Origin of the sequence: Nitratireductor aquibiodomus NL21 = JCM 21793, assembly GCF_000615975.1 — a bacterium.
GTDB classification, from domain to species: Bacteria; Pseudomonadota; Alphaproteobacteria; order Rhizobiales; family Rhizobiaceae; genus Nitratireductor; species Nitratireductor aquibiodomus.
In genome coordinates this window covers 57471-109627 of the sequence record NZ_BAMP01000003.1, presented here as the reverse complement: position 1 = coordinate 109627, position 52157 = coordinate 57471, and the positions used below count along the sequence as shown (strand labels likewise).

At 60.2% G+C, this 52157-nt stretch carries 42 protein-coding genes and 12 pseudogenes (1 of these 54 only partly in view); 43 read left to right on the top strand and 11 right to left on the bottom strand.

Going from position 1 to position 52157, the window contains the following annotated elements; translation table 11 throughout:
* Positions 1-143 (top strand): DAK2 domain-containing protein (locus JCM21793_RS28540; protein ID WP_155983356.1); only part of this gene is annotated, 143 nt, incomplete at its 5' end.
* Between the two features lie 191 nt (positions 144-334).
* On the opposite strand, the gene JCM21793_RS29655 is transcribed toward JCM21793_RS28540, so the two are convergent.
* Genes JCM21793_RS29655 through JCM21793_RS01840 form a run of 3 tightly spaced genes read right to left on the bottom strand, consistent with a single transcriptional unit; the run spans position 335 to position 2303 of the window.
* A complete protein-coding gene (locus JCM21793_RS29655; protein WP_202901388.1) occupies positions 335-526 on the bottom strand; it encodes a hypothetical protein in 192 nt (63 codons plus the stop codon).
* Positions 523-1266 carry a threonine ammonia-lyase gene (locus JCM21793_RS23575; RefSeq protein ID WP_202901387.1) on the bottom strand — a complete coding sequence of 248 codons (744 nt, stop codon included), beginning with the start codon at positions 1264-1266 and terminating at the stop codon, positions 523-525. The genes JCM21793_RS29655 and JCM21793_RS23575 overlap by 4 nt, the downstream gene beginning before the upstream one ends.
* Complete coding sequence (locus tag JCM21793_RS01840) at positions 1263-2303, bottom strand: succinylglutamate desuccinylase/aspartoacylase family protein (protein WP_025029293.1); 1041 nt, start codon at positions 2301-2303, stop codon at positions 1263-1265. The genes JCM21793_RS23575 and JCM21793_RS01840 overlap by 4 nt, the downstream gene beginning before the upstream one ends.
* A 115-nt stretch (positions 2304-2418) precedes the next feature.
* Between JCM21793_RS01840 and JCM21793_RS01835 the strand changes: the two genes are divergently transcribed.
* The 9 genes from JCM21793_RS01835 to JCM21793_RS01800 all read left to right on the top strand — a co-directional run bounded on the left by JCM21793_RS01835 (position 2419) and on the right by JCM21793_RS01800 (position 9145).
* Positions 2419-3750, top strand: a complete 1332-nt coding sequence (locus tag JCM21793_RS01835; protein ID WP_025029292.1) for an alanine racemase — start codon at positions 2419-2421, stop codon at positions 3748-3750.
* Between the two features lie 4 nt (positions 3751-3754).
* Positions 3755-4423 (top strand): amino acid ABC transporter permease, encoded by a 669-nt coding sequence (locus tag JCM21793_RS01830; RefSeq protein ID WP_025029291.1) that lies wholly within the window; start codon positions 3755-3757, stop codon positions 4421-4423.
* Between the two features lie 14 nt (positions 4424-4437).
* Positions 4438-5088, top strand: a complete 651-nt coding sequence (locus JCM21793_RS01825) for an amino acid ABC transporter permease (RefSeq protein WP_025029290.1) — start codon at positions 4438-4440, stop codon at positions 5086-5088.
* Positions 5075-5803: an amino acid ABC transporter ATP-binding protein gene (locus tag JCM21793_RS01820; RefSeq protein ID WP_025029289.1), complete on the top strand. Its 729-nt coding sequence runs from the start codon at positions 5075-5077 to the stop codon at positions 5801-5803. The genes JCM21793_RS01825 and JCM21793_RS01820 overlap by 14 nt, the downstream gene beginning before the upstream one ends.
* Before the next feature lie 14 nt (positions 5804-5817).
* Positions 5818-6084 (top strand): transporter substrate-binding domain-containing protein, encoded by a 267-nt coding sequence (locus JCM21793_RS31130; protein ID WP_306306721.1) that lies wholly within the window; start codon positions 5818-5820, stop codon positions 6082-6084.
* Positions 6048-6605, top strand: a complete 558-nt coding sequence (locus tag JCM21793_RS23570) for a transporter substrate-binding domain-containing protein (protein WP_306306720.1) — start codon at positions 6048-6050, stop codon at positions 6603-6605. The genes JCM21793_RS31130 and JCM21793_RS23570 overlap by 37 nt, the downstream gene beginning before the upstream one ends.
* Before the next feature lie 28 nt (positions 6606-6633).
* Entirely contained in the window at positions 6634-6981 is a 348-nt protein-coding gene (locus tag JCM21793_RS01810; RefSeq protein WP_036539316.1) for a RidA family protein, read from the top strand.
* Between the two features lie 61 nt (positions 6982-7042).
* Positions 7043-8080 (top strand): M14 family metallopeptidase, encoded by a 1038-nt coding sequence (locus tag JCM21793_RS01805; RefSeq protein ID WP_025029287.1) that lies wholly within the window; start codon positions 7043-7045, stop codon positions 8078-8080.
* A gap of 9 nt (positions 8081-8089) precedes the next feature.
* Positions 8090-9145 (top strand): LacI family DNA-binding transcriptional regulator, encoded by a 1056-nt coding sequence (locus tag JCM21793_RS01800; RefSeq protein WP_025029286.1) that lies wholly within the window; start codon positions 8090-8092, stop codon positions 9143-9145.
* Between the two features lie 340 nt (positions 9146-9485).
* Here the strand turns inward: JCM21793_RS01800 and JCM21793_RS01795 are convergent, their stop codons facing one another.
* The gene (locus JCM21793_RS01795) at positions 9486-10400 is read right to left on the bottom strand and encodes a LysR substrate-binding domain-containing protein (RefSeq protein WP_025029285.1); all 915 of its coding nucleotides are present in this window, start codon (positions 10398-10400) and stop codon (positions 9486-9488) included.
* A gap of 137 nt (positions 10401-10537) precedes the next feature.
* On the opposite strand from JCM21793_RS01795, the gene JCM21793_RS28070 reads away from it, so the two are divergent.
* The 5 genes and pseudogenes from JCM21793_RS28070 (at position 10538) to JCM21793_RS01765 (ending at position 15542) form a co-directional block, all read left to right on the top strand.
* Positions 10538-11743 (top strand): tripartite tricarboxylate transporter substrate-binding protein, encoded by a 1206-nt coding sequence (locus tag JCM21793_RS28070; RefSeq protein ID WP_025029284.1) that lies wholly within the window; start codon positions 10538-10540, stop codon positions 11741-11743.
* Between the two features lie 117 nt (positions 11744-11860).
* A complete protein-coding gene (locus JCM21793_RS28065) occupies positions 11861-12190 on the top strand; it encodes a tripartite tricarboxylate transporter substrate-binding protein (protein ID WP_025029283.1) in 330 nt (109 codons plus the stop codon).
* Between the two features lie 146 nt (positions 12191-12336).
* On the top strand, positions 12337-12783 hold the full coding sequence (locus JCM21793_RS01775) for a tripartite tricarboxylate transporter TctB family protein (protein WP_162175204.1): 447 nt from the start codon (positions 12337-12339) through the stop codon (positions 12781-12783).
* A 9-nt stretch (positions 12784-12792) separates the two neighbouring features.
* Positions 12793-14285, top strand: a pseudogene (locus JCM21793_RS23560) (tripartite tricarboxylate transporter permease).
* A 30-nt stretch (positions 14286-14315) separates the two neighbouring features.
* Positions 14316-15542 (top strand): pyridoxal phosphate-dependent aminotransferase, encoded by a 1227-nt coding sequence (locus JCM21793_RS01765; RefSeq protein WP_025029281.1) that lies wholly within the window; start codon positions 14316-14318, stop codon positions 15540-15542.
* A 195-nt stretch (positions 15543-15737) separates the two neighbouring features.
* Here the strand turns inward: JCM21793_RS01765 and JCM21793_RS29970 are convergent.
* Positions 15738-15895 (bottom strand): annotated as a pseudogene (locus JCM21793_RS29970) (microcin ABC transporter ATP-binding protein); the annotation flags it as partial.
* A pseudogene (locus JCM21793_RS23555) lies at positions 15870-16819 on the bottom strand (LysR family transcriptional regulator). The pseudogenes JCM21793_RS29970 and JCM21793_RS23555, both read right to left, overlap by 26 nt.
* Before the next feature lie 157 nt (positions 16820-16976).
* On the opposite strand from JCM21793_RS23555, the pseudogene JCM21793_RS23550 reads away from it, so the two are divergent.
* The 5 genes and pseudogenes from JCM21793_RS23550 to JCM21793_RS01730 form a co-directional block, all read left to right on the top strand.
* A pseudogene (locus JCM21793_RS23550) lies at positions 16977-17683 on the top strand (5-oxoprolinase subunit PxpA); the annotation flags it as partial.
* 99 nt (positions 17684-17782) lie between these two features.
* A pseudogene (locus JCM21793_RS23545) lies at positions 17783-18024 on the top strand (acetyl-CoA carboxylase).
* Between the two features lie 4 nt (positions 18025-18028).
* Positions 18029-19437: pseudogene (locus JCM21793_RS23540) on the top strand (acetyl-CoA carboxylase biotin carboxylase subunit).
* Positions 19437-20312 carry a 5-oxoprolinase subunit B family protein gene (locus JCM21793_RS01735; RefSeq protein ID WP_025029280.1) on the top strand — a complete coding sequence of 292 codons (876 nt, stop codon included), beginning with the start codon at positions 19437-19439 and terminating at the stop codon, positions 20310-20312. Before JCM21793_RS23540 ends, JCM21793_RS01735 begins: the two are co-directional and overlap by 1 nt.
* Entirely contained in the window at positions 20302-21276 is a 975-nt protein-coding gene (locus tag JCM21793_RS01730) for a 5-oxoprolinase subunit C family protein (RefSeq protein ID WP_025029279.1), read from the top strand. The genes JCM21793_RS01735 and JCM21793_RS01730 overlap by 11 nt, the downstream gene beginning before the upstream one ends.
* Before the next feature lie 99 nt (positions 21277-21375).
* Here JCM21793_RS01730 and JCM21793_RS01725 read toward each other — a convergent pair whose 3' ends face one another.
* The gene (locus tag JCM21793_RS01725) at positions 21376-22389 is read right to left on the bottom strand and encodes a GntR family transcriptional regulator (protein ID WP_025029278.1); all 1014 of its coding nucleotides are present in this window, start codon (positions 22387-22389) and stop codon (positions 21376-21378) included.
* A gap of 463 nt (positions 22390-22852) precedes the next feature.
* On the opposite strand from JCM21793_RS01725, the pseudogene JCM21793_RS29965 reads away from it, so the two are divergent.
* The 14 genes and pseudogenes from JCM21793_RS29965 to JCM21793_RS29950 form a co-directional block, all read left to right on the top strand.
* Positions 22853-23281: pseudogene (locus tag JCM21793_RS29965) on the top strand (ABC transporter ATP-binding protein); the annotation flags it as partial.
* 389 nt (positions 23282-23670) lie between these two features.
* Complete coding sequence (locus JCM21793_RS29960) at positions 23671-23940, top strand: TOBE domain-containing protein (RefSeq protein WP_306306719.1); 270 nt, start codon at positions 23671-23673, stop codon at positions 23938-23940.
* A complete protein-coding gene (locus JCM21793_RS01715; protein ID WP_025029277.1) occupies positions 23940-24872 on the top strand; it encodes an ABC transporter permease in 933 nt (310 codons plus the stop codon). The genes JCM21793_RS29960 and JCM21793_RS01715 overlap by 1 nt, the downstream gene beginning before the upstream one ends.
* A 2-nt stretch (positions 24873-24874) precedes the next feature.
* A pseudogene (locus JCM21793_RS23530) lies at positions 24875-25719 on the top strand (ABC transporter permease).
* Positions 25716-26462 (top strand): SDR family NAD(P)-dependent oxidoreductase, encoded by a 747-nt coding sequence (locus JCM21793_RS01705; protein ID WP_025029276.1) that lies wholly within the window; start codon positions 25716-25718, stop codon positions 26460-26462. The pseudogene JCM21793_RS23530 and the gene JCM21793_RS01705 overlap by 4 nt, the downstream one beginning before the upstream one ends.
* A 20-nt stretch (positions 26463-26482) precedes the next feature.
* Positions 26483-27256: an SDR family NAD(P)-dependent oxidoreductase gene (locus tag JCM21793_RS01700; protein ID WP_025029275.1), complete on the top strand. Its 774-nt coding sequence runs from the start codon at positions 26483-26485 to the stop codon at positions 27254-27256.
* A gap of 48 nt (positions 27257-27304) precedes the next feature.
* A pseudogene (locus JCM21793_RS23525) lies at positions 27305-28518 on the top strand (ABC transporter substrate-binding protein).
* A gap of 77 nt (positions 28519-28595) precedes the next feature.
* The gene (locus JCM21793_RS01690; RefSeq protein WP_025029274.1) at positions 28596-29684 is read left to right on the top strand and encodes an ABC transporter ATP-binding protein; all 1089 of its coding nucleotides are present in this window, start codon (positions 28596-28598) and stop codon (positions 29682-29684) included.
* Positions 29685-29736: 52 nt separating this feature from the next.
* Positions 29737-30616 (top strand): annotated as a pseudogene (locus JCM21793_RS23520) (polysaccharide deacetylase family protein).
* A 46-nt stretch (positions 30617-30662) separates the two neighbouring features.
* Positions 30663-31001, top strand: coding sequence for a hypothetical protein (locus tag JCM21793_RS01680; RefSeq protein WP_025029273.1), 339 nt, complete (start codon positions 30663-30665; stop codon positions 30999-31001).
* The gene (locus tag JCM21793_RS01675) at positions 30998-32083 is read left to right on the top strand and encodes a CobW family GTP-binding protein (RefSeq protein ID WP_025029272.1); all 1086 of its coding nucleotides are present in this window, start codon (positions 30998-31000) and stop codon (positions 32081-32083) included. Before JCM21793_RS01680 ends, JCM21793_RS01675 begins: the two co-directional genes overlap by 4 nt.
* Positions 32084-32092: 9 nt before the next feature.
* Positions 32093-33334 carry an ABC transporter substrate-binding protein gene (locus tag JCM21793_RS01670; protein WP_036539314.1) on the top strand — a complete coding sequence of 414 codons (1242 nt, stop codon included), beginning with the start codon at positions 32093-32095 and terminating at the stop codon, positions 33332-33334.
* 1 nt (position 33335) lies between these two features.
* Positions 33336-34205 (top strand): asparaginase, encoded by an 870-nt coding sequence (locus tag JCM21793_RS23515; RefSeq protein ID WP_244439614.1) that lies wholly within the window; start codon positions 33336-33338, stop codon positions 34203-34205.
* Entirely contained in the window at positions 34094-34330 is a 237-nt protein-coding gene (locus JCM21793_RS29950) for an L-asparaginase family protein (protein ID WP_306306723.1), read from the top strand. Before JCM21793_RS23515 ends, JCM21793_RS29950 begins: the two co-directional genes overlap by 112 nt.
* Positions 34331-34438: 108 nt before the next feature.
* Here JCM21793_RS29950 and capA read toward each other — a convergent pair whose 3' ends face one another.
* Entirely contained in the window at positions 34439-36517 is a 2079-nt protein-coding gene (capA, locus tag JCM21793_RS01660; RefSeq protein ID WP_025029270.1) for a caprolactamase subunit alpha, read from the bottom strand.
* A 28-nt stretch (positions 36518-36545) separates the two neighbouring features.
* A complete protein-coding gene (gene capB, locus JCM21793_RS01655) occupies positions 36546-38324 on the bottom strand; it encodes a caprolactamase subunit beta (RefSeq protein WP_025029269.1) in 1779 nt (592 codons plus the stop codon).
* 218 nt (positions 38325-38542) lie between these two features.
* Here capB and JCM21793_RS01650 point away from each other — a divergent pair, with 218 nt between their 5' ends.
* Entirely contained in the window at positions 38543-39496 is a 954-nt protein-coding gene (locus JCM21793_RS01650; protein WP_025029268.1) for an AraC-like ligand-binding domain-containing protein, read from the top strand.
* Between the two features lie 498 nt (positions 39497-39994).
* Complete coding sequence (locus JCM21793_RS01645) at positions 39995-40981, top strand: type 1 periplasmic-binding domain-containing protein (protein WP_025029267.1); 987 nt, start codon at positions 39995-39997, stop codon at positions 40979-40981.
* A 234-nt stretch (positions 40982-41215) separates the two neighbouring features.
* Here the strand turns inward: JCM21793_RS01645 and JCM21793_RS28530 are convergent.
* Positions 41216-42764 (bottom strand): annotated as a pseudogene (locus JCM21793_RS28530) (ISL3 family transposase).
* Positions 42765-42899: 135 nt separating this feature from the next.
* On the opposite strand from JCM21793_RS28530, the pseudogene JCM21793_RS28525 reads away from it, so the two are divergent.
* Both JCM21793_RS28525 and JCM21793_RS31680 read left to right on the top strand, forming a co-directional pair.
* Positions 42900-43423: pseudogene (locus tag JCM21793_RS28525) on the top strand (IS21 family transposase); the annotation flags it as partial.
* Positions 43409-43555: a phosphotriesterase family protein gene (locus tag JCM21793_RS31680; RefSeq protein ID WP_502685570.1), complete on the top strand. Its 147-nt coding sequence runs from the start codon at positions 43409-43411 to the stop codon at positions 43553-43555. The pseudogene JCM21793_RS28525 and the gene JCM21793_RS31680, both read left to right, overlap by 15 nt.
* A 104-nt stretch (positions 43556-43659) precedes the next feature.
* Here the strand turns inward: JCM21793_RS31680 and JCM21793_RS01625 are convergent, their stop codons facing one another.
* Positions 43660-44280, bottom strand: coding sequence for a TetR/AcrR family transcriptional regulator (locus JCM21793_RS01625; RefSeq protein WP_025029264.1), 621 nt, complete (start codon positions 44278-44280; stop codon positions 43660-43662).
* 128 nt (positions 44281-44408) lie between these two features.
* On the opposite strand from JCM21793_RS01625, the gene JCM21793_RS01620 reads away from it, so the two are divergent.
* From JCM21793_RS01620 to JCM21793_RS01595, 5 genes are all read left to right on the top strand, one after another.
* Complete coding sequence (locus JCM21793_RS01620) at positions 44409-45875, top strand: MFS transporter (protein WP_025029263.1); 1467 nt, start codon at positions 44409-44411, stop codon at positions 45873-45875.
* A 283-nt stretch (positions 45876-46158) separates the two neighbouring features.
* A complete protein-coding gene (locus JCM21793_RS23505) occupies positions 46159-46821 on the top strand; it encodes an alpha/beta hydrolase (protein ID WP_051556093.1) in 663 nt (220 codons plus the stop codon).
* A gap of 1619 nt (positions 46822-48440) precedes the next feature.
* Entirely contained in the window at positions 48441-49238 is a 798-nt protein-coding gene (locus JCM21793_RS01605) for an alpha/beta fold hydrolase (protein WP_025029261.1), read from the top strand.
* Between the two features lie 27 nt (positions 49239-49265).
* Positions 49266-50384 carry an ABC transporter substrate-binding protein gene (locus tag JCM21793_RS23500; RefSeq protein WP_244439613.1) on the top strand — a complete coding sequence of 373 codons (1119 nt, stop codon included), beginning with the start codon at positions 49266-49268 and terminating at the stop codon, positions 50382-50384.
* Positions 50385-50424: 40 nt separating this feature from the next.
* Positions 50425-52157, top strand: the 5' portion of a protein-coding gene (locus JCM21793_RS01595) for an ABC transporter permease (protein ID WP_025029260.1). 10 nt of this gene lie beyond the right edge of the window; the window shows 1733 of its 1743 coding nt (coding positions 1-1733); the start codon lies at positions 50425-50427; its stop codon lies beyond the right edge, outside the window.

The window sequence follows — 52157 nt, the reverse complement described above, 5'->3', positions numbered from 1 at the left end:
GCGCCGGGGCGCAGGAAACGGCCACGATGGCGCAGGCGCGCGCTGGGCGGTCTGCCTATATCAACGCCCAGCAACTGGAGGGAAATGTCGATCCGGGCGCGGAGGCCGTCGCTGTATTGTTTGAGCATTTGGCGCGACGATAGATTTGGCCCAGTCGCTGCCCGGTCAGGGCGGCGGCATTCTGCGGGTATCCATTCCAGCCACCACGCAGTCTCACCGTCCGCCCGCGAAAAAAACGCGATGCATACCGTGGTGATAAGAAGGTTCACCTTCGGCGGTCCGCCCGGAACCAATAGGACATCATAACCCCGCGGGGCAGGCGTTGATTGCCTGGCTAGAATGGCAATCCCGCGCCGCAGACGGGCGCGCAGATTTTTTCGCCCGGCTTCACTGAAACAAGTCCCTCCGAAAGTGCGGCAACCGCCGCTGCGCCACTGAGATCGGCGGCAATGCCGAATTCGAACCAGAGGTTTTTCGCCGCATTGGCCATCGCCTCGTCTTCGACAAGCACGATGTCGTCGATCACTGTACGGGCCAGTGCAAACAGCGCGTGGTCTGTACGTCGCATGCCATGGTGGGAACCGATGTGGTGATACGCTCCAGTTCTGCGACACTTCCTGTTTCCATGGACTTGTGGAGGGTCGGCGATCCGACGGGCTCCACGCCAATCACCCGTATCTCCGGGCGGGCTGCTTTCAGTGCCACTGCGACGCCGGTGATGAAGCCGCCGCCGCCGATTGCCACGACGATGGTGTCGACATCAGGAAGGTCCTCGAGAACTTCCAGACCCACGGTGCCCTGACCTGCCACGATCGTCGGATCTGCAAATGAGTGGAAGTACAGCGCACCCGTTCGTTGTGCGTGTTCCAGCGCTTCGCTGTTCGCCTCGTCATAGTTCTTTCCGGCGATCACCGCGGTCGCACCCCAGCGTTTCATCTTCTCGATCTTGTCCGGGAGAACGTTGTCTGGAAGGAAGATGTGCGCGGGGACGCCGGCGAGATTGGCGCTGCGGGCGACGGCCAGTCCGTGATTTCCACCCGAAGCCGCCACCAGCCCGTGCCTAACGTCGTTGGGTGAGGCGGAGAAGAGTTTGTTCGCAGCACCTCTTGCTTTGAAGGACCCCGATGGTTGAAGGCACTCCAGCTTGAGATAAAGTTCGCCGCAAGAAGTCGATTTGCTTAGCTGGGTCGCAGGCAGGAGCGGTGTCCGTCGCACATAAGGAGAAATCCTTGCTGAGGCGGCCCGGATGTCCTCGATGTCGATCATGACAGCATTCCTTCAAAAGGCGTGGCGATGACCAGGCAGCAATTTCCCGGTTCCACGCGTCCCGGATGGCGCTTGGCGTAGAGAATGCCGTCCTGACCATAACGAAGTTGGAGTGGCGGGCGCTCGGGATTGTCGACGAAGTGGATTTGGCCTGCCGGCTCGCCCGCGCGGACCTCTGTTCCCAGGGGGGCGAATGGTTCGAAAACACCCCCTTCCGGCGCGAACACATATCCCTTAGCGCCTGGGATTTCGAGCACTTTGCGTGCGCCGGACGCACCGCCCGGCCTCTCATCAGGTTCGAGAATCTTTAAATGTTTCAGCACGTTCCGAACGCCGGTCCTGCAGATGTGCAAAGCATCCATTGACACCGTGCCGGTTCCAGCCATTTCCGTGCCGACGGTTGTAAGTCCCGCCTTGACGGCCGCCGCCGTCGATGAACGCTGCTCGCCCAGATTGCTAATCACCACGGTCATTGGTGCCCCGAAGGCCAGCACCGCCTCGATGTTGCGGTGTTGGTGGTCAGGATCCGTTGTGGGTTCGACAATTGCGCTCGGCAGAATATCGAGTGACGACCCTCCCGAATGAAGATCGATGAATGCGTCCGAGATCGGATAAAGATGGTCACACACGAAGGCCGAAATTTGCTGGGAGATCGTGCCCTGTGGATCTCCGGGATAGGTTCTGTTGAGATTCAGTCCGTCAACCGGCGAGGTGCGATGCGCAGCCCTCACGGCGGGCAGGTTGAGTGCCGGGATCAGTATTAGACGCCCGGAAATGTGGCGCGGGTCGAGTTCGCGGAACAGTTCTCCCAGTGTTATCGGGCCTTCATGCTCATCCCCGTGATTGCCGCCCGTCAAAAGCGCTGTGGGCCCATCCCCATTCTTCAGGACAGCAATGGGGATTCGTGTTGCACCCCAGGCGTCGGAATGCGGTGAATGCGGAATATGAATGAAACCCGTCTGCTTGCCCTCCCGTTCGAAGTCGACGGTGGCAAAAGCGCTTCCTTGACGCGGTTCAGGGGGAGTCTCGTAGCTCAAAATGGCGTCCCTATCATTTGGGGGTTGCGTCTGATGTTCAAAATGATAACGTTGTCATATCACGATGTCTACACACTCTCTCACGCTGGAAAAGCACCAATCGATGCAACAACGGATGCCAGACCGTCGCGGCGACATACACAAAACGGCCCACTCGCATGGCGGCCTCGGCGTGGCAAATGCCGCGTTTTGCATTGACGACACGATTCGCGGTGTTCCGGCTGGAACGGTGTCACTCGCAGCGAGTGACGTTGCTGGGTTCGGCTGGTCGGTGAGCGGTGGAGACCTCTCTTATCCCGTTCTGACCGTTTCCGGTTCTGCCTACAATGGCAATCGGGATGCGATGTTTGCATATGCCAGAGAACACGGCGCGCTTCTGGCTCCGCACATCAAGACGCCGATGTCGGTCGACATAGCTCATGACCTGATGGATGCAGGTGCCTGGGGCGTGTCCGTTGCCAATCTCCAGCAGGCGAGTGTCATGCTGCGGGGCGGTGTTAAGCGGCTTCTGATTGCCAACCAGCTAGGCGGTGAGCGCATGGGCGACGGGTTGGGGCGCTTGCTCAATGCCTATCCAGACGCCGAGGTCGTCCTGTTCGCGGATTCCGAAGCATCGCTCGCTGTTGCCGACCGGGCAGGGGAGATTTCCGGTCGGGTGTTTCCAGTTCTTGTCGAAGTGGGGCTCGGACGGGCAGGGCTGCGTGATGTCGAGCAGGCACGAAAGGTTATCGGGAAGGCGCTGACGCTTAAGCATGTGCGTCTTGGCGGTGTTGCCGCCTACGAAGGGGCTGTGGCTTCGGCGGATCCCGCTGCGACAGTGGAAGCGATCAGGAACTTGAACGATCTGCTGAAAAGCGTGTTCGACCTGGTGCGGAGTGCTGTGCCCGAGCGCCGTTTGGTTCTCTCTTCCGGCGGGTCGCAATATTTCGATCTGGTTGTGGATGCCCTGTCTCCGTTGGCCCGCGCGGATGGCAATATCGATCTCATCCTTCGCAGTGGCGCGATCTTCTTTCACGATCACGGCGTTTATGCGCAGGCCCTCGAGCGTATGGACGCGCGCAATGGATTTGTATCAGGGGGAAATGCCGCGTGCGTGTTCCAGCCGGCAATGCGGGTTTGGGCGCAGGTTCTGTCACGCCCGGAAAGCGATCTGGCAATTTGCGGCATCGGAATGCGTGATGTCTCTTTCGATCAGGGATTTCCGCTGGCGCTGAAATCCTGGCGTGATGGTCTGTGCAATGCCACGCTGGATGGTTTTTCGGAGGTCGAGAAACTCAACGATCAGCATGGCTTTCTTCGCCTGAAGCAGAGTGTCGATGTCAAGGTGGGTGACATCATCGAGTTCGGCATTTCTCATCCGTGCACCTGCTTCGATCGCTGGCGACACTTTTTTGTCGTCGATGACAATCATCGCGTGACATCCGTGCACGCAACCTCTTTCGGATAACCAGATGCAGAACCTGAACTTTCAGCAGGTATTGCGCTATCAGGACGAGTTCCTGCACGGCATCGTCAATACCTTGGAAATGACAGCCATCGCGGCATTCTTCGGGCTTTTGATTGGCGTTGTTGGCGCTGTTCTCGTGGGTAGTGGCCCCAAGCCTGTGCGGATCTTGGTGAAGGCGTATATCGAACTCATCCGCAACACCCCGCCGCTCATACAGCTGTTCGTTATCTTCTTCATCTTTCCGAGCGCTGGAATCAGACTGGCGCCTTTTCCGGCGGCTTGCGTCGCCTTGAGCATCTATTTCGGTGCCTACGCGATCGAGATTATCCGTTCGGGCCTCGCCTCCATTCCCAAAAGCCAGGTGGAAGCGGGTGAGTGCCTGGGGCTGACTCGGTTCGAGGTCTTTCGCTATGTCGTTCTCGCTCCGGCGCTGCGTAACATCTACCCTTCGATCACCAGTCAGTTGATCCTGCTTCTGCTTGGCACATCGGTCGCTTCCCAGATCGCGGCTGAGGAGCTTTTTCACACCGCGACCTTCGTCGAATCCCGAACCTTCCGCAGCTTCGAAGTCTACGCGCTCATTTCCGCGATCTATGTCGCACTGGTTGTCGCCAGCCGCGTCATCTTCGCGATTGTGGGGGCTGTCGCGTTTCGCTGGCCTGTGCGGCGGTAGTCGGAGAACAGAGCATGCGTACTTTATCCCTTGTCGATCTCATGGCCTTTCTTGAAGGGCTTCAATGGACGCTCGTTCTTGTCGTTCTGTCCTTCGTGTTTGGCGGCCTGCTGGGCTTGACCCTTGCCTTGCTTCGCACCAGCAACGTTGCACCCATTCGCTGGATGGCTTCCGCATTCCTGCAACTGGTGCAGGGCGTCCCCCTTCTGGCGCTTCTGATGTTCTTCTATTTCGGGATGCCTGTTTTTCTTGGCGTCGAGGTTCCCTCGCTGATGGCAGTGACGGTGGCCTTCTCGATTTACTCAGGCGTTTTCCTTGGAGAGATCTGGCGTGGGGGCATTCAGGCCGTGAAATACACGCAATGGGAGGCCGCTGCGTCCCTTGGGCTTAGCCGCTGGGAGCAGTTCGTCTTCGTCATCGCCCCTCAGGCCCTCAAGATTTCGCTTCCGGCAACGGTCGGTTTCCTTGTGCAGCTCATCAAGGGCACATCGCTGGCATCCGTGGTGGGGTTTGTCGAGCTCACGCGCGCAGGTCAGATCGCCAGCGCGGCGACATTCCAGCAGCTACTCGTCTACAGCATCATCGCGGCAATTTATTTCGCGATCTGTTTTCCGCTCACTCAATGGTCCCGTTCACTCGAGGCGCGTCTCAATGGCACTGGTTGAAATCAAAAATGTTCGCAAATCCTTTGGGGCGCTGGAGGTTCTGAAGGATGTCTCGCTCACCGTGGAAGAAGGCGAGATCGTAACCATTATTGGCCGAAGCGGCTCCGGCAAAAGCACGCTTTTGCGCTGTATCAACGGGCTGGAGGACATCCAGGACGGGGAAATCCGCGTTGAAGGACAGCAGGTACACGGGCAGATGAAGAAACTGCGCGAGCTTCGCCAGAAAGTGGGCATCGTTTTTCAGGCGTTCAACCTGTTCCCGCATCTCACGGTCGAGCGAAACATCACGCTTGCTCCCATTCGAACCGGCCGGGTCTCAAAAGCCGATGCACGGGCGCTGGCCGAAAAGGTTCTGGCGCAGGTTGGGCTCTCGGAAAAGATCGATGCCTATCCGGAGCAGCTTTCAGGCGGTCAGCAGCAACGCGTCGCGATAGCGCGCTGCCTGGCCATGTCGCCCGACTTGATGCTTTTCGACGAGGTCACTTCCGCACTCGATCCCGAACTTGTGGGCGAAGTGCTGAAGGTCATGGAGGATATGGCTTCGCGCGGCATGACGATGATTCTGGTGACGCACGAAATGGCCTTCGCCCGCGATGTCGCGACGAAGATCGTGTTTATGCATCAGGGGCGTGTCTGGGAAGAAGGACCTCCTTCGGAGCTTTTCAGTAGTCCCAAAACACCGGAGCTGAAGAGCTTCATTGGAAGCAATCACTAGAGAGGAGAACACAGATGAAACGATTGGCTCAATTCATAGCCGCGGCCGCTATGGCTGTCGGCGCCGCCGCGGCGCCAGCCAAGGCTGACCAGTTGCAGGATATTCTGTCCGCCGGCGAAATTCGCGTCGGCATACTGCTTGATGTCGCACCATGGGGCTTCAAGGATGAGAGCGGAGAGGCGACCGGCCTCGATGTGGAAGTCGCCGAACTTCTCGCAAGCGATCTAGCGTCGATCTCGAAATCGTGCAGGTCACGGGCCCGAACCGCATTCCCAGCCTGATGGCGGACAAGGTCGACATTCTTATCGCAGCCATCGGGGCAACGCCGGAGCGCGCTCAGCAGGTCGCGTTTTCTCAGCCCTATGCAGCGGTCGAGCTCGGTGTCTACGGAGCCGCCGACATGCCCGTGGCTGAGACGCCGGACCAACTTGCCGGCACGAGCATTGCAGTGGCCAAGGGAACGACGCTCGATCTCTGGCTGACCGACAACGCGCCCGAAGCAAAGCTCATTCGCTTCGAGGATGTCGCTTCGACCCTCTCGGCATACATGGCCGGTCAGGCGCAGAGCTTTGCCGAGAACAGTGCCATTGTTGCCGAAGCGGCAAAAGACAATCCCGATGTTGAGATGGAACGCAAGTTCCTTATCCGCCAGTCGCCGGCACACATCGCTATCAAGCAGGGCGAGCCGGATTTCCTGCGGTGGATCGACACGTTCCTTTTCTCCAACCGCTTGAACGGCAAGCTGCCGGCATTGCAGGAGAAATGGTTCAACGTGAAGCAGGACAACCTGCCGCGTATCTGAAGAACGAGTAATAAGAGAGGTATTTTCCATGTCTATCGAGCGCTTGGAACGCGGCTCCCGCATGAGTCAGGCAGTGGCCTGCAACGGCCTTGTGCACGTGGCAGGTCAGGTCGCGGACAATCGCAAGGCTTCCATCGAACAGCAGACCGAAGAGGTTCTTGCGAAGATCCTCTCGCTCGTCGAGCGTGCCGGGTCTTCGAAGTCCAGGATTGTGGCGGTGAATGTTTTTCTTCCGCACATCACGGATTTCGACGCGATGAACTCGGTCTGGGACAAATGGGTCGATCTGGAAAATCCTCCGGCGCGTGCCTGTGTCGAAGCCAGGCTGGCCGACCCCGATCTGCGCGTGGAAATGACCGCAGTCGCCTCTCTTTGAGCCTAAAGAGACGGACGTCACGCGCGTCCGCCTCTTCCCATAGCCATCAGGAAGATTATCCGTGCACACCGGTGTTATCAGCGATCTGGATCTTGTCGAAGATGGCAAGTTTTCATCTTATCTCTCAATTCCGTTTTCGGTGGATCGTTCGCCTTACTTCCAGGTTCGGACGCCGATTTTCCGCATGAAAAGCGGGGAGGCCCGACTTCTTCTGATGGCCGGAAACCACGGTGACGAATATGAGGGGGTTTTCGCCCTAGCGCATTTGATCAGGCGGCTTGTGCCTTCCGAACTGAAGGGAGCCGTGACGATCCTGCCGTTGGCCAACGGACCAGCCGTTATGGCCGGTCGGCGCTGCTCCCCGTTGGATGACGGCAATCTGAACCGCGCGTTCCCTGGCAATCCCGCGGGCACGCCGACGGAGCGACTGGCACATTATCTCGAAGATGAGCTTTTTCCCGCTCACGACGTAATCTTCGATATGCATTCCGGCGGGACGTCGATGGAACATCTGCCCACCGCGTTGATCGAGGAACAGGTAACGACCGAGCGCACGAGGCGGGCGCTTCATCTCGTAAGCAGTCTCGGTCAGAAATACGCTTTTGTCGCCAGGAACGGCTGCGATTCTCCGACGTCAATGGGCGCCGCCGGTCGTGCTGGCGCGATTGGAATCAGCGGTGAGTTCGGTGGTGGCGGAACGGTGACGCCCGATACAATGGCCGGGATGGCGCAAGCAATCGACTGCCTGATGCAGAATCTCGGCATGATCCACAAACCGGTGTTGAGCACTCATGTCTCGGAAAGGGCCGCGCCTACGTTCTTGAGCCTGCATAGTCACGATCAGGGTATCTATTCAACACGCCGCGGCTGGTTCGAGCCGTATATCCGGCTCGGACAGGCGGTCGCGGCGGGAGATGCCGCCGGGTTGTTGCACGATCTGGAGGCTCTCGAAGAGAAGCCGATAACTCTCAGATTCAAACTCCCGGGAATCGTGATATCACGTCGTTTGCATGCACATTGCGAAGCGGGCGATTGTCTGGTCCAGGCGGCGTCCGAACTGACCGATGTGGATCAACTGCTTGTATCGCAGCCAGACTGATGATGGGGCATGAACCGACCGACCTACGATGATGTTCTACGCGTTTCCTCCCCCACTGAGGAAGCCGGTGCCGAGCGGCGCCCTGTACGCATTGAAGAAGTGGCGCGCCTGGCCGGTGTATCACCGATTACAGTGTCACGGGCGCTTCGCAATCCGAAGATGGTGTCGGAGAAGCGGCGTGAGCGCATTCGCCAGGCCGTTGAGACAACCGGCTACTTCTCTAATCCGCATGCCAAGGCGCTACGCAGCGGCCAGTCCGATATCGTTGCGGCGTTTGTGTCCAATATTCTAAGTGAGCAGTTCAGCCTCGCAGTGGAGGGATTGGCCGAGGTTCTGGAACCAGCAGGCTTCCAGGTGGTTTTAAGCCGCACATCCTATTCCTATAAACGTGAGACCACGCTCGTGCGGTCTCTGACCGCCACGCGACCCGCGGCGGTGTTCATAACCGGCGTGATGGAACTTGAGGCGAACCGATCGTTCCTGCGGGGCCTCGGGGTGCCTGTCGTTGAGAGTTGGGCGTTTGCCCGGGATCCGATTGACATGCTTGTCGGTTTCTCCAACACCGATGGCGCGCGGTTGGTTGCCGAACATTTTGCCGAACGCGGTTATCGCAAAGTGGCGTTCATCGGCCGCAGCGGCGGTCGTGGTGCACTGCGCAGAAAAAGCTTCGCGATGCACTGCGAGCGGCTCGGTCTTCAGGTGCAGCGGGAGATCACGCGTGATACGGTTTCCGGCGTACCGGAAGGCCGCGAGGCGATGCGCAGTCTCTTGGAAGAAAATCATGAAGTTCAGGCAATTTTCTGTGCAAGCGACCTGCTTGCGATCGGCGGGCTCCTGGAGGCGCGCGAGTGTGGGTTGCGTATCCCCGAGCAACTGGCTATCGCGGGCTTCGGGGATTCAACTCTAGCGGAAGAGATTTCACCTGGACTGACGACCATTGTCGCCGATTCCCGCAACATCGGAACACAGGCAGGCGAGTTGATGCTGCAACGCTTGCGGGGCGAGACCCCGGAGCAAACGCAGAGGCACGTGTCAATCAAGCTCGTCTGTCGCGGCTCAACCTGAAAGCTGAACTGGTAGTATCAGGAATTGGCGGAATGGAGCTTGGAAATGCGGATGCAGGCGGTTCAGTTCGGTCCGAACTGCCTCCCCATGCTTGATGCCGTTTGTGTTGTCGGGTTGGGCTTAAGCAAAACTTTTTAGCCGAGAAGGCGCTGAATGGGGGCTAAAGCGGGGAACGCATGAGCGCCTATTGTGTCGTCCAGCGGGCCGAAGAGGCCGACCCTTGGAAGGGCCCGCCATCATGGATAGTGGGCGGCAAGGTGACTTCAAGCCCTAGCTGACATCGTTCGCCGGATACTGCCCGAACGGCTCTTCATGCAGTGGCCATTGGCTAAAGTACCCATCACAACGTCACGCCGGAAGCGATCCTCGGGAATGAGGTGGTCAACCAGCTTCTGACGGTGTTCGCGAAGAGCAAGCCGGTTTGCGGTTTGATCTTGTGAGCCGGCCAGAGCAGCCAGACGTTGACATATGCCGCAGGTAGAAACGGCTTGGCGACGATGCGTTCAGACGAGTAATCGGCGGGCGTGAACGGATCAATGATCGTAACTCCCATGCCGTTGGCGACGAAAGCGCAGGCGCTGTCGGAGTGCTGGGCCTCGATCTGGATCTTCCGTTGAATGCCGAGGTCGTTGAAAACCTTCTCGATCGCCAGTCGATCCGGATCTTCTATGCTGAGGGAGATGAAATTCTCTCCGCGCAGATCATGCGGATAGATCGCATCAGCCCCCGCCAGCCGGTGGTTGGCGGGCATCACGCACACCCTTTGCAAACGATGCAGATGCTGAACCTCAATACCGGAGTGATCTGCCGGCAGGATGCTGAACCCCATGTCAATCTGCTGGGCGGCAACACTCTCGACAATGCGGCGCGACGACATGCTGCGAAGCGATACGTTTAGGTGCGGGCGTTCTGCCAGAAAGCCCGTCAGAATGCGGGGCAGGTTGCGGGACGCGAGAGCCGGAAACGCGGCAATCGTAAGCTGCCCACCGCGTTGGTCGCGAATATCGTTTGACGCGCGCCGTATCTGGTCAACGCCCAGAAACATCTGGTCGACCTTGCCGAAAAGCTGCTGAGCTTCAGGTGTCGGTAGGGTGCGACCGGCCCTGCGCACGAAAAGATCGTAGCCACATGAGGCTTCCAGATTGGCGATGAGCTTGCTCACGGCAGGCTGGGAGACATGGAGCAGTTCTGCAGCAGCGGTAATCGTGCCGCTCTGCATCACGGCTCTGAAAGCCTCCAATTGGCGAACGTTCATGGCAGGCGCTTTCTCAACATAACCCTGAGTTATGGCGACCAGAATAAATAATATTGGATGGTTATTCCATAGGGCTTTATCCGTTTAGGACCGAATAGGGCGCGTCCCCGTCGCCCGGAGTTGAAGGGTATGGAAATATGAGCGGATCGCAGGACGAATTTTTGAGAAAGCTCGAGAACGTTGAGACGGGTGTCGTAACCGATGCTCTCTCGCGGCTTGGGCTTTCCGGATGGATGGATGCGGTGCTGCCGCTCGGCCATGCTCAAAGGATTGTCGCCCGCGCGACCACCGCCAAATTCGCGCCGCGCAGCGGCGCGCCAAGCCAGATTGGCAACATCTACACCGCCATTCGTGGCGCGACGCCGGGCAGTGTCCTGATCGTGGATTCAGGCTGCACGGACCGCTGGCTCCTTGGTGAAAACGTCGCGCATGCGGCTTATTTCCAGGGCCTTGCGGGCATCATCTCCGATTCGATGGTGCGTGACGTCGCACAACTCAAGGCGATGGATTTTCCGGTTTTCGCCAGAGGTATTTCTGTCCGGCCGCCGGAGCTTGAAATGGCCGGAATCGATGTGGCTGTCGAGTGTGGCGGCGCGCAGGTGCGTCCGGGCGACTACATCGTTGCCGATGCAGACGGCGTCGTGGTTGTACCGCAGTCGCAGATTGAGCGTGTCATGGTCGAGATCGCAGATCTGGAACAGCTTGAAAAGGACCAGGAACTGGCCCTTGCAGAACAGGCGCCGCTGGAGGTGATAAACGAGCTTCTGAGAAGAAAGAAGACACCGAAGGCTCAACGGCCGCCAAGGCCTGAACTTATGGAAAACGGAGGAGAAAACTCGATGAACAATCTCTTTAAGAAAGCAGCAATGGCATGCGTCGCCGTGTTGGCGCTCGGCGCCCTTCCGGCAATGGCGGAATATCCTGAGAAGCCGGTCGAGATGGTGGTGCCCTACGCACCGGGCGGCAGCACCGACGTTCTTGCACGCAAGTTTGCCCAATACGCGGAAAAATATCTCGGGCAGCCGCTCGTGGTCGTAAACAAGCCCGGTGCCGGCGGGCAGCTCGGCTTCACCGCAATCGCTACTGCGAAAGCCGATGGTTACACGATTGGCTGGATCAACTCCGGCATCATCACAAACGCCATCACCCGGCCAGACGTGAAGTTCAGCGTCGACACATATGACATGATCGCAAACCTGGTCACGGACCCGGTGTGCTTTCAATCGCCGGGGATTCCGACATCAACACCCTTGAAGAGTTCATCGAGACCGCGAGGAAGGAAACGCTTACCGTCAGCCATGAGGCGTCGGCGGCGACGATTTCCTGGCGGTTCTTCAGCTTGAGAAAGCAGCTGGAATCGAGCTCAACAAGGTGGCGTTCAATGGCGATGCAGAAGCCAAGGCAGCGCTTCTTGGCGGACACATCAACGCCATTGAAGCAATGTCTCAGAGCAGGTGGAAATGGCTTCCGAAGGCGGTCTGAAGCCGCTGGTGGTCTGGTCCCGCAAGGCCGCCGCCGATATGCCTGACGTGCCCACCGGATCAGAGCTTGGATATGACATTCTGAGCGCCGCATCGCGCGGTATCGCCGGCCCGATCAACATGGAGCCCGAAGCGCTGAAGAAGCTGCGGGAAGTTGCCGGTCAGGTCGCAAACGATCCCGCATTCATCGAAGACCTGAAGAAGCTCAACATGCCGATGGATGTTTTGATCGGCGACGAGTATCTGGCTTTCATGAAAGATCAGGATAAAGCCTATCGCGATCTATGGGAAAAGAGCCCCTGGATTTAAGGATAGTGAACAGGTGGCCGCTTGGGCTACCTGTTCTCCGCTTGCCGGACCCTGTCCTGAAAGCAGGAAACATTCCGGTCCATTCCTGTCGTGCAGCCATGAATGGACCGGACGCTTTTCCGATCCTCGATATCCGAACGGGCTTGATGATGCATAGAGATGTTTTTGTTGCCGCTGCCCTGCTTCTGCTGGCCGTGGCGTCGGCTGCGGGCGTGTGGACGCTTGAAGGCGGCGCGCGAAATTTCCCGCTGACGATGGCCGGGCTTCTGGGCGTCGGGGCATTCGTTCTGCTTGTGCGTTCGATGCTCTTCGACGCGGCCGAAGACGAAGCTGCGGATGCGCCCATCGCATACGGCCGCTTCCTGATAATTGTTGCAGTGACGGCGGGCTTTGCGCTCATCATGCCATGGGTTGGCTTCTATCCGGCGACATTCCTCTATCTGTCTGCTCTTTATTGTGGGCTTTCGACCTTTCGCCCTCACATCGCGATAGCGCTCGCGGCCGCGCTTTCGGTCGCGATCTATATCCTTTTCGGTTTCTTTCTTGCGGTCCCGACGCCCTCTGGCGCCGTCGCATCTTTCTTGCTGGGTTAGGAGAGATCAATGGAAGCGCTCTTGGTCGCCGCCACAAATGTCTTTTCGCCTGAAGCTCTTCTGGTGCTTGTCATCGGAACGATCGTCGGCCTCTTCATCGGGGCATTGCCGGGGCTTTCCTCCACCATGGGAGTGGCTCTGTGCATACCGATAACGTTCGGAATGGATCCAGCGATAGCGCTGGTTCTGCTTGGAGCGATCTATTGCAGTTCCGTCTTCGGCGGATCGATCACCGCCATTCTTTTGCGGACACCGGGCACCGATGCTCCATAGCCTCCACATTCGACGGCTACCCCATGACGCAGCGTGGCGAGGGCACAAAAGCCATTGGCATGGCGCTCGTGGCATCGCTGGTGGGTGGCGTGTTCAGCGCACTGGTTCTTCTGTTCGTTGCGCCTCCACTGTCCAGACTGGCCCTGCTTTTCGGGCCACAGGAATATGTGTTTCTGGCGATTTTCGGCATGGTCTCGATCATCGGAGTAGCAAGCGGTCAGGCGCTGAAGGGGCTTATCACCGCCGCGCTTGGCCTGTTGCTTGCCACCGTTGGACTTGATCTTTTCACCGGATATCCGCGCTTGACAATGGGGCAGGACGAACTGCTTGACGGTCTTCCCCTGCTGCCCGCCCTTATCGGCATATTCTCCGTTTCGCAGGCGCTTTCCCTTTGTCTTTCGAGCGCCGAAAGCCGGGCCAGCCAGCCGGTGCCGGAGGTCAAGGGCCGGGTGCTTCCCGAATGGCCGGTTCTGCGCCGCGTTACGCGCACGCTTCTCCGCTCGTCAATCATCGGATCCGTCATCGGCATTCTGCCGGGCGCGGGAACAAGTGTTGCAGCGTTTATCAGCTACAATGAAGCCCGCCGCCAGTCACCGCACCCCGAGCGCTTCGGCAAAGGCGAAATTGAGGGCGTTGCTGCACCTGAAGCCGCCAACAACGCCGTAACCGGCGGCACGCTGGTGCCCACGCTCACGCTCGGCATACCGGGCAATGCGGTAACGGCGGTTTTCATCGGTGGCCTGACAATCCACGGGCTGATCCCCGGGCCGAAACTGTTCACGCAATATGCGGACGTTACCTACACGCTGATCCTCTCGCTCATCCTGGCAAACATCCTGTTTGCGGTCATCGGTCATGTGTCCGCGCCCTGGATATCCCGTGTGATACGTGTGCCTAGCGCCGTCCTCGGACCCGCGATCATCGTTTTCAGTGTCGTTGGCTCCTATGCGCTGCGCAACAGCCTGTTCGACGTCTGGCTCGTTCTCGGATTTGGCGTGGTCGGGTTCTTCATGGAGCGCTGGCGCTTTCCGGGCGCGCCTCTTGTGATCGCGCTGGTTCTGGGGCCCATTCTGGAAACGAACTTCCGCAGGGCGATGCAGATTTCCGGTGGAGACTGGACGACGTTCTTCACACGCCCTTTCTGCCTTTTGCTGATCGCACTGATCGTGCTTTCGCTCTGCTACCCGTTGATCGCACGCCTTCGCCGTGGCCGGCGGCTGTTTGGTTGAAATCTTTCATCTGTTCACTGTGAGGAAGACATGACTTTTGTCGCTTCGCGCATGGCGCGCGTCAAACCTTCGGCAAGTGGCGTTGCCGCCATGCGTGCCCGTCAACTCATCGCCGAGGGGCATGACATTATAAGCCTGACGGTCGGAGAGCCGGATTTCGATACACCGGCTCACATTCGCGCGGCCGGAGAAACGGCCATACGAAACGGCGAAACACGCTACACGAATGTGGACGGCACGCCGGCACTGAAACAGGCGGTCGCGCGCAAGTTTCTGCGTGAGAACGGCCTGAGCTACGAGAGCAGCCAGATTGTCATCGGCTCCGGTGCCAAGCAGGTTATCTTCAATGCTTTCCTCGCATCCATCGACGATGGAGATGAAGTCATCGTGCCCGCGCCGTACTGGGTGTCCTATCCCGATATGGTGCGTCTGGCTGGTGGAGAGCCGGTCGAGGTCGCGTGTCCGGCAGAAGATGGTTTCAAGTTGACGCCGGAGCGTCTGGAAGCTGCGATCACGCCCAGGACCAAGATGCTGGTGCTCAATTCTCCGGGCAACCCGTCCGGTGCGGTGTATTCGGAGGATGAACTCAGGGCGCTTGCCGTGGTTCTGTTGCGGCATGAGCGTGTCGCTGTTGTCAGTGACGAGATTTACGAGCACATCACATTCGGCAATCGGCGTCATGTAAGCATCGCGGCGGTGGAACCCCGGCTGATGAACCGAACGCTCGTGGTCAACGGTGTTTCCAAAGCTTACGCCATGACGGGCTGGCGTATCGGTTATGGTGCCGGGCCTGCGGACTTGATCAGAGAGATTGTCAAACTTCAGTCCCAGAGCACGTCCAGCGCCTCTTCCATCAGCCAGGCCGCAGCACTTGCCGCGCTGGAAGGAGAACAGGACGAAGTCCACAACAACTGCAGTGTTTTCGAGAAGCGAATGAAGATCATTCGCGAAGTCCTCAACAAGGCTGGTCTGGTCTGCCGGGAACCGGGTGGCGCATTCTACGTCTATGCTGACTGTGGTGCCTTTATCGGCATGAAACGACCGGACGGACGCGTCGTGGAGACGGATACGGATTTTGCCGAATATCTTCTGGAAGAGGCGAAAGTCGCTGTCATTTCCGGCGCGGCGTACGGCCTCTCCCCATTCATACGCCTGAGTTTCGCGCTCTCTGAAGACCGCCTCGCGGAAGCCGGGGCTCGTATACTCCGGGCTTGTGAAGGCCTTGCGCAACACTCCACCATCTATCGCCAGCCTTGAAACTGGTTTGCAGCCGCGAGGGAATCTCAAGCCGTTAAACTGTCACTACAGCCTTGCCTTGCATTGATATTAATACCGCCGTGAAAACTCCTTGGGTGAGCAACCGACACGCCGCCTGAACATGGCTGAAAAAGCGTTGGGGCTGCAGAAGCGCTGTTTTTTACCACCACCTGCGCGCACATGACCACGATCTGAGACCGCATCCATGAGTTGGCGTATGTAGGCATCACGCGGATTGTTCAGAATTTCACTCGCCGTACCTGTTCCACCACTTTGCCGTGGCGCAGCACCACCACGCGATGCGCAATGTCAGCGACAACACCGATGTCATGGGTGATGAGCAGAACGCACATGAGCGGCAGGTGAGGTGTCTGTGCGCATTTGCGGAATGTGGAAGGCCTGCCGAAAGTAGGCTCGGAATGCCTCCATGGCTTTGTTGAAGCGGGCATGGCGAGCCCATGCCAACCCTACATTCATAGCTGGAATCGGCTCCTGAAGGACGATGGTTTCCAGTCTCTGTCCTTCCAGTGACCAAGGACGGTAGACCATGTCGGACAGGATGGCGACACCCTGTCCGCTTGCAACCATGGAACGCACCGCCTCGACGGAAGAGGTGCGTAGCTTGACGTTCGGACTGTAGTGGGATGTGCTCCAGTAGCTCAGCGACGTGTTGGCCGCCTCGTCTACGGTGAGCATGATGTAGGGCTCGCGGGCCACATCGGCGAGGCCGACCCTGGCCTTCTTGAGAAAGGGGTGGCGTGAGGGGACCCACAGCCGCCGTGTTGAGCTCATCATGGTCTCGCTGGCGATCTGCGGATCGCGCACATTCGAGGTCAAAAGCACCGCGATGTCGTATCGCTCGTCGAGCAAACCTTCCTCGATCGCTTCCCGGTTTACTTCATGCAGCTGAATGTCGAGGCCGGGAAAAGCGCGTTGCAGTCGCTGCAGATGGTCGGGCAGAAAATATCCGATCACCGTATAGGTCGCGGCGACCACGAGCCTTCCCTCCACATTGCCCGAAGGACCGTCAGATGCGTTGCTTCATGCACTTTCTGCAGGATTTCATAGGCATGGAAGAGGAATTCCCGTCCGGCCGGCGTAAGCTCCATGCCACTGCTCGAACGCTCGAAAAGTTGCAGATTCACCGTGAGCTCCAGCTCGCGGATCGCAGTGGTGACGGCCGATTGCGAAATGGAAAGCTCCACCGCAGCCCGCGATATCTGGCCGAGTTCGGCGGTTGCCACAAAGTAGCGGATTTGCCGTAGGCTTATGGGCATGGCCGGTCCCTTCGCATCCGTGTCTTCTTTTTTTTTGATATTACAGCATCTGAAAATAGAAATTCCAATCTCTCGATTGTTTTCCTAGGCTGCCTGCGAGTGGAACATCAGTCCGCAGAGAACTGAAAAGGTCGCGGGCGAAAACGGGGAGCGTCGCATGGCCGTTGAGGCAATCGACATCAATTGCGATATGGGCGAAGGCTTCGGTGCGTGGCAACTGCGTGAGACCGATGACGAAGCCCTGATCAAGCTCATCAGTTCCGCAAATATCGCGACAGGCTTTCATGCCGGCGACCCAAGCCTCATGGACCGCACTGTGCGCATGGCTGCCGAGCATGGTGTCGGTGTCGGTGCGCATCCCGGCTATCGCGATCTGCAGGGGTTCGGCCGCCGCCGCATTGATGGCAGCACCGCCGAACTGGTCAACGATATCGTCTATCAGGTCGGCGCGATCCGCGAATTCGCCAAGCGCCATGGCGCGCATCTGCAGCATGTGAAGCCGCACGGCGCGCTTTACATGGAACTCGCCGGCAATGCGGAATTCTCCGATGCTTCGTGCGCTACATGCGCGCTGTCCAGCCAGAGACCGCCATATTCTGCATGGGCGTTTCGGCGACCTACGAGATCGCGAAAGCCGCCGGCCAGCCGGTGATCCGCGAATTCTATGCCGATCGCGACTATGGCGATGACGGCGCTATCGTTTTCACCCGCCGTGTCGGCAGGCTCGATCCTGAAGCCGTCGCAGAAAAGGTGGTCAAGGCCTGCCTGAACGGTACGGTGACGACCGTTACCGGCATGGAAGTCGATGTCCAGTTCGAATCCATCTGTTTCCATTCCGATACGCTGGGTTCGAAGGAAATTGTCGAGGCGATGCGCCGCCGGTTGAAGGAAAACGGTGTCAGGGTCGTCCCGGTGTCGAAATTGCTCGGCCGATAGCGCCGGGAAAAAGAAAGGGGAATGCCGATGAGCAAGGTCGAAATCAGGGCGCCGATGCCCGGGGTCTTCTACCGCAAGCCCTCTCCGGATAGCCCGCCTTTCAAGGTCGATGGCGATGATGTCACAGTCGGTGAGTCGTGGGCCTGATCGAAGTCATGAAGAGCTTCCATGAGGTTTCCGCGATGGAAGGTGGAAAGTCCGTCCGCTTTCTGCTCGAGGATGCCGATGCGGTGATGGCCGGTCAGGTCATTGCCGAGATCGAGGTCTGAGGCGATGGCGATAGGCTCCCTCCTCATTGCCAACCGGGGCGAGATTGCGGTGCGCATCATCCGTGCGGCCCGCTTGCTCGGCATTCGCACGGTACAGGCACACAGCGCGGCTGATGCGGACTCTCTGGCCGTGCGCATGGCCGATGAGGCGGTCCTGATCGGTCCGCCACCAGCCGCCAAATCCTATCTGGATATCGGAGCCGTCATGAAGGCGGCGCGTGAAGCCGGCGTCGATGCGGTCCATCCTGGCTACGGGTTCCTGGCAGAGAATCCGGATTTCGCCGACGCCGTCGTTTCAGCAGGCATGATTTTCGTTGGCCCCGACGCTCGGCAATCCGTCTCCTGGGTGACAAGGTGGCCGCGCGCAGGGTGGCGCGCGAGGCGGGCGTGCCGACCGTTCCCGGTAGCGAAGGGCGTATCGCCGGCATTGAAGAGGCGCGCGCCCTGGTCGGAGAGATCGGCTTTCCAGTCATGATCAAGGCCGCGGCGGGCGGCGGCGGGCGGGGTATCCGCATCGTGCGCGATTTCGACGAGTTCGAAAAACAGTTCCCCCAGGCCGCGTCCGAGGCGCAGGCAGCCTTTGGCGATGGCGGTCTCTACATCGAGAAGGTGATTGAGAATGCCCGCCACATCGAGGTTCAGATATTGAGCGACGGTGAGAACGTCATCCACTGTTTCGAGCGGGAATGTTCGCTCCAGCGCCGCCGCCAGAAGGTGTGGGAGGAGGCGCCGGCTTTCGGCTTGTCGCCTGCCGTGCGTGAAGCGCTCACGGCGAGCGCCGTCGCGCTCGCCCGTTCCGTCAGCTATCGCGGCGCCGGCACGGTGGAATATCTCTATGACGCGGATTCTGACGCTTTCTATTTCATCGAGGTCAACACCCGCATCCAGGTCGAGCATCCCGTGACGGAGATGATCACGGGAATCGATCTCGTTGCCGAGATGATCCGCATTGCCGGCGGTGAAAAACTGTCGATCCCGCAGGAGGCGGTGCGCATTTCGGGCCACGCCATCGAATGCCGTATCAACGCGGAGGATCCGACGCAGAATTTCATGCCCTCGCCGGGGCAGGTCACCGCCCTCATGGAGCCAGAAGGCGAAGGCATTCGTTTCGACACCATGCTCTATGACGGCTACTGGGTGCCGCCATTCTACGATTCCCTGCTGGGCAAGATGATCGTGCACGGTGCCGACCGCAAGGACGCAATCGCTCGCATGGAGGCGGCGTTGAAGGCGCTCACCATCGGCGGCATCAGGACGACGGTTCCCCTGCATCTGGCGATAGCCGCGAATCCGGATGTGACCGCCGGTGCCATCCACACGAAATATCTGGAAGGGTGGCTTGCCGATACCCCCTTGAGCGCCTCCCTGAGCACCTCCTTGAGACCCGCCGCCAGCCAAACGGAGAACGCCTGATGAAGCCGCGCTACACATTCGGCGGTGACGAGCACCTGTTCGTCGAGGTCGACGAGGAAATGTCGCTCGATGCCTTCTTCAAGAGCCTCTCGATGACACGCATCATCGCCGAGCGCGCTATCGAAGGGGTGACCGAAATCTGTCCGGCCAATGCCTCTTTTCAGGTGAAATTCGATCCCGATGTGATCAGCCCGGAAGCGCTTCTGGAAGAAGTCCGCTCCATCGAGGCCGAGGCGGGCAATACAGATCCCGTGCTGCAGACGCGTCTCATCGAGGTACCCGTCTTCTACCAGGACCCCTGGACCCATGAGACGCTGATGCGGTTCCGCGAGCGCCATCAGGATCCGCAGGGAACGGACCTCGAATATGCGGCGCGCATCAATGGCTATTCCAGTGTGGAAGCGTTCATTGCCGCTCATTCGGGCTCTCCATGGTTCGTGTCCATGGTCGGCTTCGTGGCCGGGTTGCCGTTCATGTATCAGATGGTCGAGCGCGAACGCCAAATCCAGGTGCCCAAATATCTGCGTCCACGCACGGATACGCCAAAGCACACCGTCGGTTACGGCGGCTGTTTTTCCTGCATCTATTCGGTGCGTGGTGCCGGCGGGTACCAGATGTTCGGCATCACGCCGATGCCGATCTTCGATCCCGATCAGAAGACCAATTATCTGGAAGACTTCATGGTCTTCTTCCGGCCGGGCGATATCGTGAAGTTCAAACCCATCGACAGGGTCGAATATGACCGCACCGTCGAAGCTGTCGTGAAGAATGCCTTCAAGCCGAAAATCCGTGAAGTGGAGTTCGACCTGCGGGCCTTCAACGCGGACATCAAGGGATACAACGCGCGGCTGGAGGGCATGATCAATGGCGATTAAGGTTCTCAATCCGGGGCTGCTGACCAGCGTGCAGGATCTCGGCCGTCCCGGCTATTTCCATCTGGGTATTCCCGTGTCGGGGGCGATGGATCGCTATGCCATGCGGGCAGCCAATCTTCTCGTCGGCAATGAAGAAAGTGCTGCCGGACTGGAGGCCGTGTTTGTCGGGCCACAACTGGCCTTCGATGAGGATACGGTGATTGCCGTTACCGGCGCCGACATGCCCGTCAGGATCGACGGTGAAATTCAGCCGGGCTGGACAGCCCTGCCCGTGAAGGCCGGGCAGGTTCTGAGCTTCGACTTCCTGACCGCCGGTGCCCGCATCTATATCGCCGTTGCAGGCGGTATCGACGTGCCGGTGGCGCTGGGCAGCCGGTCGACCTATCCCATCGGCGCATTGGGCGGTTTCGAGGGACGCGCCATTGCCACAGACGATGAACTGCCGGTCGGCCGCCCTACAGTCCGTGCAACCTCCGGCCGCAGCGTTCCCGATGACCTGCGCCGGGCAAATCCGGTTCCGGTCGAGCTTCGCATCCTCCCCGGCCTTTACGACCACCGCGTCACGAAGGCTTCGCTTGACCGCTTCTTCGACGAGGAATGGAAGGTGGCGCCCGAGGCCGACCGCATGGGCTATCGTTTCCGTGGCGGCACGCCGCTCGAATTCAATGAGCGCGAACAGCCGTTCGGGGCCGGCTCCGACCCGTCGAACATTGTCGATAGCTGCTATCCCTATGGTTCGGTGCAGGTGCCTGGCGGTACGGAGCCGATCATCCTGCACCGGGATGCGGTGTCCGGCGGGGGCTATTTCATGATCGGCACGGTTATTTCGGCGGATATGGACCTTATAGGGCAGCTGCAGCCCAACACACCAGCCCGTTTTCGCCGGGTAACGATGGAACAGGCGCTTGAGGCCCGGCACGCATGTGCCGCAATGCTCGACCGTTTGAGGAAGGCCTTGCAATAGGCTGTCAGGGGCCGGTGGGCTGCGAGCGCATCGGCTTCCTGGAGGAGCTTCAGGCTCCGCAGTGCCCGGCGGGACTTGGCGCGGGTCGCGAACCGCGCCTCAGACAGCGATGAGATAGGGCGCCAGATGTCCCGGCTGGGGCAGCACGGCGACGATCTTCAATTGGGCGATCGTGCGGTCGCGCGACTTGGAGAGGTGATTCTCGAGAAGCTCGGCCGCGCTTTGCGTCGCCCCGACGATGAGCAGTTCGCCGATCATCCGGATTTCGCGGATCGACAGGGCATCGCCCGTAAGTCCGAGACTGAAGAGCGCTTTCTGCGAGGCCTGCAGTGTCTTGCGATTGTTGGCGATCAGCCGGCGCAGATCGCGATTGGGAGTGGAAAGAATGGCCAGATCGATAAAGGCATTGACGAGCCTGAACCACTTGTCGGCTTTGATGAGACCACCTGCACGCTCGGTTTCCTCCATCTGCCGGCACAGTTTTTCGAGCGCGATCTTGTCGGTAAAGGGTGCGGCCGAGCGCAGCGCCGCGACTTCCAGAATGATGCGAAGTTCGAACTTGTCCTTGATGGATTGCGCCGTTAGCGGCCCAACAAGCCATCGCGAAGTCGAGCTTTTGGTGACGAGACCGCGCTCTTGCAAGCGCCCAAGAACGTCGCGAATCACTGTGCGGCTGACATCGAAATATGCCGCCAGGTCGTTTTCGACGATCCGGTACTGCCCGAAGACCAGACAGGAGGAAACGTCGCTCTCCACCTGATCGTAAATGCGCTTCCAGTTTGGCCTGTTGAGGGATTCGTCGTGAGCTTCTTCTACCGAAAGATCGAGTGTCTTGATGTCCTTGCGTATCGGTGCGACATCCGCATCGCATGTTCCGACCAGATAGCCCCGGCCATCGAAGCGGCTGACGGCGCCTTCTTCTTCCAGAAGCGCCAGGGCCCGCTTCACCGAGCTGCGCGAAATTTTCAGAACTTCCGCAATCGGACCTTCCAGAAGCACAAGTCCGGGTTCCAGGACGCCCGACCTGATGTTGGCGCGTATGGTTTCGGCCGCGGAAAGATAGAGCGGTGTTCGGCTGTTGGCGGGGGCAGGGATCATGTCGGTCTGGCTCATTGGGGGCTGCCCCGGTTGTGGCGCGTCTTGTCCCGCGCTTCAATCGTAAAAAAACAAGCTGCAAACAATTCGAGCATACAAAGATCAATTTTTGTGCGGTCGCGTGGCGCATTTTCAGATGTGACGGGACGAAAGCGCGCAGTTTCAAGGGGTTGCGCGCTGTACCGCAATGCGCTGGGTGACAACAATTTGCGCACTGTCGCACAAAGACAGGCGCCCCTTTTCCTCCCTAGTCTTGATGTTGGAACATAGAGAAAACGCCGAAAAGGCTAGAGGATGCCCGTATGAAGCGCGGCACAGCGTGCATGCTTGGGCTGAAAACCCCGGAAAACAAAGACGTGCAGTCGCGCGGCAGCGCCGCTCGAAAAGAAATTTCTTGAGCCCGCTTGCGCGCTTGAGAAAAAATGTGCTTGTATACATAATCATTTTTTGATGATGACACATCCTTAGTCTGGAGGGAAGCGTGCTTTCGCTGAGTTCTATCACCAAGCGCTACGGAGACGTCACCGCTCTCGACCGTCTGAGCGTCAACGTCCCCGATGATTCCTATGTCTCGCTGCTTGGTGCGAGCGGCAGCGGCAAAACCACTCTGCTGCGCGTGATCGCGGGCTTTGAGGAGCCGGATGGTGGAAAGGTCATCTATGACGGCCATCGCCTCGATGGCGTTGCGCCGCACCGGCGCGGCATCGGTTTCGTTTTCCAGAACTTCGCACTGTTCCCGCATTTGAGCGTGGCCGACAACGTGGCTTTCGGTCTGCGTTACCGTGAGGAGGGCCCTGTAACCGACCCGTCGGAACTGAAGGCGCGGGTCGCCGACGCGATCCGGCTGGTGGGGCTTGAAGGTCTCGAGGCGCGCAAGGTCACGGCGATTTCGGGCGGCCAGCGCCAGCGTGTGGCGCTGGCGCGCACGCTCGTCACTGAGCCCCGCTTCGTGCTGCTCGACGAACCGCTTGGCGCACTCGACGCCAATCTGCGCGAACGCATGTGCGATGAGCTGCGTGCGATCCGAGAGCGCCTGAAGGTGACTTTTCTGCACGTCACCGGCAGCGAGACCGAGGCGCTTCTCATGGGCGACGTCGTGGCCGTTCTTTCCGCTGGTTCCATTGCCCAGGTGGGGCCGGCATCCTCCCTCTTTGCCTTGCCGAAAAGCGCCGACGTGGCGCGTCACCTGAACGCCTACAACGTGCTCTCCGGTCGCATGGTGAACGGCGGCTTCGAAGGCGCGGGCGCGCGGTTTGCGCTGCCGGGCAAGCAGGCCGCAAGCATGGTGCGCCGATCGAAGTGGCGCTGCGTTTCGATCGCATTTCCGTGTACCCGGCCGGTGCAACTGCCGCTCAAACCGCCGGAGAGGCGGCAATCCGCGCGCGCTTTATCGCAAGCGAGTTCACGGGTGCATCGGTTCTTTCCTTCTTCCGGTTGGAGGACGGCACCCTGCTTCAGGTCGTCGCTCACCTGAGCGGTCCCACCCCGCAGGCTTTCACGAAGGATGAACTCTATGAGCTCTCCTTCAATCCGCAAGACGTCATCCCATTCATCGAGAGGGCCGCATAATGGAAATTGTCGGCGAGCAGATACGCGGCGCGGCTTCCGCTATGGGCGAGGACAACGGCGTGTCGCCAGCCGAACGCCGTGGCCGCCAGGAACGCCGCACGGCGCTGATGCTTATCAGCCCGGGCGTTCTCTGGATGGCCCTGTTCATGGTTCTGCCCATGATCATGGTCGTCTACGTATCGTTCTGGACGCAGACCACCTTCACGGTCGAACCCAAACTCACGACCGACAGTTGGGTGCGCTTCCTGACCAGTTCCACCTATCTGGCGTCCACCTGGACCACGGTGCGCATCTGGGGGATCGTGCTCCTGTCGACTCTTCTGATCGGGTATCCGGTGGCACTGTTCATCGGCCTGATGGTGCGCAACCAGACGCTTCAGACGGCGCTTCTCGTCATTTGCGTTATCCCCTTCTGGACCTCCTTCCTGATCCGTGTGATCGCCTGGCGCCCGATGCTGGGCACCGAGGGCGCTATCAACATGATCCTCATGAAGCTCGGCATCATCGACACGCCGCTGACCTCGCTGCTCTTCTCCGAATTCGCAGTGCTCATCGGCATGACGCAGATTTACTGCGTCTTCATGGTGGGGCCGATCACCTTCATGCTGAGCCGCATCGAGCCGAGCATCATTGAGGCTGCGCGCGATCTGGGCGCCGGTTTCGGGCGCATCTTTTTCAAGATCATTCTGCCTCTGTCACTGCCCGGCGTGATCGTCGGCGCGATCTTCGTGTCCGTCATGGTGCTGGGCGAATTCGCCACCGCCGCCTCGCTGTCCGGCCGCAAGGTCAATCTCTTAGGCAACATCATCGTGTCGCAGGTCGGCTCGCTGAAATGGGCCTTCGCGTCGGTCGCCGGCGTCATCCTCACCGTCATCATCGCCGTGGTCATCACCGCGCTCTTGCGGGTCGTCAACCTCAGGAAGGAGATGTAGCCATGGAAGCGCGCGCTCTCAAACCCGTGCTCGGCGTCTATTGCGCCGTCTTCATCCTCTTCCTCTACGGGCCGATGATCATCCTGGCGATCCTGTCCTTTCAGGGACCGGGAGGCGGCCCGCAGTTCCCGATCATCGAATGGTCGACCTATTGGTACCAGCATCTGCTCGGCATGACGCCGCCCGGGCGCATCTCGCGTCTGCCCATCGGCGACAGCTTCTGCGCTCGCTGACACTCGCGCTGATGACGACGGTCGTCTCCACCGTGCTCGGCGTCATGACCGCACAAGGCTTCCGCGCCCGCTTCAAGGCATCCGGCGTTGTGTTCTACCTCGTGATCCTGGGCATGATCGTGCCGGGGGTGCTTGTCGGCCTCGGCATGGCGTTGCTCACCAACATGCTGGGCATCGACCGCAGTTGGTGGGGCACGGCCTTCGTCCTCCATGTTGTCTACACATTCCCCTTTGCCTTCCTGGTGATGCTTGCGATCTTCAATCGCTTCGACCGCAGCGTGGAAGAGGCCTCGCTTTCGCTCGGCGTCTCGCCAGTGCAGACCTTCCGGCGGGTCACGTTCCCGATGATCTTCCCGGGCGTTCTATCGGCGATGCTGTTCTCCTTCACGCTTTCCTATGATGAGTTCTCGCGCACGCTCTTCACCTCCGGCCGCGATCTGACCCTGCCGCTGACGATTTATGGAACCTTCTCGGTCGAGATCTATCCGAATATCTTCGCCTTCGGCGTTCTCACGACACTCTTCTCCTTCACGCTCCTGCTCATCTACGCGCTGCTGATGCTTAGAGCGGTTCGCTCTGCCCAGTCCTTCAAGGGACAGGAGGAGGCCGAATGATCACCGCCCCGAAAAAGGTCGCGCTGGTCACCGGCGCGGGGTCGGGTATCGGAGCGGCCATCGCCGAACGTCTGGCGCAGGAAGGCTACCGCGTCGCGGTCAACGACCTGTCGGCCGAGGCAAGTGCCTGCACGGCCGATGCGATCAACGCCTCAGGTGGCGAGGCGGCTCCCTTCGCTGCGGATGTCTCGAGTGAGGACGCCGTCCGCGAGATGATCGGCGCTGTCGTGGCTCATTTCGGGCCTGTCGATCTGCTCGTCAACAATGCCGGCCACGGCCATCAGGCGGCGTTCACGGAAATTTCGCTCGCCGAGTTCGAGCGCATGTTCGCCGTTCATGTGCGTGGCAGTTTCCTGATGATGCGTGCGGTCCTGCCTTCCATGCTCGAGCGCGGGGAGGGCGTTATCGTCAATGTCGCCTCGCAGCTAGGGCAGGTCGGCGGGGTCGAGCTCGTTCACTATGCGGGCGCCAAGGGCGCGATCATCGCCATGACGAAGTCGCTCGCCCGCGAGGTGAGCGCACGGGGCGTACGCGTCAATGCCATCGCGCCCGGCCCCATCAACACGCCGCTGGTCGAAGCGCTCTCATCCGACTGGAAAAAGGTCAAGGCCGCCGAACTGCCGCTCGGGCGTTTCGGCGAGCCGGCGGAAGTCGCTGGTGCCGTAGCATTTCTTGCCTCGCCGGATGGGGCTCTGTTCGTCGGTCAGACGCTGGGTCCGAATTCCGGCGACGTGATGCTTTGAAGACTGGAGAACACCACGCCATGGCCAGAACGAAACCCAGAAAACGCGTTGTCCTTGTCACTGGAGGCGGCATCGGCATTGGCCGTGCCACCTGCGAGGCGTTTGCCCGTGCGGGCGACCATGTGGTGGTGACGGATGTCCTGGAAAAAGAGGGCAGGGTGCTTGCCGAAAAGATCGTCGGCGACGGCTGGTCGGCAGAGTTCGCACCGCTCGATGTCTGCTCGACGAAAGCTGCCGATGCGCTGGTCGCACGTCTCAACGAGGAGCATGGTCATATCGATGTGATCGTGGCGAATGCCGGCATTGCCCATCGAGTGCCGCTTGGCGAATTGAGCGACGAGAAGTGGGACCAGACCTTCGATATCGATCTGAAGGGCATGCTGCGCGTCATTCGCCCGGCTGTGCCCGCCATGCGCGAGGCGGGCGCGGGGGCGATTGTCTGCCTCTCCTCCATCATGGGCGTTGCCTATGGCTGGGATGAGCATGTGCATTACTCTGCCGCCAAATCCGGCGTGGTGGGGCTTGTGCGCGGTCTTGCAGTGGAACTCGCCGCGCAGGGCATCCGCGTCAATGGCGTTGCGCCGGGCTATATCCGTACCGCGCAGCTTCTCTCCGAAAAGCACTCACTTGGGCCTGAAGGCGCCGAAAAGGCGTCTGCCTTCATCCCCATGGGCCGGTTGGGCGAACCGGAAGACATCGCCGACGTCATCCATTTCCTGGCTTCGCCTGCGGCACGCTACCTCACGGGGCAGGTGCTGACGGTGGATGGCGGCCTGCTCGTGGGCCGTTACTGAAAATACTGGGCAAACAAAAATGGGAACTGAAAAATGAAAAGACACCCGATGCTGAACAGACGCACAATGTTAAAGGGAGGCGCTGGCGCCGCAGCTCTGGCGATGGGCGGCCTTTCACCGTTCCTGCGCTCGCAGGCCGCTTTTGCGCAATCGCTGGCCGACCAGCAGCTCCGCACGATAGGCCTGTCGGTTACCGTGCAGGACCGCATTCTCGACATGTTCAAATCCGAGAGCGGGGTTGGGTCCGTTTCCGGAACCGCCTCCACTTTCCCAGACAGTCAAACGCGCATTCTCTCGGGCGCCGGCGACTATGATTGCTGGGAAGTGATCGCCGAGCGTTTGCCGGCCATCATCGCCACGAACAATGTGGAACCGATCCCGACGGCTGAAATCCCGAACTGGAATTCCATCCGCGATACCTTCACCAAGGAGAGCGACAAGTGGGAGCGCCGCGCACAGATCGTCGGTCAGATCTGGGCCGACGACGAGCAGACGAAGCTCTACATGGTACCGGCGGTCTATAACTACGATTCCATCGGCTACAATCCGGACGTGGTCAGCGAAGAGGAAGCCAACAGCTGGACGGCGCTCTTCGACGACAAATGGCGCGGCCGTTCGGGCCTAAACGTCGATCCGCTGATCGCTATCGGCCAGGCCATCATCGCAATGAACACGCTTGGCGAACTTGAAGCAAGAATCCGGGCAACCCGACGGTCGAGGAGATCGACGAGGCGACCGCCTTCCTGATTTCAAAGAAGAAGGCGGGTCAGTTCCGCGCCCTGTGGGGCGATTTCGGAGAACTGGTCAACCTGATGGCCTCGGGCGAAATGGTTGTCTCCGATGCCTGGCAGCCGGCGGTCATGGCGGTGAAGGCGCAGGGCCGTCCCGCCAAATATGCGACACCGAAGGAAGGCACGCGCGGCTGGACGATCGGCCCATCGCTCATTGCCGGTTCGCAGAACCGCGAGGCGGTGATCGCCTACGCCAATTTCTGGCTCTCCGGCCCGCCGGCCATCGCTGTTACGGAGCAGGGTTACTATTCGCCGAGCACCAACATCAAGAATGTGATGGACCCGGACAAATACGCCTTCTGGTACGAGGGCAAGCCCTGGGTCGGCGCGCCCGAACGCGGCATCAACGAAGGCGATCTGCGCGATGGCGGGTCGCTGGAGGAGCGTGCGGCCAACGTGGCTTACTGGCACCAGTGGCCGGACGAATACGACCACCTGATCCAGCGCTGGGACGAATTCCTGAACGCCTGACGTGAAACCGCCGCGCCGGAACGCCCCTGGCTGTTCCGGCGCGGCAAACCCCTCCGGCAAGAGCATCGGACTGAGGCATGAACGATCTTGAACTCATAGGCGTCGGCAAGACCTATCCGGACGGCACCGTTGCCGTGTCAGACTTCGACCTGGCGGTGCAGCCGGGCGAATTTGTCGCCTTTCTTGGCCCTTCGGGCTGCGGCAAGTCCACGACGCTGCGCATGATTGCCGGCTTCGAGGATATTTCGAACGGCGATATCCTCATCAAGGGAAAGAATGTTTCGGCCATACCGCCGGAAAAGCGTCCCACCTCGATGATCTTCCAGAATTATGCGCTCTTCCCGCATATGACAGTGCGCCAGAACATCGGTTTCGGGCTGGATGTGAAAGGGCTCTCTTCGGGAGAGAAGAAGGCCAAGGTCGACCGCATCATGGAGATGTTCGGCCTGAGCGACTTCGCCGACCGCAAGGCCGACAGGCTCTCGGGTGGCCAGCGCCAGCGGATCGCGCTTGCCCGCGGCCTCGTGGTCGAGCCGGACATCCTGCTGCTCGACGAACCGCTGGGTGCGCTGGATGCAAACCTGCGCCGTGTTATCCAGAACGAATTGAAGCTGCTGCAGCGCGAACTGGGCATCACATTCGTCTTCGTCACGCATGCGCAATCCGAAGCGCTCGGCCTGTCGGACCGCATCGTCGTCATGAACAGGGGACGCGTTGAGCAGATCGGCACGCCGCATGAGGTCTACGCTTCGCCCGCCACCGAATTCGTCGCGCGCTTCATCGGCTCCAACGCCATCATCGAAGGCTCGAATCTGTCGTTCGATGGGGATGCGGCCTTTGTCGATACCGTCTTCGGCCGCATGCATGGCCGCCGTTCGCAATCGCTTGCACCTGGCGCTGCCGCACTGGTGGCGATCCCCGCCGAGGCGATGCGAATACAGCCGGCTAATTCTTCTGCCGCAGAGGGCGAAAACAGGCTGTATGGCACGGTCTCCATGAAGCACGCCGTCGGCAGTGTCGGCCATTTCAAGGTCGATCTCGATGGCCGGCAGAGTGTCGACGTCCAGACCGGTACCGACAATGAGGCCCTGATGCGGCTCGCCATAGGCGATGCCGTCATCGTCGATTGTCCCTCCGACCGCGTGACGCTGGTCGCCCGGGGCTAAAACAGAAGGGGTCGTCCGGCCCCGCAGAAACCGCAACAAGGGAGATTTGAAAATGGCAAAAGAGATTCTGGTCGGCTTCGGCATCGATGTCGACGCCGTCGCGGGCTGGCTCGGTTCCTACGGCGGCGAGGATTCTCCCGACGATATTTCGCGCGGAATGTTTGCCGGCGAAGTCGGTTCGCCGCGCCTGTTGAAACTATTCGACCGCCTGGGTCTGCGCACCACCTGGTTCATCCCCGGCCACTCCGTGGAAACCTTCCCCGAACAGATGAAGGCTGTGGCCGATGCGGGCCACGAGATCGGCATCCATGGCTATAGCATGAAAATCCGATCGCCATGACACAGGAGCAGGAAGAAGAGGTGCTCGACAAGGCAATCGACCTCATCACCAGCCTCTCGGGCAAGCGCCCGACCGGCTACGTGGCGCCCTGGTGGGAGTTCTCGAACGTCACCAACGAACTGCTCTTGAAGAAGGGAATCAAATACGACCACTCGCTGATGCACAACGATTTCACGCCCTACTATGTGCGGGTTGGCGACAAGTGGACCAAGATCGACTATTCCGCCAGGCCCTCGGACTGGATGAAGCCGCTCGAACGAGGAGTGGAGACTGATTGATCGAGATTCCGGCCAACTGGTATCTCGATGACCTTCCGCCCATGATGTTCATCAAGAAGTCGCCGAACAGCCACGGCTTCGTGAATCCTCGCCATCTGGAGGAGATGTGGCGCGATCAGTTCGACTGGGTTTACCGCGAAATGGACTATGCGGTCTTCCCCATCACCATCCATCCGGATGTTTCGGGCCGCCCGCAGGTGCTCCTGATGCTGGAACGCCTCTACGAGCACATGAAGTCGCATGAGGGTGTCCGTTTCGTGACGATGGACGAGATGGCGGATGATTTCGCCAAGCGCAATCCGCGTAAAAAATAGGCGGGCCGGGGCGGTTCGCCGCCCCGCTCCTTCCGGGAGGAAACCCATGTGTTCTCTTTGCGGCGTTCTTGGATGCGACGATCACTGGACCAGCGCCATCGCGCGACCTGGGATCTATACACGCAATACCGACCGGCTCGCTCGCCGGCGCGAGGCCGCCAACCGCATCAGGCTTGCCAATGCGCTGCTTGAGCCCAGTCGGCTGAAGATCGCTGAATGGCAAGGCGCGTCCTATGTGCTGTCGAGCCCGACGGGCCGGACCCAGGTTTTCGAGAGCCTCGCCCATCTGTGGCCAGAGGTCGAGGCCATGACGGCGCGCGCGCTCGATCCGCTCGACCCCGATTTTCTGGAACGGCTGAAACAGCGCATTGAGGCAGCGCCATGACCGCTGAACCGCGCTCGGCCAATCTGACACCCGTCAACTTTCTCACCGGCTTTCTGGGTTCGGGCAAGACGACGCTTCTCCAGCGCCTCCTTGCCGATCCAGCCATGGCGAATGCCGCCGTGCTGATCAACGAGTTCGGCGAGGTGGGCCTCGATCATCACCTGCTTGACCGCATCGATGACAATGTCGTTCTGCTCAAATCGGGTTGCCTGTGCTGCACGGTGCGCGGCGAAGTCGCCGATGCGCTGCAAAAGCTCGATTCCCAGCGCGGCCGGGGTGAAATCCCCTGGTTCGACCGCGTGGTCATTGAGACGACGGGACTGGCCGATCCGTTTCCCGCGCTCTCCACCATCCAGTCGCACCCGGTTCTGCGCAGCCATTTTGCAATCGCAAATGTCGTGGTCACGGTGGATGCGGTGAACGGTTCCCGCCAGATCGACGAACGGCTGGAGGCCGTGCGGCAGGTGGGAGCGGCGGATGTGATCGTCATCACCAAAACCGATATGAGCGAGGCGGCCGATACCGACGCATTGCTGGAAAAACTGAACCGGCTCAATCCATCCGCGCGCCGGGTGATCGCGCAGGAGGCGAGTGCCGACGATTTTCTCGTCGATGCTTCAGCCGAACGCAGCGAGGAATGGCTGAGCGAGGCGCTTTCTCTCTCCGAAGAATTCGCAGCACCCGTTCATCATCACCATCATGAGGAAGAGGGGAATCATGGCCACGCCCATTCCTCCGTGCGCTCCTTTTCCATGGTGATCGAGGAACGGATCGACTGGACGGGCTTCGGCATGTGGCTGACCATGCTGCTCAATCGCCATGGCGACCGGGTCTTCCGCGTCAAGGGCATCCTTGATATCGAAGGGGAGGAGCGTCCGGTGGCGATTCACGGCGTGCAGCGTCTGGTCCACCCGCCGGTTCATATGTCCGCCTGGCCGGATCGTCGCCGCCAGTCACGCATCGTGTTCATCGTCGACGGGCTGGACCCGGCGCGCATCGAAGAGTCGTTTCATGTATTCAATCGCCTGTCGGAAAAGGTGCTTGCTCAGGGTGGCACGCTCCCCCTTCGTAGGGCGAGTTAGGGGCCGCGCGTGACTAGGCCGGCTGCTCCTCAAGTGCATGTGCGCAAGCCCCAGCCGCTCCGCGTCCTGTGCACGGAGATCACCCCCTATCGCCAGCTTCAGGAGCGTGCCGAGCGCGACCTCGGGTTCGAACTGATCTTCGAGCAGCATGATTTCGTGACCGCGCAACGCATTGCCGCGACCGAGCCTGAGCGCTACGACGTCTACGATCAGTGCTTCCACAACCTCGATATCGTCTGGCACTGGCGCGCGGTTCAGAAGATCGATCTCGAGCGTATCGAGCTCTGGAGCGAGGTCAACGATCTTACCACGAAGGGCTGCATCAATGCGTCGGCGCCGCTCGGCTTAGGCGATGCGCCCGTCACGCGGCTTTATGTGCAACAGGACAATTCGCTCTCTTCCGCCCCGTCGCCGCATATCTCCATGCTGCCGACGGTGCACAATTTCGATTCCTTCGGTGTGAACGAGACGGCTACCGGCGTCGATGTCGATTCGGAGGTGCGCTCCTGGGCCGAGCTTCTGCATCCGCGTTGGAAAGGCCATGTCGCCATCGTCGATGAGCCGGCAATCGGCATTTTCGATATCGCGCTTGCCGCGCGCGCGGCCAACCGGATGAGCTTCAAGGACCTGGGCAATATGAGCGTCGATGAGATCGATCAACTCATCGATCTTGCCCTGTCGCTGAAGCGCAAGGGACATTTCACCTCCTTCTGGCGCACCACGCAGGAAGCCACCTTGATGATGGAGCGGGGTGATGTCTGGATCGCAAGCATGTGGTCGCCAAGCGCGGTGCAGCTCAAGAGCCGGCATCTGCGCACCCGCCAGGCGGTGCCGGTCGAGGGCTATCGCGCCTGGCACGGCGGCCTTTGTCTCGCGCGCCATCTGGAAGGTCACCGGCTCGACCAGGGGTATGCCTATCTCAACTGGTTCATTTCCGGCTGGGCAGGCGCCGTGGTTGCCCGGCAGGGCTATTATATGCCCGTGCCCGAGCGGGTTCGCGAGCATCTGAAGCCCGAGGAGTGGGATTACTGGTATGACGGCAAGGAGGCGCGCAGCTCCCTGTGCGGTCCGGACGGCAACACGGCCATCCTGCCCGGCGCTTCCCGCTCCGGCGGCTCCTACTGGAACCGCGCTTCGCATATCGCGCTCTGGAACACCACGATGGACGAACACAATTATCTGGTTCGCCGCTGGGCCGAGCTGGTGAAAGAACCGACCGAAAGAAACGGATTTCTGCGGAACGCGTCCTGACATGAGCAACATCAGACTGATCACCACGGGGGGCACCATCGCCTCCAGCCGCAAGGAAGGCTCCGACCGGGTCGTCGCAAATGTCAGCGGCGCGGAACTGAAGTCGCGCCTGCACGATCCCCTCGAAGGTATCGGCATCACTGTCGACGATTTCTGCTCGGTCGGCAGTTTTGCGTTCGACCTGCCGCTGGCGTTTGCGCTGGCCAAGCACATCGACGAGGCGCTGGCTTCGGACGATTGCGACGGTGTTGTCGTCACCCACGGAACCGATACGATGGAGGAAAGCTGCTACATGGCCGACCTCATCGTCGGCAGTAACAAGCCGGTGGTCTTCACCGGTGCACAGCGCCATGCGGGCGATCCCGATACGGATGGGCCGCGCAACATTGCCGAAGCCGTGCGCGTTGCAGCCTCTCCTGCGGCGCGCGGGATCGGCGCCATGATCGTCTTCGAGCAGGACATTCATGCCGGCCGCGATGTGACCAAGGCGCATACGTCCAGGGTCGATACCTTCCGCTCCAGTTCCTATGGCAAGCTGGGCGAGGTGGATGGTGAGAATGTCTTCATCTACCGCCGCCCCGCGCAACGTTTCCACGCGAAGGTGGAACGCATTGTGCCGGAGGTGGAGCTGATGAAGCTCGCCATGGGCTCCTCGCTGGCCTTTCTGAATTTCGTGGTCGAACAGGGCGCGCGTGCCATCGTCGTGGAGGCGTTCGGGCGCGGCAATGCGCCGAACGGTTTTGCCGAGGCGATAGCCCCATCGTCGAGAACGGCATTCCCGTCATTATCGCCTCGCGTTGTCACGAGGGGCGCACCCGACCTATTTATGGAGGCGGCAGCGGCGGCAAGGATCTCGCGGATGCCGGCGTGATCTTCTCCGGCGATCTCAGCGGCCTGAAAGCCCGCATCCTGGCGTCGGTCCTGTTGGGGCGCGGTGCGGGGCTCGAGGACTTCCGCCGCGAATTCGAGAGCGCGGCGGGTGGGCATTCGGGCTGAGCCACACCTTTTGCCCGAGGTGCCCGGCGCCCTTCGCACCCCACGGCACCGGAGTGAGGGGCCGGCGCCCCCTATCGCTTCATCCTTTCGCGGAAACGCTGCTCCGCCCTATCGCTTCGCCGAGATCACGTAGGAGCCGCTTTCGTGCAGCTCCGCCGTCCAGCCGGGTTCCACCACGATCGTCGTCGTCACCTCCTCAATGATGGCCGGCCCCTCGATACGGTCCCCGGCGCCGAGCTTGCGCCCGTCATAAATCGGGGTGCGGGTATGCTCCCCCTCGCGCGAGAAGATTGCCATGCGGGTGCCCTTGAGTGCGCTGTCCGCTCCGCCGCCTGAGGAAAGGCGGGCGTCGCTGGGCTTGTCGACGATGCCGTAGAGCGTGCTCTCGATATTCACCACCTCGACCGTATTCTTCGGTTCGCTGTAGGTGTAGAGCTGCTTGTGCCGGCGGTGGAAGGCGTCCTTCAACTGTTCGACGGTCTGCGCGTCGATGTCGAATGTTTCCACATCCACCGTGCATTCATGCACCTGTCCCACATAGCGCATTTCGAGGCTGCGCGTGATGCGGATGCGGTCATCGGCAAAACCGTCCTTGTGGAGGTGCTCGCGGCCTTCCTGTTCGATCTGGCGGAAAAGGGCATTCACCCGCTCATAAGCCTCCTCATTGTCGAGGCGCACGGGGCAGGTGGCCATGTGATTGTATTTCACATCGGAGATAATCTGCCCGAAGGCACACAGGCCCGAGGCGAGCTTCGGCACGATGATGCGGTCGATACCCATTTCGCGTGCAATGGCCGTGATATGGGCACCGGTCGCCCCGCCGGCGCAAACCAGCACAAAGTCGCGCGGATCGTAGCCGCGTTCGATGGAGACGCGGCGGATGCCGTTGACCATGTTGGCATTGACGATGGTGAACATGCCATAGGCGGCCTTCTCCAGGCTGAGCCCGAGAGGCTCGGCGATCCTGCCGCGGATGGCATTCTCTGCGTTGGTCTTGTCGAGCGGCAGCCGCCCGCCGACAAGCCCGTCCGGGTTGAGATAGCCGAGCACCAGGTTCACATCCGTCGTGGTCGGCTCCACCCCGCCCCGTCCGTAGCAGGCGGGTCCCGGGTCGGAACCGGCACTCTGCGGCCCCATCTGCAGGAGACCCATATCGTCGATCCAGCCGATGGAGCCGCCGCCGGCTCCCAGCGTTTCCACCTGGATCATCGGAACACCGATCCGGTAGCGCAGGAAATCGATATTCTTGTTGAGGTTGGTAACGCCTTCATAGGTCAGCGTGATGTCGAACGAAGTGCCCCCCATGTCGACGATGATGACGTTCTTCTCGTCGAACGGTTCTGTCACATGCAGGCCGGCGCGCGGCGCGGAGGCTGGACCCGAATTGATGGCATAGACTGAACGGTCAGCCACCACATCGCCCGTGGCGAGCCCTCCGTTGGACTGGAAATAGCGCACCGGCGCCCTGGCGCCGAGCGAACGGAAATAGGCGTCGACCGCAGTCACGTAGTTTTTCAGGATCGGCGCCAGATAGGCATTGGTGATGGCCGTGGAGGTGCGGGTGTATTCGCGCACCTGCGGATAGAGTTCCGAGCCGATGGTGACGAGCGCATCGGGCATCATCTCGCGTACGATCTCCGCTGCTCGCCTTTCATGATCCGGGTGGAGGACCGACCAGACGAAGGAGATCGCGATCGTCTCGATCCCTTCTTCAATGAAGTCCCGGCAGGCCGCCCGCACATCTTCCTCTTCCATGGGCGTGCGCACAGTGCCGTTCGACAGGACGCGTTCGCGCACGCCTTTGCGCAGATTGCGCGGCACCAGCATCACCGCCGGCGGATATTCCGCGTCATAGCGATACCCGTCTTCCTTGTGGCCGTTGCGGATCTCGATGGAATCCTCGTGTCCCGCCGTGCAGATCAGCCCGGTGCGCGCGCCCTTGTGCTGGATCAGCGCGTTGAGGCCGACTGTCGTGCCGTTGATGCACAGGTCGCAATTGGGGATGATCTCCTCCAGCGCCACATCCAAATCCTCGGCGATCAGCGCCAGCCCGTTGCGGATGGCAAGCGTCGGGTCTGCGGGCGTGGAAAGCGTCTTGTAGAGCCGGCTTCCGCCAGCCTGTTCCGCCAGAACGAAATCTGTGAAGGTGCCGCCGGCGTCGATGCCGAGCCTGTATTTGCTGTTCATGTTCTTGTCCTTGAAATGGGGGAAGGGATCAGGCCGCGCGCAGCTTGCGCGTCGCTTCCAGATCGACCTTCAGTGACTTTTCGTCCTCGATAACGACACCGTAGTCGCGCCGGGCGCCCTCCAGCGAGACGAGCCCCAGCCTGATGTCGGCGGCCACCTTCTCGACCGGCCGCTTCCTGGGGTCTCCATAGCCGCCGCCGCCCGGGTTCATATTGGTCACGGTCTCGCCCGGCTTGATGACGCCGATCGTGTTGTTTCGGATGGTCTCAACCTTGCCGTCGCGCTTGAGTTCGAGCCGCCCGACCTTGGTTTCGGCCATTTCCGATTCCGCACCGGCTGCCCCAAGTGCGGGAATGCGGCGTCCTTCGCCGAACATGATGAAGGTCATGTCGCCATCGAGCGGCTCCACCTCCCAGGCCGTTCCGGACCCGCCGCGGTAGAGTCCCGCACCGCCGCTGTCGGTCATCAGCGAATAACGATGGATGACGATAGGATAGGAATGTTCGAGCAGTTCCACGTCGCCAGAGGTCAGTGCGCCGAAACAGCATTCGGGTCCGCAGGCGTGCCAGCCGTCCTGTTGCGGCGTCGCGCCGGCACCCGAAATGATGGTGGCGAGCACCATCGTCACATATTCCTCGTCGTGGCGCCTGTCCCAGCCGGCGATATTGAGGCCGTTGGCGTGCCCCCATGAGGCGGCGACCTTCGAGGGCATGGCCTTTTCGAAGGCAAGGCGCACCGCGTCGGTCAGGGTTTCCATGGGCGTTGTCGTGCAGTTCATGTGCGGCGCCGGTTCCTTGGCGTTGCACAGCGTGCCCTTCGGTCCCATATTCACGCTTACGCAGCGATAGAGCCCTTCATTGTAGGGCGGCGGAAGCTGGGCGAACATCATCAGGCCGAGATAGACGCCCGAATAGGAATTTCCCTCGTAGGAATTGATGAAATAGGGCACCTGCGGCGGGCTCGAAATCTCGATATGGCAATTGTCTTCCTTGATGGTGACTTTCGCCGTGATGTCGAAATCGCCGAAGCCGTGCCCGGCATCCTCCAGAACGGCCGTGCCTTCATAAGTCCCGTCGGGCACGGAGCGGATCAGCGTGCGCATCTGCCGCTCCGCCATCACCAGAAGTTCCTCGATACAGGTGTCCACCTGCTCCTTGCCGTATTTGTCGAGCATCCGGATGAGATTGCGTTCACCCACCTGGCAGGCGCCGATCAGCGCGTTGAAATCGCCCTCTTGGTCGCGGCGCGCGCGCATATTGGTCAGAAGCAGGTTGAGCACGTCGTTGCGCGGTTTGCCTCTGTCCCAGATCTTGACCGGTGGAATGCGCAGGCATTCGGCGTAGATTTCCTTGGCATCGGGATTGTAGCCGGCCGGGACCGGTCCGCCGATATCCGTCAAATGCCCTTTGCAGACCGTCCAGTAGACAAGCTCGCCCTTATAGAAGACGGGCTTGTACATGCATGTGTCGATGGCGTGGCTACCGCCATAGGCGGGGTCGTTGTGCAGGATCAGGTCGCCCTCATGGATGTCGTCGCCGAAATAGGCCGACACGACCTTCATCGCCGGAATGAGCGACCCCAGATGGATCGGGATGTCCTGCCCCTGCAGGATCATTTCGGGCGTCGCGTTGAAGAGCGCCGTCGAATAGTCATGGGCCAGGTTGAAGACGCTGGAGCGCGCCGTCTTCTCCAGTGAAAGCGTCATCTCGCGCTGTGTGGTTTCGAGAATTCCGCGCACCACGGAAAGCGTGATCGGGTCCACGCCGCTTCCCGATGCCTGCTTCTGTTTCTTGACGATCTGTTCCATCCTCATGCCTTTCGCGGACGCATGGAATCCGCCGTGCGGGCACGAGCCTCCTCCATGTCGTTCCTGTTTGTTTTTTGTTCCTTGGCAACAGTAGGAACGGGAAGCCGCGCATGTCTTTGCGCGTCAGTGCGGGATATATTGTCGCCCAGTGCACCGGGCCGGCACCGCGTTTGTGCGCCGGCTTTTTCTATCCTATCCTGCGATGAGGAGATTGCCGGATGAGGACGCTGATATCGACAAGCGGAGTTGATCCCGCAAATCGCAGTGTGCATTGGCACAGCGCGATAGCGCAGGCCTATTTCCCTCTCGACCTGCATTTCCGGGAGCCGGATCGGTTCGGCGGTCGGCTGGAGGAGTGGTCGCTGGGCGGCGTGTCGTTGTCACGCCTGCGCTCCGAGGCGCTTTCCTATCACCGTCATCCCCACCATCTCACCTGCGACGAGCAGGAGCACCTCCTCATCACCATACCGATGAAAACGGAGGTCTTTTTCTCCCAGTCGGGGCGCGAGGTTTATTGCAAGCCGGGCGGCTACATCATCGAGCGCAGCCATGAACCCTATGAGTTCAGCTATGGCGAGTGCGCCGACCTTTGGGTGATGAAGGTCGAGGCTTCCGCGCTTGGCGGCCGCATCCGCTCGCCCGACCGCTTCTGCGGCATGCAGTTTACGGCACGTGGTGGCATCTCCGGCCTGTTCGTGGATATGCTTCATCACATCCCCCAGCGCTTTGAGGCGATGAACGAGCAAGCCCGTGCTGCGGTGGGATTGCAACTGGTCGATCTCCTGGCGCTGTCGATCCATGCGGACGAACGCACGCTCACCTCGGGCGGGTCGTCCGTGCGCGCGGCGCATCTGAGCCGTGTGGAACATTTCGTCCGCGCCAATCTTCACCGGCGAGAACTCGATCCCGATCTGATTTCGCGCTGCTGCGGCATCTCCGTGCGTTATCTGCATGAGCTCTTCCGCGATACCGAGCGCACGCTCGGCCAATGGGTGCGCGACCTGCGTATTGAGGGGGTGAAGGCGGACCTGCGTGCGCCGGGAACGAAGATGTCCATTGCTGAGATCTGCTTCAGACGTGGCTTCGGCGACGTCGCTCACTTCTCGCGCCTGTTCAAGCAGCAGGTCGGTTGCTCTCCCGGCGAATATCGCCGGAAGATGATGTTTTCCTGAAATCTGGACCGCGTGCCGCCCGATGCGGCGGCAAAACAAGGGGATGGAGAGGGGCAGCGTTTCCGCGGACCGGTGAGCCGGCCTAGGTGTTTGACCCCAGAGTTTGATGTTGCGGTCTTCTCAGTGAAGCTGAAAACCCGCAGTCCATCTGGCAGAGGATGAACGTCCTAGATTTCGTCTATTTCAGCGGGAGGGCCTCAGCGGTGCCACGCCTGGGCGCGCTGCTTGGTTGAGGTTGCGCCGTGGCTCCTTGCCATCCGGTGCGGACCGGACGTATAAGATCTTGTAATGCGACCTGTGTGCAGCAGAGCGTATTCCCGGGTTTGCATGCTGAGGCCGGATGACAACAAGCGGCTTGAACGCATTTGCACATTGATCTGAGTTTATACTCAGGCAATCCAGAAATCTACGACCTCCAAGCTGAAATCCCTTTCCGAATGGCTCGACATCGGGATCGCCGAGGCCGATCCGGGGGATCATCTGCCGACCGTCTGTGAGATGATGCGCCGCTTCTCGACGGCGCAGCGCACGGTCGAGCGCGCCTTGCAGCCTTATCTCGAGAATGGGCGCATCCGAGCACGCCCCGGTGCCGGCATCATTGTCTGCGCCCCCCGATCCGAGGACGATCGGGAGACATGGGAAGGGGATCTGCTCGTCCTTTACCGTGTCTCGGACAGCCGGATCGCCCGCAATGTATTGCAGGAGGTCGAGCAGCGGCTGAAGCAGCGAAATATCAGCGTTCTGCAGATCGGCTACTCGACCGAGGAGCAGGCCCTCTCGGTTCTTGGCAAGATCGGAAACTTCAAGACCTGTCTTCTGCAGGTGCATTTCGAGGTGCTCTCGATCGAGTTTCTCGCCGCACTTCGCAAGCATGTGAGAAGCATTGTCATCGACGGTGTCTCGGCAACGGGCATCGACGCGGACGCCGTCGGGACGAATTGGCGCGAGGCGCTTTCGGTGGCGTTTCATGTGCTGCGTGACAATGGGCACGAGCGCATCGCCTTTCTCACTTCAGCCCACCAGGCGCGGCAGATTGCCATGGCCCGGCGCGAATACCTGCTTCTGTGCAGGTCCTTGCCGTCACCGCGGTCAGAATGGCTGATCGAAATCGACAAGCTGCCCGGCGGATATAGCGTCGCCGACATCCAGAATGCCCTTGCCCAGCAGTGCCAGGAGGATGGCAGTCTGCCTTTCACGGCGCTGATCGTCTGGGGTGTCACGGAAGGGTTCATGCTCGAGCGGGCAAATCATGAGCTGGGGGCGCCCGTGCGCGACAATCTTAGCGTCGTCATGTTTGGAAGTACCGACTTCGCCTCCGAGCACCTCAATCGCTTCGACGTCGTCGGCAACGCCAATGCCGAGAAGTTCGACCTGTTCGAGACCCTGCTCGCCGACCGTGTCGCGTTTCGAGACCGGGAGCCGGAAACCCACTATCTCGGAATCAGCTACAAGCCGCATGGCAGCATCATTCCAATTGATTTCTGAGTACAAGATATATTGTAATGATTATTGTACTCAAATACATTCCTCTCGCAATCTGGAGGAGCGAGAGAAAGCATGGATGTGGGGAGCTCGCACAGCACGGTAGGGGTGTCGATAATCGGAGCGGGCGAGCGCGGCGTTTACTTCGTCGGCGTGATTTTTCGTGGAATAGGGACCCCGTTTGAGGGTAATTTTCATCCAAAAGGGGCTCTGACTCACTCTCGCTGCAGCGACAGCCTAAGTTGCACCGACAAGTTGCGCCCGGAGCAGATCGATCTTGGCTCGGCCGTACATCTGCCGCTTGATGAGTTTGAGCTTGGTTATTTGGCCTTCAGTCTGGCCATTCGACCACGGAGAGATGATGGCGTTGCGAACGGCGTCGATATCCTTTTCGACGCCGTTCGCGAATGATCCGACGAGACTTGTCTTCACGTCGGTCAGCCACCTATCCAGTTTAGCGGCCGCCTTCGATCGGATCATTGCTTGAAAGTCGTCGATCAGCGTTCGAGCGGTTGTGAGGTCAGGAACATTGCTCTCGATCGCCGCGACCAGCACGGCGTCGGATTTGGACGGGTCGTCACGCGCCAGCGTCATAAGCCTGGCGATGCTCCGCGCCGAAGGCGTGCGTGCAAGCGCGCTTTGATCGGCCTTTTCGGCCAAACGTCTGCGCCGCGCCCATTCAGAAACGACGCCGATCTGGCCAGGGAACCCCTTCTCGCGCATTTCGCGCCATAACGCTGATGCGTTACGCGCGCCCTGCACCCAACGGCCGTCGAGCCAGGGAAGCCATTCCTCGAGCGAGCTCTGGCGGACACGGAACACGTCGGAGCGCTGACCTCGCAGAACACCGCGCACGAGTTTGCGGCTGTGCCCGGTACGCCTAACGATCTGCTTGATCGGGAGCCCCTGCTTCGACAATTCCAGAATGGCTTCGTTCGTCTCCTGCCTGCGTAGATATCCGTAATATTGCAGCCGTTCGGCATAGGTTAGAAGCTTCGGATCGACGATGGTACTACCGACCGCCCGTCGGATCTGACGCATGGATTTGCAAACCGCGTCGAGAAAGGCGCGACTGGCGTTTTCCATGAGATGCCAGCGGTCGGCCACCTGATCAGCGTGAGGGAGCGCCTTGGCGATCGCTTCGCCATAGCCGCCACCCCGATCCCGCGCGACGATTGTGATGGCCCGTGAGCCATGCCTGCGATGTCGCCTGCTCGCGATCAGGCAGCAGGGTCACTGGTTTACGTCGCTCAAGATCGCAGACAATCGTCCCGTATCGCTGGCCGCGCCGGAAGGCGAAGTCGTCGATGCCGATGATGGAAAGCTCATCGCGCGGCTGTTCAGACCGTCGGCGCACGACACGTAACGGTGTATCATTACTCACCGGCATCATCAGGCGATCGGCAAAAGCTGCGGCCGGCCGGCCACCCAACGCCAGACCAAGATGATGAACGATGGTCTCGAGGCGTCCGGTCCGTCGTGACAACGGAGCCAACACATCGTCGCCAAAGCGCTCAGCAAAAATACGACGGCGACAAAGAACGGCCTCGCACCAGAAACGACGAACCGTCACCTTAAGGACTACATGGTGGCCGGCAATCGGCAGATCGGCGGCTTGCCGCAGATATCGGCTCTGAACCCGGCGTGAATTGGTCCCGCAGCACGGGCACGTTGCCGAAACAGCCGCAGACCGAACGTCAAGAAATACGCAATCCATGCAGATCTTGGCATGCTCAACAACGAACCCCGTCGGCGCCAATCTCGCCGAATCAAATCTCCGTTCCATCGCGCTGATTCCCTCTCGAAATCAGGCGACTTCATCCCTCGCATGCAGCGAGATTGAGTCAGAGCCCAAAAGGGACCCCTTAGACAGAGGGGCATCAGACTGCCTCCGATTATCATCGGAGGCACTTGTTTTTGGATGTTGGTTTTGGAAACGATCGCGAAGATACGCCGTGCCTATTTTGTCCATGGGAAGCCTATCAGGTCGATTTGCCGCGAGTTGAATGTCTCGCGCAAAGTCGTGCGCTAGGAGGCAACGGAGTTTCGTTATGAGCGCAAGCGTCAGCCTATGCCAAGCATGTGTGCCTGGCGGGATGAGTTGGAGGGGTTGCTGTCAGCCAATGCGGCGAAGCATCGCGCGAACGACTGGCACTTGTGCGGATTTTTGAGGAGCTTCAGGGCCTTGGCTATGAGGGCAGCTACAGCTCGGTCTGGCGGCATGCACAGGCCTGGAAAGAGAAGCGGGGCAGCACCTCCGTTGCTGCCTATGTACCGCTAAGCTTTGCACCGGGCGAAGCCTACCAGTTCGACTGGAGCCACGAGATCGTTGTTCTGGGCGGTGTGACGACCACGGTGAAGGTCGCGCATGTACGTCTTTGCCACAGCCGGATGCTGTTCGTGCGAGCTTATCCGCGCGAGACGCAGGAGATGGTGTTCGATGCCCGGTTTGGTGGCCATGGCTTCGCGCATATATTCGCGAATGTGATCCCGCTCATGCGGGAACGGGGGTTCTCGCAAACCGAGATCACAACAATCATGGAACTGACCCCTCGCTCTCTTTTGACGTTTCAGTAATTGAAGGTACACGACGCTGGGGGTTCATTCCATGTTCTGTAGTCACTTGACAGATAGAATGATTGATCCTCTCCCATCGAGCGTGCCGGCCATCCATGAGAACATCAATTTGGTTGGCGGCTTCTACCGACCATTGCCACGATGATCTCATAGAGCTCGGCTTTTGCCTCTTCCACCGTGATCTCCCCGGTTGCGGCGGCATGGGACAAGGCGTCGGCAGCACCCAGCATCGCCCAAAAGCCGGGTGGCAATATGCGCTTTGATCCAGTGAACGGGCCCAGAGCCTTCCGGCATTTCTCGATGAATGCCTGTTGATAGTCGCGCTTCACTGCCTCCAGTTCAGGCGAACCGGCAAGCCCGGCCAGCACGCCGGGGATCTCGTTGCCTTGAGCCAGAATACACTCGACATAGGACGACGCGATGACCCGCCCCGTTCCTTCCAAAGTCGCTTCGCAGGACTCCAGTGCTGCGTCGATCACCGCCGTCTGCCGCGCATCGAAATCCTGATAGAGCGCGGTGAGCAGACCATTGCGCGTGCCGAAGTGATCGTAGATCACCGGTTTGGTGACGCCCGCCTCAGTCGCCAAGCGCGGCAAGGTCAGCGCATCGGTGCCTTCCTCGCGCGCAAGCCGCCACGCCACATCGAGGAGCTGGCGAAGCCGATCATCGCGGTTCAAACGAACGCGCTTCACGGCGGTCCGATTGTTATCATGGGTGCTTGACATTTTTATATACCATAGGTAACTTACTTAAAGTATATACGAGAAGCCCTTCAGACACAACCACCCGCCGGGTCGCAACCCGGTGGCTCAAGCGGCACGCCTGCGCGTCGCTCACAGAGGACCTTTGCCCGATGACTGATATCGCTCTTGAAGCTTCCCTGAACAGAAAGGGCTGGCTTGGCCTCATGGCCGTGTTACCGCTTGTCCTGCTTGTTGCCATGGACGGCTCCATTCTCTACCTCGCCATGCCGCACGTCACCTCCGCGCTCACGCCAACCGCCGACCAAGCGCTATGGATTCTCGACGTTTACGGCTTCGTGGTCGGCTCGTTGCTGATCGCCTTCGGCAACATCGGCGACCGCTATGGCCGGCTCAGGCTCATCATGTTTGGTGCCGTGATCTTCGGTGTCGGATCGCTCGGTGCCGCTTGGTCGCAATCGCCTCTAATGCTGATCGGTGCCCGCGCGCTCATGGGGCTTGGCGGTGCAACGTTGCTGCCCTCCGGTCTGGCGATTGTCAGCGCCCTGTTTCCCGATCCGCGTATGCGTGCGCGGGCCATCGGCATCTTCGCGGCAACGTTTGCGGCCGGCTTCGCCATCGGCCCGCTGATCGGTGGCATGCTGCTCCAGCAATTCGAGTGGGGTGTCGTGTTCCTTATCAACGTCCCTGTGGTGCTCGCCTTCCTGATCGTTGCGCCGGGCTTGCTGCGCGAGGTTCGCTCGACGACTCATGGCCGGATCGATGCGCCGAGCCTGATGCTGTCGTTCATCGGTGTCCTGTTGTTTACATGGTCACTCAAGACCGCTGCGGCCAAGGGTTTCACGGCGATTCAGACAGTGGGCGGGGCCGTCGGCATCATTGCCCTTGGGCTGTTCCTGCGCCGGCAGACCCAGATCGACTATCCGCTGCTCGATCTCGGCCTGTTCCGTGATCGCATCTTCTCCATCGCAATCCTGACTGGTCTTCTTTCGCTGGTGGTCTGGTCTGCTGCAAGCTACCTGTCCGGGATCTATCTGCAAACGGTGCTCGGCTTCGATGTGTTCACGACCGCGCTGCTCACCGTGCCCGGAGCTTTGGTGCTGACCGCCACGTGTGTGGGCTCAGCGGGCATTGTGGAGTGGTTAGGTCGCAAGACTGCTCTTGTCGCAACACATCTGTTGATAAGCGGCGGCGTCTTTGTGCTGCTGCTCACCAGCACCGAGGCTGGTGTCGTGGCGTTCATCGCCTCGACCATGATCGCCGGCATTGGCTACGGGCTGTCATTCAGCCTTGTCGCCGAGGTTGCGGTGTCGGCGGTCCCAGCCGAGCGAGCCGGCGCGGCCGGATCCATTGCGGAAACCAGCAACGAGTTGGGCAATGCACTCGGCATCACCCTGCTGGGATCGCTCGCGGCCCTCAGCTTCCGGCTGCTTGGCCCCGGCGTGGCAGGAACACTCAACGAGACGCTCGGTCATGCGGGCATCGCCCCGGAAATCGCCGCGCAGGCAAAGGACGCCTTCCTTATCGGCCTGCATATAGCGGTCGGCATCGGTGGGCTTCTGACGCTGATCGTCGGCATCGTGGCGTGGCTTTGGCTGCCGAGAAATCTGCCGGAGTAACTTTGCTGGGTGACAAGCGCGATGACTGATCGTCAGTGGGGAGTGCCGGCCGCCAGGGCCGTGCACTTCCGCTCGCGTCGCTGATTCGTGCGCTTGCCGTCGTCCTGGAACCCCGGCGGCATGCGTGCCGTTGCCCGAGCGGCGGAGGATTTCCGCCAAGATCCAAAGGCCGCAAGAGAGCGGCATGATTGAGCCTTCCAGGAAGGAATTTGACGTAGCCGGCACTCGATGCATCGGCTATCTCTAACGGGATGATTATTCTGGCCAACTGCTCGCGATCATCATGGCGCACGGGTTCAGCGTGACGCAGCAGGGATCGCTCGCCCGCACGGCACAGGATTTTGCAGACGCTGGCTTTGCCGTTTTCACCTTCGACTATCGCAGCTTCGGTGAGAGCGAGGGGACGCCGCGACAGGTTATCGATATTGCCCATCAGCTTGAGGATTGGAAGGCGGCGGTGGCTTTCACCCTAGGCCTCGACGGCATCGACCGCGATCGCATCGGGCTCTGGGGCAGCTCACTCAGCGGCGCGCATGTCGTGCATGTCGCTGCTCACAATCCCGCCACTGCAGCCGTGATAGCCCAGGTGCCATTCAACGGGTTCCCCTCGAGAGTGGAAGGGCGTTCGGCGGCCGAAAGCATCGGGCTGTTCTGGGTTGCCATCAATGATCGGGCGCGCGCGTTGTTGGGGCTTCGGCCTCTTTACGTGCCGGTCGTCGGGCGGCCCGGAGAGCGTGCGATCATTACCACCGAGCGGGCAGACAAGATCGTGTCGGCTTTGAAAGGCAGCCATTGGGAAAACCGCGTGGCGCCCAGGGTGATCCTCGATATGCTTTTTTGGCGATCGGCCAGGTTCGGTGGCGCATCGCTTAAAAATGCCGCTCCTTGTCTGCCTCGTCGAGCAGGATGCGCATACGCCGCCAGAGCTGGCCCGCGAGATCGCTGAGCGTGCGCCTCGCGGCGAGGTATTGTCGTACCCTTGTTCTCATTTCGACATCTATGAAGAGCCGATGCGCGGTACGGTGATCGCTTACCAGATTCGCTTCCTGAGACGCGCTTTCGATGGCCATTAGGTCAATCGGTATCGGTGGTTACATGTTCCCAGCTCTTCCTTGGAATCCGCCTAGGCCGCTTGCCAAACCTGGTTCAGAATCCGAGCGGCGAGAGCCGCCTTGTCCTGCGGTAGGAAACGACCGTAGTGATGCGCGACCATAGTAAGGGAACCGATCCTTCGCCTGCCGGCAGCTGAAGTTTCCGTCGGATGGCCGAACTCTCGCTCGGCCGCTATCGCACTCGCAATTGGGCCGTGCTGATGTAAGCACAGGGCAACGCGCGTGTCTGATTGGGTTCGTACCCTACGCTGCTGTGCGAAACATCTCGTCAAGGAGCGCTGTATCCATCTGGAGCAGCGTGGGGAGAAGAGGAGAGGGTGGTCGCAAGTAGTGATGATTGCAGGCCCTCGATTTGATCCTGCATATTGATGAGTGTTGCAGGATGTAACAGAGATTTGAATGTTCCCAAATAGGTAGTAATTTCAATAGCTTGACATCGTGACGGTATTTTCGTCGGTACAGATGAATCTTTGAGGGAAAAACGCTTTTGAAATCAGAAAGTTAAGCTTTCAGGATATGATCGAGTGGGAATAGCTGTTTTCCAATCGGGGCTGGCGTGAAGAAAATTCCGCCGGCCCTTTTTTAACAAAAGCCTTTCCAGCTCGGTCCCGTTTTGACCAGCGCGCACCAGATTGGCATCAAAGTCACCGCGACGGTATGTCTGGCGATGTGCCGAAGACCTGAAGTCCAGCGCACCAGCGATTGCCGTCAAGCCATTCGGTTCTGCTGGACGTATTTTCGGGGCCTGCTGATCTGTTTAGCGCGCAGCTCGCGATGCGTGGGCACTGCCGAAGTGCGGCCTATATGCCATTGCGAAAGGGCGACGCCTGATCATTGAGGAGCCTGCGGCAGCGCCAGACGGCACCAGTCGCCATCTCGCGTGACCTTCCCGCTGCGAAGTGAAATGCAATGCCGGGCAGGTACTGGAAGCCGCGGACCTCAATCGGGACGTGGACTTTCTTTCCTGCCGTGCCTTCCATTGCTGGTCGCTGGTCAACCGACCGCGGCGCTCGGATTTCCATCGCCAGCGGAGTGCGGGAAGTCTTTGTCGGTCAATGTCGGAACGGGCATGTGTGCCGCTCTGTTTTCCGTGAGGGTGACCTGATCGAGCAAAGGGCCACTCCCTCATGTTTCTCGAAGACTGCGGACTGAGGCGGGAAGACCCGCGCCGGTGCTGCGGGCCGGCAGCTTGTCGTTGCCTGTACAGAACCCGGACACAACGAGCGCTTTGCAAAAAGCTGTATTGACGGCACAGGGCAAATGCCGCATTAATTGCGCATAAAGTTGCGCAAATTTATGAGCATATAATGTCAGCCTCATTGAACACGCTATTCTCAGACCCGAGTCCACGGGGACGTGATGTTCCTGTCGCGCCGTTGGTTCTGCGATCAGCAGGGGCATCGAGCTGCAGGCGTTCCGATGCTTTTCCTGCAAGCCGTTCGGAGGAGCGCGCATGAGACTGGGGGGAGATGCGATTGCGCTTGAAAAAGGGGTGGCCGACCATGAGGCAGATTCGCGTTTTGCTTATGCGTGGACGCTGGCTCCCTCGCGCAGGCCTGATCGCCCCCTGCTGATCGCCGTTCACGGCAGTGCACGCGATCATCTGCAAACGCGCGACGCATTTGACGATCTGGCTGCTCGGCAGGATATCAATGTGTTTGCGCCACTCTTTCCTGCCGACGTGACGCACCCCGGCTATTCGGACGGGTATAAGTTTCTCCGCGAGCCGGGCATCGATTATGCGATGCTGCTGGAAAGCATGGTTGCAGCTTTCAGGGCGCGCTTCGCTCTAGGGTCTCAACCTGCCTATCTGTTCGGCTTTTCTGGCGGGGCCCAGTTTGCCCTGCGGTATGCGCTGGTGGCAGCGGGCAAATTGTCCGGCGCGGTTATCGCAGCGCCCGGCGCCGTAACATTGCTGGATACGGAACTGCCCTGGTGGCCCGGCGTCGATGGTATCGAGAGGGCCATTGGGCGTTCGGTTGACAGGAAGGGGCTCGAAGGGCTTCCGCTCCATCTTCTCATCGGTGCAAACGACAGCGATCAGGGCCTCGTGACGCGGGGACCGGATCATCCCGAATACTCGCCTTACGCCGACATTGCCGGTGCGAACCGTCATCAGCGCATGGAAGCCCTGAAAGAAAGCCTTGAGAAATCGGGGCTGAAGCCGGGCTTCGAGTATCTGGATCGTGTTGGACACGAGCTCGGCCCGGTTGCCGTGGCCGCAGCCGGCGCCATCGAAAAGTGGCTTTGAATGCATATACAAAAAAGGGGAATCTCCATGCTTCGCACATTGCTTCTATCCGCCGCGTTCTTGACGCTTTCTGCCGGCGTGTCATCGGCGCAGGCGCTGCCTGACCACTATCCGGCGGACTATGCCGACCTGATCGCACAGGCAAATGAAGAAGGCTCGCTGCTGATCTATTCCAACATGGGGCCGGAGAATTGGGAGCCGCTTATCGCCGCCTTCAACGAGCATTATCCGGACATCAAGGTGGAAACGCTCGACCTCGGGCCGGGCGAGGTGTTCACGCGCTATCGTGCCGAGACGGGCACGGGTGTGGCGACAGCCGACATGCTGGCCGCCGGCACGATCGGTGACTGGATTCAGGCCGCCAATGACGGTCTCGTCGTTGATTACAAGTCACCGGAAGCCCGGTTCCTGCCGGAGTGGAGCCTTCCGATGCCGGGCGTCTACACCTTCTCCGCCGACCCGATGATCCTGATGTACAACAAGGTTCTGGTTCCGGAGGAACTGCGCACGGCCTCGATGGAAGAGTTCTTCGCCAACATCACCGCGCACCCGGACGTCTTCAAGGGCAAGATCGGCACCTATGACGGCCAGTTCGCTTTTGGCGAATCCATCAACTTTGCGTTCGTGCGTCACCATGGTGACAAGGCATGGGAATGGTTTGACGCAATCGGCCCGTCGACGCGACCCGGTGGCGGCACCGGCGGCATGATCGAGAAGACCGTGAGCGGTGAAAACACGGCGTCCTACTTCGCATCCGGCCCCGTTCTCTTCCCGCGGTTGAACCAGGGCGTCGGACAGATCATAGACTGGAAATTTCCTTCCGATGGCACGCCTGTCTTTCTGCGCGGTGTCGGCGTAACGGAAAAGGCACCGCATCCGGCGGCAGCGCGGCTCATGCTCGACTTCATCCTCTCGGAAGAGGGGCAGTATGCGGTGGCGGAAGGCAAGCTGACAGCCTATCGCCCCGGTGTTAAGCCGGAGGGCGAAACGTCCTATTCTCTTGACGAGGTGATCGCGGAGATTGGCGGCGAGGACAAGATGATCCTCATCGATTACGACCCGAACATGCTGACAGAGCATGAAGCTTCATCGCACGCTGGGCCAAGGCCTTCGGCATGTAATCGATCAATGCGGCGGCCGGCTTGAAAGCTGCCGGCCGCCGCATGGCGAGAAAGAAAGCCAGATCATGAATACGCAATCCGCCGAGACCACGCTTGCGCCTGCGCGCGTCGGCCCGGCAATCGTGCCTCTCAGCCGTTCGCGCATGGCGCAGTGGCTGATCTTCATCATCACGGCGGTGCTTGTGCTTGCGCCGGCGCTGCCAATCCTGCTTCAGGTGTTTGTCGCCGGCCCTCTCTATGAGCGGGACTGGCACTTCACATTGGCTAACATCGGTCGGCTTCTGGGCAATGAGGCCATTGGTGAGATTGCGCTGACGACGCTGGCCTTTGCGGGCCTGACGACGGTCATCGCGCAGGTGCTCGGCGTGGCAGCAGCCCTTCTCTTCGGGCGTACGGACATGCCCGGTCGTCGGGTGATGGGCGACATGATGATGTGGCCGCTCTATCTGTCGCATCTCATCATGGTGGTCGGCTGGCTCATCGTCTACGGCCCCTCCGGCTTTCTGACCCAGGCTTTCGCGCGGATGTTCGGCGACGTGCCGTGGAACCTCTATTCCATTCCGGGCATGGCCATCGTTGCCGGTGTCTCGCAGGCTCCGCTGGCTTATCTTTATTGTCTTTACGGCGTGGCGCGCTCCATTGACCCGACGCTGGAGAGTGCTGCCCGGACCTGCGGTGCAGGACCGCTCACCGTGATGTGCCGTGTGACTTTGCCGCTGATGTTACCGGCCATCGTCACCTCAAGCGCGCTCAACATCGTGATCGCCGTGGAAATGCTCTCGATCCCCCTGTTTCTCGGCAGGCCGGCGCGGATCGACACGCTGTCATCCTATCTCTATCTGGAGGGGATCGGCGCTTCCAATCCGCAGCATGGCATGGTGGCCGCATCGGCTCTGGTACTGGTGGTTCTGGTCGGCGCAACGCTGATGCTACAGCGACTGCTTCTGTCCAACGGGCATCGTTATGAGACGGTGAAGGGGAAGGGCACACGCCCCGCGCCGCTGCAGCTCGGCGCGCTCAGATGGCCGCTTTTCACGCTTGCCGCTCTCTATATCGTGTTCGTTGTTCTCGTCCCGATCCTCGGGCTGGTTCTGCGCGCCTTCACCAGCTACCTGACGCCGCTCATTCCGGTCTGGCAGGTGTTGACGCTGCAGAACTTCAAGGACGTCTTCCAGACGGACGCCTATATGCGCGCACTCTGGAACACGCTGATCATCTCGGTGGCAGCGGCTGGTCTCGGCACGCTTCTCACTGCGCTGATTGCACTCGTCATCCAGCGGTCGAGCTTCCCGTTCCGCCGCACGCTCGAAGCACTGGCCTATTCGCCGCGCATGGTGCCGGGCCTGATCACTGGTCTGGGGGTCTTCTATGCCGCGATCGTCTTTGCGCCCTTCGGTTGGCTGCGCGACAGCATCTGGATCCTCGTTGTCGCCTATGTGATGGCGACCATTCCGCTGGGGCTTGGCGCGGTGCAGCCTTCGGTAGTTCAGATCGGCGCAGATCTCGACAAGGCGGCGCGTACGGTGGGCGCAGACTGGATAACCAGCATGCGGCGCATTCTCCTCCCGCTCATGAAACCGGCGCTGCTTGGCTGTTTCATTCTGCTCTTTGTCGTGCACCTGAAGTCCTACGTCGTCGCCATCTTCCTCATGGCGCCGGGACTGGAAATCATGGGTGTGACCATGCTCGGCCTCTGGGAGAACGGAGCAGCCGGCGTGACCGCCGCCTTCGCAACCCTGCAGATCGTCATGATCGCAATTCTTCTGATCGCCGCCCGTCTCGTGTTTGGAGTTAAGCT

Bases quoted from the DNA above. Each gene is read 5' to 3' on its own strand.
- JCM21793_RS23575 (WP_202901387.1), bottom strand. From the start codon at position 1,266: ATGATCGACATCGAGGACATCCGGGCCGCCTCAGCAAGGATTTCTCCT.
- JCM21793_RS01835 (WP_025029292.1), top strand. From the start codon at position 2,419: ATGCCAGACCGTCGCGGCGACATACACAAAACGGCCCACTCGCATGGC.
- JCM21793_RS01830 (WP_025029291.1), top strand. From the start codon at position 3,755: ATGCAGAACCTGAACTTTCAGCAGGTATTGCGCTATCAGGACGAGTTC.
- JCM21793_RS01825 (WP_025029290.1), top strand. From the start codon at position 4,438: ATGCGTACTTTATCCCTTGTCGATCTCATGGCCTTTCTTGAAGGGCTT.
- JCM21793_RS01820 (WP_025029289.1), top strand. From the start codon at position 5,075: ATGGCACTGGTTGAAATCAAAAATGTTCGCAAATCCTTTGGGGCGCTG.
- JCM21793_RS31130 (WP_306306721.1), top strand. From the start codon at position 5,818: ATGAAACGATTGGCTCAATTCATAGCCGCGGCCGCTATGGCTGTCGGC.
- JCM21793_RS01810 (WP_036539316.1), top strand. From the start codon at position 6,634: ATGTCTATCGAGCGCTTGGAACGCGGCTCCCGCATGAGTCAGGCAGTG.
- JCM21793_RS01800 (WP_025029286.1), top strand. From the start codon at position 8,090: ATGAACCGACCGACCTACGATGATGTTCTACGCGTTTCCTCCCCCACT.
- JCM21793_RS01795 (WP_025029285.1), bottom strand. From the start codon at position 10,400: ATGAACGTTCGCCAATTGGAGGCTTTCAGAGCCGTGATGCAGAGCGGC.
- JCM21793_RS28070 (WP_025029284.1), top strand. From the start codon at position 10,538: ATGAGCGGATCGCAGGACGAATTTTTGAGAAAGCTCGAGAACGTTGAG.
- JCM21793_RS28065 (WP_025029283.1), top strand. From the start codon at position 11,861: ATGGCTTCCGAAGGCGGTCTGAAGCCGCTGGTGGTCTGGTCCCGCAAG.
- JCM21793_RS01775 (WP_162175204.1), top strand. From the start codon at position 12,337: ATGATGCATAGAGATGTTTTTGTTGCCGCTGCCCTGCTTCTGCTGGCC.
- JCM21793_RS01765 (WP_025029281.1), top strand. From the start codon at position 14,316: ATGACTTTTGTCGCTTCGCGCATGGCGCGCGTCAAACCTTCGGCAAGT.
- JCM21793_RS01735 (WP_025029280.1), top strand. From the start codon at position 19,437: ATGAAGCCGCGCTACACATTCGGCGGTGACGAGCACCTGTTCGTCGAG.
- JCM21793_RS01730 (WP_025029279.1), top strand. From the start codon at position 20,302: ATGGCGATTAAGGTTCTCAATCCGGGGCTGCTGACCAGCGTGCAGGAT.
- JCM21793_RS01725 (WP_025029278.1), bottom strand. From the start codon at position 22,389: ATGAGCCAGACCGACATGATCCCTGCCCCCGCCAACAGCCGAACACCG.
- JCM21793_RS01715 (WP_025029277.1), top strand. From the start codon at position 23,940: ATGGAAATTGTCGGCGAGCAGATACGCGGCGCGGCTTCCGCTATGGGC.
- JCM21793_RS01705 (WP_025029276.1), top strand. From the start codon at position 25,716: ATGATCACCGCCCCGAAAAAGGTCGCGCTGGTCACCGGCGCGGGGTCG.
- JCM21793_RS01700 (WP_025029275.1), top strand. From the start codon at position 26,483: ATGGCCAGAACGAAACCCAGAAAACGCGTTGTCCTTGTCACTGGAGGC.
- JCM21793_RS01690 (WP_025029274.1), top strand. From the start codon at position 28,596: ATGAACGATCTTGAACTCATAGGCGTCGGCAAGACCTATCCGGACGGC.
- JCM21793_RS01680 (WP_025029273.1), top strand. From the start codon at position 30,663: ATGTGTTCTCTTTGCGGCGTTCTTGGATGCGACGATCACTGGACCAGC.
- JCM21793_RS01675 (WP_025029272.1), top strand. From the start codon at position 30,998: ATGACCGCTGAACCGCGCTCGGCCAATCTGACACCCGTCAACTTTCTC.
- JCM21793_RS23515 (WP_244439614.1), top strand. From the start codon at position 33,336: ATGAGCAACATCAGACTGATCACCACGGGGGGCACCATCGCCTCCAGC.
- capA (WP_025029270.1), bottom strand. From the start codon at position 36,517: ATGAACAGCAAATACAGGCTCGGCATCGACGCCGGCGGCACCTTCACA.
- capB (WP_025029269.1), bottom strand. From the start codon at position 38,324: ATGGAACAGATCGTCAAGAAACAGAAGCAGGCATCGGGAAGCGGCGTG.
- JCM21793_RS01650 (WP_025029268.1), top strand. From the start codon at position 38,543: ATGAGGACGCTGATATCGACAAGCGGAGTTGATCCCGCAAATCGCAGT.
- JCM21793_RS01645 (WP_025029267.1), top strand. From the start codon at position 39,995: ATGATGCGCCGCTTCTCGACGGCGCAGCGCACGGTCGAGCGCGCCTTG.
- JCM21793_RS31680 (WP_502685570.1), top strand. From the start codon at position 43,409: ATGGTGTTCGATGCCCGGTTTGGTGGCCATGGCTTCGCGCATATATTC.
- JCM21793_RS01625 (WP_025029264.1), bottom strand. From the start codon at position 44,280: ATGTCAAGCACCCATGATAACAATCGGACCGCCGTGAAGCGCGTTCGT.
- JCM21793_RS01620 (WP_025029263.1), top strand. From the start codon at position 44,409: ATGACTGATATCGCTCTTGAAGCTTCCCTGAACAGAAAGGGCTGGCTT.
- JCM21793_RS23505 (WP_051556093.1), top strand. From the start codon at position 46,159: ATGGCGCACGGGTTCAGCGTGACGCAGCAGGGATCGCTCGCCCGCACG.
- JCM21793_RS01605 (WP_025029261.1), top strand. From the start codon at position 48,441: ATGAGACTGGGGGGAGATGCGATTGCGCTTGAAAAAGGGGTGGCCGAC.
- JCM21793_RS23500 (WP_244439613.1), top strand. From the start codon at position 49,266: ATGCTTCGCACATTGCTTCTATCCGCCGCGTTCTTGACGCTTTCTGCC.